Source organism: Pseudoalteromonas maris, from assembly GCF_049257235.1.
Classification (GTDB): Bacteria; Pseudomonadota; Gammaproteobacteria; order Enterobacterales; family Alteromonadaceae; genus Pseudoalteromonas.
Window position 1 is genome coordinate 1 of record NZ_JBMMUF010000011.1, and the last position, 57,671, is coordinate 57,671.

Here is a 57,671-nt window from a genome sequence, read left to right on the forward strand (position 1 = left end):
AGAGCAGACTTGTTTGATTATATTGAAGTATTTTACAATCGAGTTCGACTGCACAGCCACCTTGGCCATCAGTCCCCTGAAGAGTTTGAAACTAGGTATAAATCAGCAAGCTAGGTGTCTAGAGTTTCAGGGGAAGATCAGTGTAAGATAGAACGATATCTTTGAGATGAAGTTAGTGTTACTGAAAAGTCTATAACTTCTTTATAAGGTACGAGTTTATCTGCATAATACTTTTGGTATTCATCTAACATTTTGTCTGGTGATAAATTTAAGCATCCAAGCAATAACTTTATTTCCAAGTCACCTTGTGTAGTTAGAGCACCTTCATAAGCCATCATTATTAACTCTTTTTCTTCATTGGTAAGGTGTTTTTTATTTAGCTTAGTTAGAATTTCTTTATCGATGTATTTAGATATACGATTTGGTGAATGTAGGAAGTTCTTACCAATGAAATTTCCATTCAATAAAGTTCTTAAATTTAACGTGCTCGGTGCATATACATTAAGCGGAAAATTTAGCCACAGGTAATATCTATTTAAAATATATGTGGCGATATCAATAGCGTTTTTTGCAGTTTTGTATTCCGAGAGTGTACGCTCAAGAAGTTGCTGTCTGTTTAATTGGCGATATCGAACATATATATCGCTGACAAATGTATTTAACTTATTAATTGAGCTTATATTTCTAAACTCGAAATCTTGTTTTTTGTCGTGAGGCAAATGGTTTGTGTTTTTATATATTGTAAGACTATATATAAGGATTTCGTCTGCTTGTGCAAAAGACTGGAAAAGACCTGGATGATAATCAAATAACATCCTAGCATGATGTAATATTTTTCTTCTGTTCATGTATAAACTCACAATTCAGATAGCAGAGCAGAATGAATCAAAGTTAAACTTTAAAACTTATTTCTTGGGTGTTGGCTTTTATCACCCCAATTGCTCTATCAAATTATGTAACATGAAAAATGATATATATAACTTCATGACGACGCCCCAACAAGCGGCCGTACTTTTATGATACCTCATAAATTTTAAAAAAACAGAGAAACGTGAAACGTTAAAATAAAGCTGTTTTTAGGTGATTTTACGTTTTTATTTACGATTTTAAAGAAAATGGTAAAAAACCGTAAAGCCTTACTGATATTGGCTGTGATTGAGCGTACAAAAATCAAGAACTAAAAATGTTACTCATTCACTCACTCACACACTCTGTCATTTTAGAGACGTAAACTACCATTTTGATGGCAAAGCCATTCGTCGCTTTCAACGTGCGGCAAACCGTTTAGGCATCAATATGGAAGAAATTGGGCCAGATGATATTGGCAGGCTGGGCGAATTCGACGGTTTATTTATTCGTGCTACCACCAATATTGCAAACTTCACTTATAAATTTGCAAAGGCAGCCGAGAATTTAGGTCTAGTGGTGATGGATGATCCTGAGTCGATCATGAAGTGCACCAATAAAGTGTTTCTCACAGAGCTTTTATCACTGAACAAAGTGCCGACTCCCAATAGTATGATATTGCGCAGCACTGCTGATGACCTGCTCGAAGAAGCGATAGCAAAAATAGGCTTGCCGATGGTGTTAAAAGTTCCAGACGGCGCCTTTTCTATTGGTGTCGTCAAAGTGCACGATGCCCAGCAGCTGCGCGAGCAATGTGAACAGGTGTTTGTAAAGAGCGCCCTCGTCCTCGCGCAGGAGTACCTCCCAACAGAGTTTGACTGGCGTATAGGAGTGCTCAACAGACAGCCTATTTATGCCTGTAAATACATGATGAGCAGGGGCCATTGGCAAATTTATCAACATCACACAACGGGCAGAGTCACGTCAGGTGGTTTTGAAGCCATTGATTTAAAACGCGTACCTAAAGTGGTTTTAGATGCTGCAACAAAAGCCGCAAACCTTATAGGTAACGGTATATATGGCGTTGATGTTAAGGAAATTAATGACAAAGCCTATGTTATTGAAGTCAATGACAACCCCAGTATTGACCACCGCGTTGAGGACGCTTTATTAGGGGACTTGCTGTACGACAGAATTGTGACTGAATTTCTGCGGCGTATACAAATGCGTGGACTATAACAGTGGATAATCAGGCACTGCATAGCGCGACCTCGCAGCTATAACGTTGAACGCCTAAGCAGTGCTATTTGTCGTTTAAAGTTCACATTCACGCATAATTTCACTTATTATTGGGCTTAATAAAAAGTATAAAAGGACTCGACCTTTGATTGACTCTCCAATGTTAGAGCAAGTGAGCAAAGCACTTGCAACCGTCGTATTTAGTTACGGAGGTTCAGACTTTACGGTTGCTAAACTCATCCAAATTCCACTCATCATACTCATTGTTTGGATTATTGTTCGCTCTTTGGGCAAGGTGATCCAAAATCGTATCGTCTCCAAGCGCATGGGACCGGATGGTGCTTTGCTGTTCAAGCGCATTTATTTGGTGTTGTGCATCATCATTATCACCTTTACCACCCTAGAGGTGCTGAATATTCCGCTGACAGCCTTCGCGTTTGTCTCGGGTGCCGTAGCGATTGGTGTCGGTTTTGGTGCACAAAACATTATCAATAACTTTATTAGTGGTTGGATCCTGATTTGGGAGCGCCCCATCCGCATCGGCGACTTTTTAGAGGTGGGTGACGCCAAAGGGGTAGTAGAAACCATCAACACGCGTTCGACCCGTATTCGTCGTAATGACGGCGTGCACATGTTGGTCCCAAATAGCCAATTGCTTGAAAACACCGTGACTAACTGGACACTCATTGACAATATGGCGCGTTCGTTTGTCCGTGTGGGCGTCGCCTATGGAAGCGATGTTAAGCTGGTAGAGAAGCTTATCAATGAAGCAATCGTAGAAAATGACGCTATTTTGAAAGATCCTGAGCCTTCGGTCATTTTTGAAGATTTCGGTGATAACGCCCTCATATTCGAAGCGGTGTTTTGGGTCAATGCGCAGGCTGAGTCAAATGTTCGAAAAGTAAAAAGTGATATTCGCTTTGCCCTATGTGACAAGTTTGCCCAACACGATGTGGTGGTCGCCTTCCCGCAACGCGATTTGCATATTGATGGTGAATTAACTATCAAGCGATAACAACAAAAAGGAGCCAATTGGCTCCTTTTTACTATTAACTAACGCTTAAATTTGGTCTCCAGAATAACCGAAGATGTAGTGCGTTCCACGCCATCCAAATTGCCAATATCGTCCAGTAGATGACTGAGCTTCTCTAGCGACTGGGCTTGCACCACAGCTATCAAATCATACTCCCCACTAATAGCATATAAATCGGTAATCGCATCAATGTGTTTAAGTTCAATATTGGTTTTGGTAGTGAGTTTTTGTTTCACTTTAATCGATACATGTGCTGATACCATGGACGATAAATAAGCATCTCCATATTCCACACTGTAGCCTTTAATCACACCACTGTGCTCCAGCTTTTGCATTCTGGCCTGTACCGTAGAGCGAGACAAATCAAGGGCTCGAGCGAGATCGGAAATACTGGCTCTGGCATTGGTGCGAAGCATAGCCAAGAGCTTTTCATCTTGTGAATTTATCATTTTGACAGCAAATTTCGTTAATTTGACAATAATTATACGCAATTTTACCAATATGACACTGCAAATTTATATCTCCAGTCGTCAATATTAGGCCTATAACTATCTACTATAATTAGGAACCACGATTAACGGTCTCCTAACTCTCATTTTGAAGGTGTGTCATGCAAGTAAACCGCGAACTATTTAATGAAGTAATGGTACCAAACTACAACCCATCAGAAGTTATCCCTGTTAAAGGTGAAGGCTCTCGTGTATGGGATCAGCAAGGTAATGAATTTATCGATTTTGCTGGTGGTATCGCAGTGAACTGTTTAGGCCATTGCCACCCTGCCCTTGTAACTGCATTGAAAGAACAAGGTGATAAAATCTGGCACCTAGCCAACGTAATGACCAACGAGCCAGCGCTGCGTTTGGCGAAGAAGCTCACTGATGCAACTTTCGCAGATAAAGTGTACTTCGCGAACTCAGGTGCAGAAGCAAACGAAGCTGCACTTAAACTAGCGCGTCGTTGGGCGCTTGATAAATTCGGCGCGCAGAAATCTAAAATCATTGCATTCAACAGAGGCTTCCACGGTCGCACTTTCTTTACTGTAACCGTAGGTGGTCAAGCAGCTTACTCAGACGGTTTTGGTCCTAAGCCTGGTGATGTTGTGCATTGTGATTACAACGACCTTGAGACATTCAAATCGCTGATCGACGACAACACGTGTGCAGTCATGATGGAGCCATTACAAGGCGAAGGCGGCATCATCGCACCAGAGATGGACTTTGTTAAAGGTGTGCGTGAATTATGTGATAAGCACAACGCACTGCTTATTTTTGACGAAGTACAAACAGGTGTTGGCCGCACGGGTCACCTATACGCATACCAAGGTTTAGGTGTAACTCCAGACATTCTGAGCACAGCAAAAGCACTCGGTGGTGGCTTCCCTATCGGTGCGATGCTAACGACAACGGCTATTGCTGAGCACCTTAAACCAGGCACACACGGTTCAACCTATGGTGGTAACCCACTAGCATGTGCTGTTGCAGAAGCGGCGTTTGATACCGTGAATACGCCTGCAGTACTTGAAGGCGTAAAAGTACGCGAGCAAATGTTCCGTGACGGTTTAGCGGCTATCAATGACAAGTACAATGTATTTAGTGAAGTGCGCGGCAAAGGCTTACTTTTAGGTGCGGTACTTAACGAAGACTATAAAGGCAAAGCACGCGATTTCCTTAATGCATCTATCGATAATGGCCTAATGAGCCTTGTTGCTGGCATGGATGTTGTGCGTTTCACTCCTTCATTGGTGATCCCAGAAGCTGACATCAAAGAAGGCCTTGCTCGCTTTGAAAAAGCAGTTGCTCAGGTGGTAGCGGCTAAGTAATTGCCGCTAACAGGCAATCATTATGCTAGTTTTACGACCAATATGCGGCGATGATTTCGCCGCTTTAAAACAAATCGCTATCGAATCCGGTCATGGCTTTACGTCATTACCTGTGGATGACGACTTGCTGCAAGCGAAAATAGCTCGCGCACAGCAAAGCTTCAATAAACAAGTGTCAGGCCCAGGCGATGAAGGCTATTTGTTTGTCTTAGAAGACACACAATCCGGTGAGATTGTTGGCACTACAGGCATTGAAGCTGCCGTAGGCTTATCTGTGCCGCTTTACCATTATCGCGTATCGACCTCTGTCCATCACAGCCCAAGTTTGGATGTGTATAACACCGTAGAAACGTTATCGATGTGTAATGACTACACGGGTTGTTCTGAGATTTGTACGCTGTTTTTACGTGAAGATTATCGGCGCGGACTGACTGGGCGCTTTTTGTCTCGTATACGCTTTTTGTTTATGGCAGAGCACAGCGACCGTTTCAGTGACACCATCATTGCGGAAATGCGTGGCGTAAGTGATGAACATGGTCACTCACCCTTTTGGCAATGGTTACAACAAAGCTTCTTCTCAATCGAGTTTCCACAGGCTGATCACCTCGTTGGCTTAGGGGATAAAACCTTTATCAGCGAGCTCATGCCTAAATACCCAATTTATGTGAGCTTATTGAGCCCACAAGCACAGGCGGTGATAGGCCAAGTGCATGAAAACACGGCGCCAGCGCTGCGCTTATTGCAACGCGAAGGTTTTGAGCATCGTGGTTATGTGGATTTGTTCGATGCAGGGCCAACGGTAGAAGCAAAGCTCGGTAACATCGCGACGGTTCGTCAGTCAAAAGTATGTCCGGTACTCATTAAAGAAGACCTTCGTGCGCAAGGCACAACGTGGGCTATTTGTAATGACAAGGTCGGTGAGTTCAGAGCCATTTTCTCTGACTCCGTACAGTACTGTGACATCAAACATCAACTTTATTTAAATGCGCAAACCGCACAGATTTTGGGTGTATCTCAAGGTGATTCTGTACGCTTTTTTGCGTTATCTAGTCGTTAAGGAATGGCTATGCAAGTGCAACTAATTAACAACGAATGGGTTGAAGGTAAAGGCCCAGAATTTACATCAATTAACCCAAGTAAAAATGCCGTTATTTGGCAAGGTAAAGCTGCAAGTGCTGACCAAGTAGATGCAGCGGTAAAGAGTGCGCGAGCAGCGCAATTCGACTGGGCTCAAATGGCCATCGAAGAGCGAATCGCCCTACTTGAGCGCTTCGTTGAGCAACTCAAAGATAACGCCGAAGAACTGGCTGTGACCATCGCCGAAGAAACAGGTAAGCCACTTTGGGAAACGCGTACTGAAGTCGGTGCGATGACGGGCAAAATTGCTATCTCAATTCGCGCTTACAACGAACGCACCGGTACGGTTGAAAACCCAATGCCGGGCGCACAAGCATTTATCCGTCACAAACCACATGGTGTCGTTGCGGTATTTGGCCCTTATAATTTTCCAGGTCACTTACCTAATGGCCATATTGTTCCTGCTCTTCTCGCTGGTAACACAGTGGTATTCAAACCTTCTGATTTAACACCAAAAGTCGCTGAGCACACGCTTAAACTTTGGGTTAAAGCGGGGCTACCGGCGGGTGTTATCAACCTTGTGCAAGGTGAAGTTGAAACAGGTAAGGCGCTTGCGTCACATAAAGACATTGATGGCTTGTTCTTTACCGGCAGCTCGCAAACAGGACACTTACTGCATCAACAATTTGGCGGTCACCCGGGTAAAATTTTAGCGCTTGAAATGGGTGGTAATAATCCCCTTATTGTTAAAGGCGTCAGTGACATTGATGCGGCGGTGCATGACATTGTGCAATCTGCATTTATTACTTCTGGTCAGCGTTGCACCTGTTCACGCCGCTTGTTTATCGAAACCGGTGAGCAAGGCGACGCTATCATTGCACGTCTTATCGAAGTGACTAAAAACATTCAGATTGGTGATAGTTTCGCTGATGAGCAACCATTTATGGGCGCAATGATCAGCAAACGTGCCGCTGCAGGCATGCGTTCAGCCTACGAGCAACTTGTAGAGCAAGGTGCTGAGTCTCTGCTTGAACTTAAACACCTAGATGAAAATACTGGATTTGTAACGCCGGGCATCGTTGATGTAACGAACATCACAATTGCCGACGAAGAACATTTTGGACCGCTACTTAAAGTGTATCGTTACAATGACTTTGACGCGGCTATTACTGAGGCAAACAACACCTCATTCGGTCTTTCTGCGGGCCTATTAGGTGACTCACAAGACGACTATGACTATTTCTTAAAACGTATTCGCGCTGGTATCGTTAACTGGAACCGACCTATCACTGGGGCGTCAAGTGCTGCACCATTTGGTGGTATTGGCGCCAGTGGAAACCATCGCGCAAGTGCGTATTATGCAGCAGATTACTGTGCTTATCCTGTGGCTTCTGTTGAAGCACCAAAGAGCACTCTTCCTGAAAAATTAGCGCCGGGCTTAATGCTTTAATAAAAAATAATTCACGCATATGCGTTAAGGAACAAACATGCACAACGATGTAAATACATTATTTGAAAAGCTATGGGATAACTATTTAGAAGTGACCCCATCGGCGGTTAAAGTACATGAGCTTTTGGGCTCAACACAGCAAGATGATGTGATTAACGATCACATTGCATTGCGTACATTTAACCTGCCAAAAGTAAGCCTAGAAAAACTGGCGGCACACTTTTTAGCAGTGGGTTATAAAGAATGCGGTGAGTATCATTTCGAAGCCAAAAAGCTCTACGCCAAGCACTTTGAACATGACGATCCAACTCAGCCAAAAGTGTTTATTTCTGAGCTACTTGTGGATCAATTCTCACCAGAGCTGCAAAAAGTAATTCATGAAATGGTCGAGCAAATTGATGAATCAGCTGTGAGTGCTGATAACTTCTTGTACTCGGGTACACATTGGCAAGTGAGCCATGAGACTTATAAAAAGCTACTGCAAGAGAGTGAATATGCTGCATGGATGGCTGCATGGGGTTACCGTGCTAACCACTTTACAGTGAGCATCAATCATCTTGCCCAGTTCGATACGATTGAACAAGTCAACCAAAAGCTTAAAGATGCAGGCTTTGCACTCAATACCTCTGGTGGCGAAATAAAAGGCTCGCCTGAGGTGCTACTAGAGCAATCATCTACTTTAGCCGACGATGCTAACGTAGCATTTAGCGATGGTGAATTTGCAGTTCCGAGTTGTTTTTACGAGTTCGCACTGCGTTACTTGAAGCCAGATGGCCAAATCTATACCGGTTTTGTGGCCGCCTCTGCCGACAAGATTTTTGAAAGCACCAACGCCCGTTAAGCTAACGGTGCTTATATTGGGTTTTGCAGTAACCTCGAGTAATATCGGGGCTACGCAAAGCCTGATGTTTGGTTGTTCTACCTGACATTCTTTTGCGCCACAAACGAAAACTACTCGGTTTAAGCTCCTTGCGCATAAAGGCAATAACCCCCTTTTCATCAAGCCCGTATAATCTCTCTATTGCTTCAAAAGGCGTTCTGTCTTCCCATGCCATTTCAATAATACGGGACTGGTCACTGGTACTTAGCATCGTCAACTCTCATCTATTTCATGTCTCAAGCTAACGAAACATATGCACTAATCGATCATCGCTAAATGGGCACGAGCGCGCTGCGATTTCCCCATCTCCACACCTATTAAACCAAGGGCAAAAAACTCACTCCACCAGCTCTTTGCTTTACTATTTGCTTTTTGACCAGCCATTGAGGTGTTTGGGAAAAGCACAGCCAGCGTCGCGGTGTGATTCTATACTCCTGCATGAAAGCGTGCATTTGTATCACTAGCTTATTGTTATCAATAGACTTACCCAATATGACACCAATACGTATTTCCAGAGGTCATTTTCGCTTCTCGATTCCTACACCAAAGTTGATAACGACCCATTACATGCCCCTTGAAATTACTGGCTTTTGTGCAGGTCAAGAAAGTCACTGTTCGCCTTGCGCATACCGACGAGTCTTCTAGAATTTAAACAATCCCTTTTGCTATGAATTGCGCAAAAAAAGGTTAACTAAGGAATAGTTGTGAGTAAGAAGCACCCTCATTCAACACACATGGAAAGAAACGTTTTAGTGTTGAGCTTCACACAAGATATGTCACTAACGGATAAAAGCACCTCTTGTCATACTTGGCATTTTCTCCAAGCTGACAACCTAGAGACTGCCAGTGACATTGTGCAGCGTTACAATTGCTTTGTGGCCATTGCCGTTATTGACCCAGTTAAACAAACCGCTTTACTCAATGCTGTCGAGCGGCTTTCATCGCGCTATTGTAACCTTCTGTGGTTAGCAATTTCAGCTGACAGCAGTACTTTAGCTGGCAATTTAAGCTACTGCTTCACCGATTATTTTATGGATTATCATCACCTTCCTATTGATTGGCAAAGACTCGACCACTCCCTTGGGCATTTATATGGTATGGCGCAAATGCGTCGTTTAGCGCAAAAAGAGCAACAAGATTTAAAGCCAAGTAGTTTAATCTTTGGTCGCTCACAATCGATGAAAAAACTACAGCAAGATTTAATCAAAGTGGCAAGTACTGATGAAACATTGTTAATTGGTGGTGAAACAGGCACTGGAAAAGGCATGTGTGCACAATACATTCACTCTTTATCACAGCGAAGTAAAGGGCCCTTTGTGACTGTGAATTGCGGAGCATTGCCACCAACCCTGGTTCACTCTGAATTATTTGGTCATGAAAAAGGAGCATTTACCGGAGCTGCTAAGCAGTACATAGGTAAAATTGAACGTGCTAATGGCGGCACACTGTTCCTTGATGAAATTGGTGATTTACCGCTTGAGCAACAAATAAATTTGCTGCACTTTCTCGAAGCACAAACCATTGAACGTGTTGGTGGCAATAAGCCCATAAAGGTAGACTGCCGAGTTATATTTGCCACCCATGTTAATCTTGAACATGCTGTACGTGATGGGTTATTTCGCGAAGATTTGTACTACCGCATCAACATTATTCAATTAGAAATCCCCAGTCTGAGGGATCATAAAAAAGATATCCCTCTACTGGCCAATGACTTCCTAGAAAATTTTTCACCTACGAATCAATGCTTGTCGTTTAGCCAACAAGCGTTAAACAAGATGATTGACTATCATTGGCCTGGCAACATTCGCGAGCTAAAAAATCGTATTCAACGCGCCATCATTATGAATGATACGGGTGAGATAAATGAGGCCGACTTGGGCATTAAACAGACCCCACAACCAAGCTCTTCTGGCAATCATGAGATGCCAGAGCAAGAACTTGTGAAGCACAGAAGTGACATTGACAGTGACTCACTAGTAAGCGCAATCAAAGACAACAACTATAATATTTCCGCTGCTGCAAAGGAGCTAAACATCTCGCGCACCACATTCTATCGGCTGCTGAAAAAATGCAACATCCAGTTGTGATATTCAGTAGTTATCAAACGAGGAAAACAGGATGTCAAAATCGAAACTTCAATTAGGGCTGCTATTGAGTTGCCTATTGCTGATCACCAGCTGCAACCAGCAAAATAACGACGAGTTAGAGCAAGAGATCAAAGAGCTCAGAGCCGACATTGCGCAATTAAATGCCCAGCTCAACCTCGTGGCAAGCCAAGTAGAAGATATTCATGTCATTGCCAAAGCATCGCAGCAACCGCAAACGAAAACCTTGCCAAATCAAGCGAATATTAATGACAAAAACGCCTTCCCTGAATTAGGTGAAGATACAGCAACCGTGGCCATTATTGAGTTTTCAGATTTTCAATGCCCATACTGCAAACGCTTTATGGACACCACCTTCCCAAAACTCAGTAGCAACTACATTGAAACTGGCAAAGTTCGCTATATCTCTCGAGATTTCCCATTAGGTTTTCATACTAAAGCCAAAGGTGCCGCGGTAGCAGCAAACTGTGCTCACAAACAAGGAAAGTATTGGCCAATGCGGGAATTGTTGTTTACTAACATGCGCTCTTTAGGCGATGAGCTTTACCAACAAGGTGCGCAAACGCTCTCTTTAGATATGTCACAATACCAAAGTTGTTTGGTGAACCCACAAATCATGGCGAAAGTTGACAAAGACCTCAGTTATGGCTCGTCGCTCGGTATTCGCGGTACACCCTCTTTTGTGATAGGCAAGATAGTAAATAATCAGCTAGTTGAGCCGCAGTTGCTCGTTGGCGCCCAAAGTTATGAAACCTTTGCTAACATCGTCGATAACTTAGTACAAAACTAATGTAGAATTAGTGCAAAAAATACAATAGCTTCCACTAACCGCTTCATTCGTTGGCAACTCATAAGTCACCCGCAAAAGCGCTAAATGAGCGCTTTTGTGCCTTATCTCACGCTTTAGTTAGGTGACTATCAAACGTCTGTTTACAGTTCCCAAGTTACATACTGTCCACGTTGTTCACGCACCATGTGAACAGTTAATGAACATATCAAGATCATGAAATATATAGACTTATTATTTTTTAGTTACCTGAGTATCGAGCCATAGACGCAAAAACTGTAACTGCCTGCTAACACTCAAACACAGTAATTCACCCCAAAAACACAAAAACATCATTAAATCAGTAAGTTAAACTATTGGTGCGATCCTTGCTCTTTAACACTCACCCATGAACTTGTGCCCGATGTTCTAGTTAACAACAGGGCCAAGTCATCAATCGATAAGCAGTACATGGAAGGCCCTTTACCACGCAAATAGCCCTGTGTTGGAGAAGGATTTACACACAATACGTTATACAAAATTAACGGTTAAACGAGGTCATATTTTATGAAACGAATTAACTGTGGAAAGTTTATTAGGATTCTGGGTGTTACCCTAATAAGCGCAGCAACACTATATGGTTTTAGCACAGCGCCCGTACACGCATCTTTATTCCAAAAACCTAACGCCGCCTGTATGGCGCAGCAAGCAGGGTTCGATTTGAACTGTACCGCTAAGGATATTCGCGTAACTAGCGTAGATAACATTAGAGGACCGAATGGCGAGTCATCAGTCAGCTGTACAATTGGTACTGACGTCAGTTTTATAGCGGACGTAAGTATCACGACCACCGCTAATCAACGCTATGATTACTCGGTGTATCTCCCTGAAGGTGATTGGAGCGCCCAAGAATACAGTACTACTAACACCTGCTCTATCTTGTTAGGTGAAACGTCAGGCCCTCCGGGTGTTGATTTAGAAGAAGGCGCCGACTGGTGTGCTGACATCAGTAAAGCAGCAGGGTATGACGCCACGCAAATCCACACCAACCAACCTATGACTCTATACTGTCGTGATGATGATCAAGACGGTTATGCTGATTTTAACTACTGCGCCGCATGGCACAACAAAGAAGGCGCCGACTGTAGTGAAGATAACCCCGCCGCACCGGGTACACCTTCAAAATGTCGTTGTGATGTATTACCACTGGAAATACTCATAAAGCCTCAACCTCCTGTTATCACAAAAACCCTCACAAGCGCATCGAGCTCATTGCAAGAGCCAGGCGGTGAGTTTACTTTCTCACTCAACATTCAAAACCCCAATGCGGTTGCGTCATTATATGTTACTGACCTATCTGATCTAATCGAGCAGGGCAATAATGGCTTTAATACCACATTAGATCTTTGGGGAGCGACCAGCAATGGTAATACTGATGGCATCTACCTTACATCAACAAACTGTACAGAGCCTGTTGGTGGCCTAGAAATAGCGCCTGGGGCAAGCTATAGCTGCTCGTTTACGGTCAAAATTATTGACACCGATTTGCCTAATGATCAATCCCCTGAGCTTTATAATGATGTGATCCTCGCGGCCGTTGACGACCAGCTGGGCAACCCTGTTAATGATGGCGACAATGACCCATCAAATGACAGTTGTGACATCGCGGGTGTTGACGGGTACGCTGATGGTGAACATTGTAGTAACGTTAAACAAGTGAGCATCACCAACAAAGCGCCTGCCATTGCTGTGTCTAAAACAGCACGTGTTGACGCTGTAGACGAGTCAGGAGCAAGGGTGACCTATGATGTGGTTGTTTCTATTCCTACTGAACCAGATAACTACTACGATTCTCCACTAACCATTACTTCGTTAACTGACAAAGTCGATGGCGTGGTTACTGACTTAACGACTCTAGATGGTGATTGCGAAGTGGGTGTCGAAGTAACTACGCAAAGTCCCTACTCATGTGAATTTACTGTGTGGGTTGGTGAGGGTGTACCTGGTAATCACATTAACTATGTGACTGTCGAAGCTACTGACAATGAGCAAGACACAGCTACCGCTACCGACTCAGAAACAGTGATCATTAATAATGTGTTGCCATCAATCGGCATTACCAAAACACCAACTCCATCGAGCATCGATGAAACAGGTGACAACCCTAACCTATTTAGAGACGTAGACTACACCTTCGGATTTAGTGTCTCAGGTGAAGACAGTGTGACCTTCAGCCACCTTGAAGATGATAGATTTGGCGACCTCACAGCGGATTGTTTAATTGATATGTTCGATGATGGTGACGACAATAACGGAACCGTTGGTCTAGTAGCCGTTTCACCTTTCCCTCTAGTTGAGCTAACCCTTGAACCAGACCAAAGTGCGACTTGTACCATTACTCGTTCAATTCAAGGCACACCAAGTACTCCGCATAACAACATTGCATATGCAGAAGGTACAGAGGAAGAAGCACCTGATACTATTATCCAAAGTAATGTCGCCTCAGCAGTTGTGAATTTCAACAGTGTTGGCGCTGCGGCATCGATGAAGTTTGCAACCAACTCACTCATTGTCATTGAGATTGCTAACGCGGGCTTGTATAACGCAACGTTAGATGCATTGACCGTTGGTGGAGCTATCACCTACTCAGTATTTGATGAGGAGGAATCAAGTAACTTCAGATTGGTTAATAGCGGTGGTTGGCACAACGGAGTTGAGTACTATGGTTGTGTATTCGGACAAGCCCTAGGCTATGTGGGTTCAGGTACTGATACCTATGAATGTGCATTTAATATCGAATGGGAACCTGGCCTAGAAAATACAGAAGCTATTGGTGTATTTGAGACTATTCAAGCTACACTTAAAGACTCACAAGGCAATAGCGACACCATTAATGTTGGCATTCAGTTAGCTACAAACGAAGGCCAATAGAAAAGAGTTCGTACGGCGTATAAAAACGCTAAAACCAAGCAAGGAGCCGAGAGAATATCCCGGCTCCTTTTATTTTACCCCCAAGCTAGGTAAAACAATTACTTTCCTCCACGTCCTTTTTTAGTACCGCCTGTGCTTCCTGAGTCGTCAGTACTTCCGCTGTCAGTTGATGACAGAGAAATAGTTACCGTAGTTGTTGATTCAAATTCGCCATCGCTAATGGTGTAAGAAAAACTGTCACTACTTTTAAAGCTTTTTGCTGGCGTATATTCAATCTGACCATCAGCAGTAATAGACACAGTACCTTTGGCGCCTTGAGTTACGCTGGTGATAGTTAACACATCACCGTCTTCATCTACGTCGTTAACAAGTACATTGAATACTGTTGCAGCTTTGGCACTAATGGCAATAGAGTCACTCATAGCGATTGGTGCATGGTTCACTTGCTCTTGGATGTTGTATGACAGTGATGCATCTGTACGGATATTCGCGTTGTTTACATCTTTAGCAGTTAACAACAAGCTGTAACTACCCGCATTAGCATCTATGACTGAAGCCACAGTAACAGTGGTATTGGCTGTTTGACCGTTTGCCAAGGTGATGTTAGCAGTGCTGGCATACCAACCTTGAGGCGTCATCACAGTCAGTGAGTATGTTGCGTCATCACAGTTAAGATTTTGATTTGTAACGCTTACAGTATAAATCTGTTCCTCTCCGGCGTTCACAAAACCTTCAATACTTTGCACGTTAACAGCAGGTGCACCAAGTTCACACACTGGCGCAGGCTCTGCGATAGTGTACGTTGCACTGGCAGCACTTTGATAAAGCGCATCAGTTGCATTGTGAGCTTGGATGCTAAAATCATACACACCCGCATTCGTGTTGGTTGATGAAGTTACAGCAACACTCACTGACTGAGACTCGCCAGATAGCAGTGAAATTGTTTGCGTGTCGGCATTAAAGCCAACAGGCAGATTAGCTAATACGTCAAATGATGTTTGTTCACACACATCACTATTGTTGTTGGTAAGTACACCTTCATACACAACAGTTACACCTGCATCTACAACTCCACTGTTATTATTAACTAGCACCCAACTAGGAGCAGCCAACTCACATAGCGGCTGTGGCGCTTCAACCACATAAGAAAATACAGATTGAGCACTGTGTTGATTATCGTTATTGTTCACTACACTTACAGTAAGGTCATAAAAACCGTCAGTAGCTTGCACGTCAGAGATAACTGACAAACTCACTGTCGCACTTTGACCTGGTGCAAGGTTCACAAATTCAGAAGCAGCACTCCAGTTTGCTGGCACTGCTGTTGAGACCAAAAAGCTTGCTGCTTCGCACTCTAAGCTATCATTATTTGTTACAGTGGCATTCACGTTTACCTGTGTACCTGGTGCTACCCATGCGCTGGTAGTCGGTGCAATGCTCAAAGTAGGAGCAGAAGCAACACAGCTAGGTGCAGAGAAACTCACTGACACATTTGCGGCGTTTTCATCAGCCCATTGTGTGGTCACACTGATTCCCGCGGTGGCATCAACAAACGTTTGCCCTACCTCTAGCGCTGCATCATCATTGTCAAATAGCGAGCTGTAAGGAGTTAAATCCATCAAGATGCTACTATCAATATGCTCAGCCGCTGTGTTGTAGTGCATTAACACACCGTTGGTGACGGCTTTGCCTGCTAAGAAGCTGTCAAAGCCTTGAGCCTGACGATATTCAAGGTAGTACCAAAGAGGTTCTGATGTTGTGGCGTCTGTACCACGACGTACTTTTAAGCCTTTTGCTTGGCCTGCTTTCGCTGTGGCATACGACTCCAGTGTATATTGACCGTCGGCATCGATAGCAATAATGTCGCCTGATTGAGCACTGAGCCAACCCAAGCGCTCTTTATTCAAGACATTGAAATGGCCTTCTGATTTACCCATTACATCTAAGCTGTCGCCATAGTTTGATACCAAGCATTGTTCATCGTAGATGTCGAAGCCACAGTTAAGGCGTTTAGCATGTCTTAAACCTAAGTTATGACCCAACTCATGGCCGATAATTTTTAGATTAAGCTCACCATTGATCCATGACGTAGAAGGCGTGCCGCCAATCGTTCCTTGGCCTAACCAGCTACATGCACTATTTTTTGGCAACATGTATACGCGACGTTGGTACTGATTTAAATCAACACCATTATCAACCGCTGCTTGCACTGCATACTGTTCAATAATTGAAAAATCACATGTCGTATTCAAAGCTAAGGTGAAATAACCAAATACATCACCTGTAAGCCAAGTTTGTCCGTACGACGCTTCTTGGTAATAATCGTTAACACGGCCAAATACCATGTCATGTACTTCTTGAGTAGTCCAAGGCTGCAGTGAAGGGTTATCTTGGAAATTGAGTGCTAGTACCACCACTTTTTGCTCACCTGTGGTACCGCTCAACACTGATGCACTGCTTGAGCTGCTTGTTGCTGAGCTCTCACCAACTGCGAGCACTTCTAGCGCATTGCTATCTTGCTCAAGCAGTAATCGAGAGGTGTGGCCTTGAGTGAATTGCCAACCTGAAGCACGCAGTGTCTGGCCAGAGCGCAACTGCTGGGCACGAGCTGACTCAGGTAGAAACAATTCTGTATGCTGTGATGCAGACTTTAAAAAATAGCGTAAGCGGTCGTTTTCTGACTCATAGGCGTCTTGATATACAAGTTCTAGAGTCCCTGTGATAGATGCTTTTTTTGCCATTGCATCGCCAGAAACAGCGCGTAGTTGATTACGCTTTGCTTGTGGCAAAATAGTGCGCAACACAGCGCTAGGATCGCGCTCAAGCAATTCAAACTGGTTAGCATATCGTTGCTGCGCCAATTTCACTAATTGCGCTTTAGCATCATGTTGTTCGTGTGCAGCATTGAGAGCCGCCGCCATAGATGCCAACTCGAGTGTTTGCAGTTTCACATTGTTGCTTTCAGACTCTGCCGCGTTCACTGGCGTTGCCTGTACTTGCATCGTGGTAAAAGCCAAACCAAGCGTAAGCGCGAAAAGAGCGCAAGCTTTACCAGCTGATGAAGTGGTGTTCGTAGACGTTTCAGTGCGAAGAATAGATCTCACAACTAGAACCTCTCAAAGTTTTCAATAACTTCGAAAGCTCCCAGTTATACTGAGCTCTAAAACGCATTCCTTCGGTAACCCAGCCACCCTCTTTTAAAGTAGGGCCTGTGGCTTTGCGTCCATCAATTACTTGATGTTTGCCGTTTTCGAGAGTGCTTTCGAATGTGGGTAGCGGCACAACTATGCTGTGACGCTCATTGGAGTGTAGCAATATGTACAAAAAAACATCAAGTATAAAATTGGTGTTTTTTTGTACAAATCTTTAAGTCTCAGAAAAAACAAAGATTAAAAAACAAATTATTTTTTCCATGCTCCGCCAAATCTGTCGAAGCCGACAAAGGATGGAGGTTTAAATGAGTTCGATGTTCTATGAAATGAACGTTTTCATAAAAGACTATCGATAAAAGTGATAGTGATCACCTTTGTCACATCCGCTCATTGTCAACCTTATGGCCATCTTAACTCCAATGACGGATGCTGTGCCCGATTGATACACTTAATCACTAATGTTTGCGACTGAGGATATCAACAATTTCACGTGTGTTGTTAATCACACGAATGATGGTGTCATCAACCTGAATACCGATAATTCCGTCATCTGAGATTGGCTGAATAATACGGCCTCGGTCATAAATATCGCGACTTAAAATATCACCACGGCGCAGTTTCTTTTGCCAGCCTGGAGGAAGTTCACCGCCATTTGCGACTTTCTTCTGAAGGCCCGGCGGAAGCGATTTATGTTTTTCTTTGTGGTCTTTTGCCTGAGCTAGGCCTGACACCAAGCTAAGTGCCAAAATGGTAAGTGGGATATAACGCGTCATGTTGTTTACCTTCGAATAATAATTAATTTCAGCCTAACAGGAAAAACTGAACAAGTAATGAAATTGTGTGCTTTGTACCTAAACAGCTGTGATTTTGTGCCACTAATCAATCACTCACAACAGTGATCTTAGGGTCATTCGCTGCCCGTATGTGAAGTATGGCAAATAGTTAGTGGCACTAATGGCACACAGAAAACAAAACCTTCCATCGAAAATATGCCCCATTTGTGAGCGCCCTTTCACTTGGCGTAAAAAATGGCAGCGCAACTGGGATGAAGTAAAGTACTGCTCAAAAAGATGTGCTGGTGCACATCACAAACACCGCGGCACTTAGAAGCAACTGCGCACTAACGCACAGTGAGCGGTTTTATCCATTGCTATTGTCATCCCATCTGCCGCTAAAAACAGCCGCCCTGTGTATCGTTGCTGCGCCACATCCTGAATTTTATCCATACACACTTGTCCACCATAGCGAGCGCTAAAATGCGTCAACAATAAGTATGGCACCCGCTTTTTTTGAGCGTATTCACTGATTCGCTCTACGTCACTGTGGCCCGTGTGAAAGCCGACTTTACGCAAATCTGCCGCTAAAAACGTGGCTTCGTGAACGAGAAGATGCACTCCTTCGATGATGGAGTCGAGACATTTGGGCGCCTCATTATCGCCACAAATCACCATGACTCTGGGCTGCCATGCTAAAAACGTGTAGTCATCACTGCGTAAATCACGCCCCTCAAAAGTCACATTCTCACCGCGTTGCAAGCGGTTATAGTGGGGACCACTGCCTACACCATCAGCGCTGAGCTTTTCAATATTAAGTTTGCGCTGAATGCGCGTTTCAGTGAACTTAAACGCATAACTGGGCACGCGATGTTTTAGTGCGCATGTTTGGACTTTTAGCCAAGAAAATGCGTTGCTGCTATACGATTCAATGGGCATAAACGTGAGTTCAAATGGCAACGCTAGGTCAGTCATTTGCATTACACTGTCGATAAATTCCAACACCTCTTTAGGTGCTATCAAGAACAATGGCTCTGTGCGACCAGATAAGCCAGCGCTGGCAATCAAGCCCGGCAATCCATAACAATGGTCACCATGCTTATGAGTAATAAATATCGCTTCGAGTTGATACAACGACAGCGCGCTCTTAAGAATTTGATGCTGTGTTCCTTCTCCGCAGTCCACTAGATACCATGGCTTTTGGTCTTCTCTAAATACGGCGTAAGCCGACACATTGCGATCGCGTGTTGGGGTGCCAGAACTGCTACCTAATACCTGAATTTGCAAACTTATTTTCCATTTAAGGCGTATACGTCTTTAATACTACGTGCAATGTTTCGTTATTAGCAACTCTCCAAGGAGCGACCGGTTATGAAAAATGATATAGACACGAAAACACTACTCAATGTGTATGAGCATATTCAAAAACACGGAGAACAAACAGACAAAGGCAAACTCTTTGAGGGCTTGTATGCGTACTCAGATACCGATGGCTACACCGTTTATCTCGAAGGCAGTGGTGTGATTTTGCGTTTTGGTTTTCACAATACTTATCATCTCGACTACCAGCACGAAAAAAACAAAGAGGACTTCATGAAGAAACTTGAGAGTATCGCGCATTTGCAATGATCTTAAGTAACGCCGCTGCACGTATCAAAGACCAATACTTAAAACAGGAGTTCGACACACGTGCATCGTTCGCGCAGGCACAGGCCCACACCTGCTCACCTTCAACAGTACATTGAAAAAGTCGTAGATGCGTTACGTAACGATCCCACCAAGCTGTCAATCATCAGGGCAAATCTGCAGCACTATAGACAACAACCCTTTTTAAAGCGTGGATTCCTCACTGCGATAGAGCGCTTTGACTGGGTTTTCGCGGCTCATCAAGACGTGGAACAGATATGCTCACAAATACTCAGCGATGACTATATTGGTAAACGGCTAAGGCGCTACCCATTGCTCTTCAAAGGAGTACTAGATGATTAATCTAGTGTGGTTAAAGCGTGACTTACGCCTTCAAGACCACGCAGCGCTGCATTTTGCAACTCAAAGCGAGAGACCAATACTGTGTGTTTATGTTATTGAACCGCAATACTGGCAATTGCCTGACACCAGTAAACGTCAGTTTGTTTTTGTTGCCCAAGCACTTCGCTCTTTGGCGAACCAGCTAGAGCAACTTGGTGGCTATCTGCTCATACGCCAAGGAAATGTCGTAGACGTACTTACGCGCATCCATGCCCATGCGCCAATTCACACACTCTACAACCACCAAGAAACAGGTAATAGCTGGACGTTTGCACGCGACTGTGCCGTATATTCTTGGTGCAAAGCCAACAACATTGAGGTCAGCACGTATCGTCAACAAGCTGTCTTTAGAGGTGTTGTTGATAGGGATGCGTGGCAAAACAAAGCGAATGCTTGGCTCGACGAGCCTTGTTTTAGCGCGCCAAAAAACATCAATAGCCTGATTAAACATCACGATGGCATCGAACTACTCAATAGTTACTGCGGTGACGATGACTTTGAAGCGCAAAGTGCACAAATTGGGCAACACATCAGCGCACAACAAACGCTGCATAGCTTTATAAACCAGCGAATAAATCAATACCGCTTTGGTATTTCGTCGATAATAAAAAGCCCGACGGCCAGTTCACGCTTGAGTCCCTATTTAGCTTATGGACTTGTGAGTTTACGCCAGAGTATTCAACAGCTGCATGGATTGCCACCTTTGGCTGGTAATCGCAACGCGATACTGTCACGCATGCATTGGCACAGCCATTTTGTACAAAAGCTAGAGTCCGAACCAGAGTATTGTGAACACGCGGTGCACCGCGATTTAATTAACTTGCGTGCAGATGAGTTTGACGAAGAGTTATTTACGCGCTGGTGCCAAGGCTGCACAGGAGTCCCTTTTGTCGATGCGTGTATGCGTTATCTTCATGAGCATGGTTGGCTTAACTTTCGTATGCGAGCCATGCTCATTGCCTTCTCCAGCTATCAATTGTGGTTGGACTGGAAAAAACCAGCAGCCTTTTTGGCCCAGCAGTTTGTAGATTATGAGCCCGGGATCCATTACCCTCAGGTACAAATGCAATCAGGAACGACTGGAATAAACCCTTGGCGAATGTATAACCCTGTTACTCAGGGGCAAAAATTTGATACCACTGGCGCATTCATACGCCGATGGCTGCCTGAATTGGACCATATACCCAATGCCTATATCCATACTCCGTGGCAATACTGTGGCCTAAAAACAGATGTATATGACAAGCCCAAAGTATTACCAGAGATAGCTCTTCGCCAAGCAAAAGAAAAGATCTCCGCATTTTATAAAAAGCATGTTCAATACACAGAAACCAAGCGGGTGATCAGTACACACGCAAGTCGCAAACGCAGTTCAAAAAAACGTACTGAGAAAAAAAATGAAAAACAATTAAATTTATTTTGATCTGTTTGTTTTTTATCCGCGTATTACCCTATGAATACCCCTTCCTATTGCGACTTCTACCCAATGTTGGGCTAGCAGAGACTCCCCCGTCTCTGCTTTTTTTTATCCATTTATCGCGCTGATTTCAGCATTGACCGTATCGCGCTGAAATATGCTGTGTTCAGTGGTATCATTCGCAGCATTTTAGACTCCATGGAAATATAGGTATGACAAAAGCAGTATCAAATGCCATGCCCGAGCAACAACAGCAAGGGTGGTTTAACCGTTTCCTCGCAACCGTTGAGTTTCTCGGTAACCTACTCCCTCATCCAATCACCTTATTCGCCCTATTTTGTGTTGCGATCGTGGTGATCAGTGGTATCGCTGACTGGGCTGGATTAAGTGCTATTGACCCGCGTCCAGAAGGGGCCAAAGGCCGTGATCCAGACGGCGTAATTGAAGTTGTCAGCTTAATGAGCGCCGAAGGTCTTAGGCGTATTTTTGAAGGGCTAGTTACCAACTTCACCGGATTCGCACCACTTGGCACCGTGTTAGTTGCATTGTTGGGTGTGAGTGTAGCTGAACACTCTGGAATGCTATCAGCGGCAATGCGCGGTATGGTGATGGGTGCTTCAAAACGCCTAGTGACCTTCATGGTCGTGTTTGCCGCCATCTTATCAAACACCGCATCAGAATTAGGTTATGTAGTCCTTATTCCGCTTGCAGCCATGATTTTCCATAGCTTGGGGCGCCATCCACTGGCTGGTTTGGCAGCAGCGTTTGCTGGGGTTTCAGGCGGTTACAGTGCCAATCTATTACTCGGCACCATCGATCCATTACTGGCGGGCATTACGACGCCTGCAGCGCAAATGATCGACCCTGATTATCAAGTCGGCGCAGAAGCCAACTATTACTTCATGTTTGTATCTGTATTCTTGATTGCTGGTCTAGGTACTTGGGTTACCGAAAAAATCGTCGAACCTCGCCTTGGTAAATATGACCCTAAAGAAGCGAGTATTGATTTAGGTGAAAATAAAATTGAACACCTTAGTGACAAAGAAAAGAAAGGCCTGAAGTGGGCTGGGGTGACCTTCTTAGCATTAGGCGTAATTCTTGCCATGACCGTTGTGCCAGAAGATGGCATCTTGCGTCACCAAGTAACCGGTGAAGTGAAAGGCTCACCGTTTTTAAAAGGCATCGTTGTAATCATCTTTATCACCTTTGCGATCCCTGGCTTTGTTTATGGACGCGTTGTTGGTTCTATGAAAAATGACCGAGATGTTATTGATGCCATGAGCAAAAGCATGGGCTCTATGGGCATGTACATCGTGTTGGTGTTCTTTGCTGCGCAATTCGTCGCATTTTTCAAATGGACCAATCTCGGCACTATCCTGGCAGTCAATGGGGCGGCCTTATTACAAGCATTGAATCTGACTGGCCCTGAAGTGTTCGTGTTTTTCATTTTGATGTGTGCATTAGTTAACTTGAGTCTTGGCTCATCGTCAGCTCAGTGGGCTGTGACCGCACCTATCTTTATACCTATGTTGATGCTTGTCGGTTATGCACCTGAGACAATTCAAGCTGCGTACCGTATCGGTGACTCTGTAACCAACTTAATCACCCCAATGATGAGCTATTTTGGTCTCATTCTCGCAGTCGCATGTAAGTACAAAAAAGATATGGGGATCGGCACGTTAGTCGCAACAATGTTACCGTATAGCATGATCTTCTTTGTTGGATGGGTGTGCTTATTCTATGTATGGGTATTTGTTTTAGGCATGCCGGTTGGGCCGGGATCACCGACCTACTATCAACCATAAACTTCTTGTTTCAAGCCGGCTCATTGCCGGCTTTTTTATTTGCTTATCCACGAGCTTGCCAGCGTTTGCCAGCGTTTGCGAGCCTGTACCTGTTTGCTATAGTTGCATGTAGGCGTATACATATTTAAATAACAAACACTTATACCAATTGTATTAGAAAAGTGAGCAAGGATAGCGCTGGATAAATAGTGGGCTCACTAGGAAGATCATTTATTTAATTCAATTGATATTATGCTCAAGGAGCAGCAAAAATGAAAGCACCACGCAAGCTCGCGGCTCACTATCGGGCCATTGTCAGCAGTATCGGCTTTTATCCAGCGATTATTATTAGTTTATTGATGCTCTTTGGCATGTTCCTCGCGTCCATTGAGTATCACCCTTGGATAATGCAGCGAAAAGCCGCGTGGCCCATGTTATTTGTCTCAGATGTAGACACAGCAAAGACCTTACTTAGCACGTTAGCAGGCGGACTGATCTCACTTACAGTGTTTAGTTTTTCAATGGTCATGGTGGTGCTGAACAACGCCTCCGCGACACTCTCACCAAGAGTTTTGCCCGGTTTGATCACCATGAAAGCCCATCAATACGTACTGGGTATGTACCTTGGCAGTATTGTTTTTGCGCTCTTAACCTTGATGAACATTCAAATTGAATCTAATTATGTTCAAGTACCTGCTCTAGCCACGCTTTTTGCACTCATGCTGGGTATTTATAGCCTCATGCTCTTTGTGTTTTTTATTCATTCGATATCTCGCGCCATTCAAGTTGATAATGTACTCAACACACTGTTCTCGCAAACTCACCAGCAGCTAAAAAATTTAATCGATTACCAAGATGAGCACATTGTGTCGATGCGCCCTGATACTGAACACTGGTTTCGTCTGCAAAGCCCGCAAGCGGGCTATTTTAAAGGTGTACAAACACAGCAGCTAACAAAAATAATCAAAGAGCATAACTTGGAAGTGATGGTTGAGGTGGAACCCGGATTTTTTTGTGTAGAGGGGTTCCCATATTTAGCCTTGAGCCAAGACATCAGTGAAGATGATGAGCTTTGTGCAAAAATTCACAAGTGCAGTGTGTTTTACATTGAAGAATACATAGGTGATCACTACAGCTATGGTTTGAGGCAAATTGCAGAGATAGCCATCAAAGCACTTAGCCCCGGTATTAATGACCCAGGGACGGCCGTAAAAGCGGTTGATATGTTGAGTATTCTCACCATAGCTCGTTTGCAAGTGGCCGATGTGAATTACACCATGCTAAATGCCCAACAACAGCGGCCTAGTTTGTGGTTCCTTGAACCCAGTTTGGTGTCGTTATTAGAAAAAAACTTTGACCCCATTCGCCATTATGGCTGTCAAGACCCCACTATTTTAGTGAATTTAATTGAGGCGTTGAAAAATATTTTGTTTGTCTGTGAATACAATAAACACTATACCCAAGCCTTATACGATTACGTGAACGCCACCGTGTATGATGCCAATCGCAACATCCACAATCCCTATGAACGAGCACGTATCACCAATATGCTCACGAAAATGAATGAGGTCGCCAAGCGCCGTGGCGATGAAATCCGTTTTTTTATTGATTAAGTGGTGTTGACCTTTGAGGTCTGAATTTTATCACATCAAAGATCAACGCCTGCTCATCACAGCTGCCACGCATAACTAATTTTACTGAAAAAAGTTCTGTTGGTGCGGGTCAAATCATCAAGGCGATCATCTTGATAACCGCTGTCCGAATATCCCAAATAGAATACTGATTGTGGATTAATAGTGTAGGAATACACCACTTGCGAGCCAAAATAGCGATTGCGTCTATTCACTTGGCGATACAAATAGGCCACTTGATTTCGATCTATATCTTGGTATTGCCATATTACTTTGAGCATACTTTTGGTGTTGAATTTATAGTATGCACGCAAATCCCACTGATTTGCCTCATAAACTTGTTCAGACTCAACATCTAAGTAACTAAAGTTATAGGCCACTTGTAGTTGTAGATGGGTATTGGCATCCCAACTAATGGTATTTTCGATGTCCGCCCCTCTACCTAACTGCGCATTGCTGTAATCAATACGCGAGCCGTAATCAGCATACAGAGAATAGCTAACGTCTTGTAACGGCCTGACTCGTAGGTACACATAACCATTGTTCTGTTGAAAATACTCATCAAAATACAGCTCGTCACTGTGCCACATACCGACTTCAAGGTATGACATCAACGGACCTTCAGCAAACATATATCCTTGATATTGCTCTTCAAGTTTCTCACCATCAAGGTCGACACTTTTTTTCCATTCTACGTCGTATCCCCACTCACTGAGCGCAGCTTGCTCGTCGCCATACCACGTTTGTCCACCGCCAAGTTCCAACTCACGATAATTAGCTTTAGGTTGGAAGCCCAGATCAGCGCGGAAGTTTTCACTTATCTGTTCATAATGCGCGCGCAGGCTATAATCACGCTTTAAACGTGCAAAGGAGACATTCAACGCCGAGCCAGTTTGCCTCTCTTGCACGCCCCAATCACTGGCAAAGTCTTGTGAGTTCTGCGTATCTGCATAGGCCAGCGCATAACTGATTGAATCACTGTCATTGTACCCATAGGTGCCATCAATCGCAGCCACTGTATTGTGATAATCGCCACCTTGTCGATGTGTTAACATCATGCCCACACCACTGCGTTGACCTAGATCATAACGATATCGCCCTACCGCATTGACGACACTTTCATTTAATTGTGCTAATTCAGATCCTTGATTTCCCGGTAAAAACACAGATGAATTATTATCATCCGCCACCAAGGTCGCATAAGTATGCTCGTCATTCTTACCCGTGATTTTCAGTCCATAATCCGGCTCAGCAATCGTTCTGCTATAAAACAGGTCCAATTCATTGGTACGAAAATAAGACGAGCCATCTAGGAAAAAAGGCCTTTTTTCGGCGTAATACAGTGAGAAATTAGTGTTCACATCGAGCTGAATGGCATCTGCTTCTACCTGAGAGAAATCAGGGTTGATTGTAGCGTTAACCAAGGTCTCATCATTTACGCGCCAACGCAGGTCCGCCCCAACTTCATACTCAACATCACCGTTTTGCCATGGGCCGGGAACAGGGTCTTTATAATCACTACGTTGAGCACTAACATAAGGCGCAACGCGCACATCTCGTCCCTCGGTGCGATTTGCCAAGCCTGTTAATTTATCAAATTGGCAAAAACTGCACTTAATATCTAAATCAAAACCAACGTTTGAAATACGATAAAATGAGTCGCGCGGATAATTGCGCGCAATGGAAATACCCCACGTGATTGGCTCATCTGTTTTGGGCAAATTCAACGCTGTTAGCGGAATTTTCATCTCCACCACATAACCATCGTCATGGATTTTTGCGCCGCTGTACCAAATAGCATCCCAGCTGGAGTTTGGTACCCAGGTATCGAAATCAGTGGAAAGAATATCCCCTTGAGCGCCATAGGCGTTGACGAAAAACTCAAAGGCATTGCGCTCATCATTTAAACTGTCGATCACAATACCAACGTTATCATCTGACCAAAGTTCATCTCTATCGCGAATTGCGCCACGAATTTTACTGATATCAGGGTCTTTGGCATCAATGGCAATGTAAAAAAAGCGCCCGTCTTCAAACAGATACGCAGTAGTTTTTACCGGTGAGGCAACCCGTTCTTGTGGTTCATTTTGGACATTAACATCAATAACCGTTGCTTGCTGCCAAATCGCTTCATCAAGGTTGCCATCCAAGTTAATTTGCTCTTGAAAATGAGCGAGTGAGTAATTTTGTGCGGGAGGGTAAGCGTAGATAGCAGCACTTGCAAATAAAATAGCAATACTTGCCACACGCAAATAACTAGAGAAATGCACCATAAACATCCTTATTAATACAGCTCGCTTTTACTTAAAGTAAAATTTACCCAATGTTAACAAGCTAAGAACAAAAAGCTAGCTTTTTGCGCGCAAAATCCCTTTGCCAACAAGATATTAATAAATAAGTACCAAATTCAGGTTCAAAAATCGCAGCTTTAATCTAATCCGCAAGGCGATAAAACTTCCAAGCCACACCTGCACCAATAGCAATGTTATGATGACGCTCGACTAAAGGGCTATCTTGCCAAGTACTGTCCTTGAGCCGATAGTACTTAACAAACCCACCGAGCCACCAGCGATTTGAATCGTAACTCACTCCAATCGATAACTCGCTGCCACTGTATCCTGAACGGCCTTTGTAGTATGAACGTGTTGCGGTCACATCACTTTGCACCACACCGTAGAAGTAATTAACATATTGAGACGTTGCGAAGTTGACAGCTGCTCGGCTCGTTAATGTTACTGAGCTATCATCTTGTTGCCACACTTCTTTTTTCCAATGCAAGTAAGGTCCGAATCGAAAACCTAAATCATTAATATCAGAAAAGTCCGTCGCTAATGCTTTGCGGGTAAACACACCGAGCTTGAAAAAGTCATCTGCTTGGGGCTTACCTTCGATGTAATAATCCAATGCAGGACCTAATTCAAATACCCAATCGAGATCGTCCATTCCTTTGCGTGCAGTGTTATCTTGACTATCAACAGCAAAAGCCGCGGTGGCTGATATATCGAGATGCCAAGGGCCGTATTGCCAAAGGTAACCAACGGCACTATTTCTATCTACACTAAGATTATCTGAGCGGTACACTACATAAGGTAATGGTAACGTGTAATTACTATGTTGACTTGATCCTAAGTAATGCGGAATTGATGCACTAAATACACCCGCTCCAAGCTCTAATTCCTTACCAGTAGAGCCTGCACTGCAAATTAACAGAAAAAATACGACAACACGGCTCATAGTACTTATACACGTTTAAATATTAGCGAGGTGTTAATACCACCGAATGCAAAGTTATTGCTCATCACATAATCACAATGTAGTACTGTAGGCTCAGTTAAATAGTGTAAGGGTGCGCACTGCGCATCAACTTTATCTAGGTTGATTGTCGGTGCAAACCAATTATTACGCATCATTTCGATGCTAGCCCACGCCTCAATCGCACCGCAAGCTCCCAATGTATGGCCTAAATAACTCTTCAATGAGCTAATTGGCTTTACTCCCAACGCCTTATAGGTAGCGTGAGACTCTGCAATATCACCACGGTCTGTAGATGTGCCATGAGCATTTACGTAACCAATATGTTCAGGCTGTAATTGCGCATCTGCAAGAGCCATTTCAATAGCAACTTGCATAGTTTCACTGGTTGGCTGTGTAACATGTTGACCATCTGAATTACACCCAAAGCCAACTACTTCAGCGAGAATCGTAGCGCCACGGGAAAGAGCATGCTCATACTCCTCTAGGATTAGTGTGCCAGCCCCCTCACCAATAACAAGACCATCTCGCTCACTGTCAAACGGACGCGGCGTTGCTTTGGGCGTATCGTTTTTACAGCTCGTCGCATACAAGGTGTCAAAAACTGCTGCTTCAGTGACACACAGCTCCTCTGCGCCGCCAGCAACCATTACTTTTTGGCGCCCGTACTTAATGGCTTCATAGGCGTAACCTATGCCTTGCGAACCAGATGTACACGCCGAGCTTGTAGTGATCACACGGCCTTTCAAGCCAAAAAACACTCCGATATTAACTGGAGCGGTATGCGCCATCATCTGAATATAGCTCGTTGCAGTAACACCGCTCATTTGTCCGGATTTCATCATGTCAGCAAAGGCGATTAGGGGCGGCGTAGAGCCAGTCGATGAACCGTATGCTATACCTGTATCGCCATTAGTCAGTGATGGATGCGCTAGTAAATTAGCCTGCTCTAATGCTCGTTCAGTTGCCACTGTGGACATAAGCGCTACCCGCCCCATCGAGCGCACCATTTTGCGCTTATAATGACCAGGGCGCTCAAAATTGATTACTGGTGCTGCCAACTTAGTGTTTAAGTCTTGTACTTCATGCCAACTAGGCATCAATTGCACAGCATTTTCACCTTTTTCAAGTGCTTCACGAAAACTTTGCCAAGTATCCCCTAAGGCTGTAATACACGACATACCTGTCACAACAACACGTTTCATTACACTAAACCACCATTCACTGAGATCACCTGACGGGTGATGTACCCTGCTTGATCTGAAGCTAAAAAGCCAACCGTCGAAGCAACTTCTTCGACAGTGCCCATACGTCGCATTGGCACATGTTCAAGCAGCATTTTTGTATCGAGCTCGTCAGTCATATCAGTCGCAATTAACCCGGGCGCCACACAGTTGACCGTTATTTTGCGTTTCGCTAACTCCAATGAGAGCGCTTTAGTTGCTCCAATAATGCCCGCTTTGGCGGCACTATAGTTTACCTGACCACGATTGCCAGCAATGCCTGACACTGAAGCCAAAGTAATGATACGCCCACCTTTGCGGGCACTAACCATTGGCATAACAAGCGGTCGGACAACATTATAAAAGCCATCTAAACCTGTACTAATTACGGTGTCCCACTCATCATCAGTCATTGCTGGAAAAGCGGTATCTCTATTTACACCCGCATTACAAACAACACCGTAATACGCACCGTTAGCCTCAATGTCTGTTTCAATTGCTTGCTTAGCACCAACACGATTTGTCACATCAAACACTAAAATATTCGCATCACGCCCCAAAGCTTTTATTTGCTCAGCTACTTGCTCAGCCAGTTCGACCTTAGCGCGACAATGCAAAGTAATATCAAAACCTTGTTGTGCTAACTGCAAGGCGACGGCTTTACCAATACCGCGGCTTGAACCTGTGACTAAAATGCGTCTACTCATTGATTTTCCTTTATAAAATTCATCGGATCAGCGGGCTGAAATACGTTAATTTTTGCTTCTACCATGCAGATATCGCCTCGCTTTATTTGGCAATTAAATACACTCAATCCAGACTCATCTTGAATGAGCTTTTCTACAAAGACATCAAGTACGTCACCATCCACAAACCAAGGATGGTAACAACGAAGCTTACGACTTCCCAATAAAAATCCGATTTTTACTTCTCGCTTGCTCGTAATATCGTGGGCCCCCGCATAAGCAGCTATAGCTTGAGCCATATACTCGCTGCCGATGTAACTGGGTACCCTAGCATTGTTACTATCATAAAACGCACTTTTAGGGGTGATAGTAACCTGGCAGTGGGCTGTATCGGTATCAAATGCCACTAACCTGTCAATCAATATCATTGGCTCTGTGTGGGCAATTAATTCAGACATCGCTACGTTAAGCATCAACTTCTCCGACAATAATGCAGGCGTTATTTCCACCAAATGCAAAAGAATTACTCATACACGTTTTAGGCTTTTTCTCTATCGGTTGTTGCACAAGGTTGATAGTTGCCAACTCAGAGTCTAGTGGATACGTTCCTTGTTGCGGCAAACTGATTGGCTGTGCTCCTAAGCGCTGTTGCTCAATGAGCAGCCAACATAATCCAGCCTCTATTGCCCCTGCAGCACCGAGTGTGTGTCCAGTCCAATGTTTCGTTGAGCTCACCGGTACTTGAGAGCCAAGAACGTTAAATATCGCAGTCGCTTCCATGTCATCATTTTTTGGCGTTGCCGTACCATGAGCATTGACATAATCGATGTCTTCTGGGGCCAAATTCGCGGCTTCTAATGCATTAATCATTGCTTGTTTTGCGCCATTGCCTGACGGCTCAGGTGCAGACATATGATAGGCATCAGAGCTCGCTCCACAGCCCAACAATGCACAGTTCGATTGGCCAAGAGAAGGGTCAAGGCTCATAACAAACAATGCTGCCCCCTCGCCTATATTAATGCCATCTCTATCCTCACAGAATGGACGACAAAGACCCTCGCTTGTAGATGCTAAGGCCTTAAACCCGTTAACCGTTAACTGGCATAAACTATCTGCTCCGCCACAAATTACTACGTCGGCTAGTCCTGCGTGTAGAATTCCTTGGGCTGAGGACAATGCTTTCGCACTAGAACTACACGCCGTAGAAATACCATATGCAAGCCCACGCAGACCAAGCGTTTTACGTATATATTGAGCCGGTGCATCAAGCGCTTGTTGTTCATAGTGATAACCAGGTGGCCAATTGAGCGCTTCATCTTCTCTGCCATTGGCGATATGCGCTCTGTGTATACGGGCGCGCTCACCATCGTAAATATCGGCGGTACTTGTGCCAATGACGACAGCTATTCGGGTTGCGTCAAATTTCTCAAACGCCTTAGTTAAGGTGTTAGTTATTTGCGCCAATGCCAAGTCGATTATACGGTTGTTACGCTGCGTAACATCAAGGCTGATACTTTTTACCATACCTACATAGGGGTCGTCACCTGTGTAATCTAAGCCGCTATGTTGCGTTAAAGTGTCGTTGTGCGATCGACTCAAGGCCTGCAAATGCTGGTGCTTATCATTGCCAAGCGCGCTAACAATACCTAAATCGTTTAACCACGCAATCATTACAGTACCTCTTCAAACCGAATTTCATATTCATGGATAAAATTAGACAAAGTGATGCGATGTGCATCATAGGTAATGCGAATCAATAGTCGCTCATCTGTATACAATTCCCTAACTCGCACGTTGCCATTATCGGATTGCGTAACATGAGCTCCACGCACATATTCTTGGACTTGTGTAATTGGCCAATGAACAAGTTGAATATCAGCTAGGATATATTGGGCGTCGAGCCCTTGTAATGAGACATACTCTTTTGCTCTGAGGCCATGTTTCTGAGAATAATTTAATGTGAGTACAGGCAAACCCACGCTCGTCATCAACCCGAGCTTAACGGCACCAGTCGCATCGATCTCTAGCTGACTCAACAAAGCTCTCTCTTGGCCTTGACGCATTACAAACATACGTTTTTGCCAATGACTAGAATAGAGCGAAGACTGTGCTGCACTAAGCTCAAGACCTACGCCTTGGGTGAACATCACCGTATCAGATGCTTTATAAGTACTATTGCAGCCCAATAAAATCATGAACAGCACAAGCAATGAGACAAAGCGCATTAACTTAGCTCCATCTGACATAATTGAGCAAGCACGTTTAAACGGCGCTCACTTTGAGCGACATAAGGGTTCGCCTCGTCCCACGCGTATCCTGCGAGAATGGCGCTGATCATTCGGGTCACCTCTTTACCTTGGTCGGGATAAAAAATGACATCTTGAAAGCGCTCATCATACCAAGCGTTAACGAACGTCTTAAAACAATTCACGCCTTTTCTAAGTGGAGTAGCAAATTCAGTTTCGAAGTCAGTATCAATTCCCTTAAGAAAATTATCTACCACAGGTGCCACGAGTGAGGCTGACTTTAGTGCAATGGTTACACCGGATGAAAATACGGGGTCTAAGAACTCACCGGCATTGCCAAGCAATGCAAATCGCTCTCCGTGCAAACTAGTAACATCAGCTGAATAGCCACCTAAGGTTTGCACGGGGTTAATGGATTGAGCCTCATTGAGCAAACTCGATAGATTAGGTTCTTGGGCGACTAAATCCCACAAATTTTGCTCAGCACTTTTATCGTTGTTAAATGCGCAAGGCTCTCCCACCACTCCTAGGCTCGCAGTGCCATCACTGAACGGAATTAGCCAATACCAAATATCTCTGCGGTGTGGATGCACGCTAATCAAAATTTTATCGCGGTCAAATTTCACCGCGCTAATGTTGTCTTTTATATGACAAAAATACGCACTTCTGCTTGGCAATGATGAAGGCTTGTCAAGATCAAGCAGCCTCGGAAGTACGCGACCAAAGCCACTCGCATCGAGCACAAATCGCGCATTTAACTGGTAGTGAGTATCCTGTGTTTCAACCGACAAGCTCACGGCATTCGGTTGATTATCAAATGCGACTACACGATGACCATAACGAATGTCCACCCCCTGCTTTGCCACAGTATCTGCAAGCAACTTATCGAACGCTGCTCTTTTAACCTGATAAGTTGTACCTCTCCCTTCACTAAACTTATCAGTAAAGTCGATAAATGTATCCGTACCATGGTAATGAAACGCAGCACCATTTTTAAACTGAAAACCTAAGCTGTCAGCATTATCATCGACCACTTTGTCCAAACCTGCCTCTTGTAAAAAGTGCATGCATTGAGGTAACAGGCTCTCACCAATTGAAAAACGCGGGAAGTGTTGTCCTTCAAGTACACAGACTTGCCATCCCCTTTGCTTTAGCAACGCGCTTGCTAATGCGCCTGATGGCCCTGCGCCGATAACCACTACATCCACTGTGGAATTATTGTTTGTCATTTTTATTCTCAATACTCAATGGCGCCATAAAATACACAACAATCAAGCCCACCAACACGGCGGCACCAAACTGGCTGATTGCTGGAGTTTTTGAAAAAACCAACATTGCGAACACTGCCAGTGATGACAGTGCAGATAAACTAATGGCCACATAAGTTGAAACTTTGTACCCACCTTGGTTATAAAAAATAAAGTAGTCTACCGCTAAAGCCAACACCAAAATTAGACCTAGAGTATGAAACACCGAGATATCTGCACTGAAACTAAGGACAGTAACAACAAGCAGTACAGTGAGAGATAACCATGCACTCATAGATAGGCCGCGTACCAAACCAAAAGAGCCAACGAAAATAATACCTATTGCACATAGTGCCAATGCTAAAGCCACATGCACATTGCTGTGAAAATGTGCTAACAAATTACTTAATTGAGTGGGCACATCAACAACCATACAGCTTTGCCATAGCGCGCATTGTTTCGCTAAATTCTGAGCACTGATACCAGTTACATTCATTAGGGAATATACGGCGTTATTAAGTTTTACGGGATGTTGCACTACATTACCCAAAGGGCCTTTATTAAACGTCTCATAATTCAGCAATGATGCGTTTTGTACTTTTACATCTTGATTGGTGAACTGCGTAATGATTGAAAACACATTGCCCTGAGCCGCTTGCTGAAACAGCATTAAAGATGCGTTTTGGCGTGCCATGCTCGGTAAAAAAGTACTAAGCCCAAGAGTTTGGCCTTTTTCACTGACTATCCAATCAGATACACGCTCTTCTTGCTCAAGTAAGTTTTGTACACTAGAACCAGACACCAGTAGCCTTGTGGTGCGCTCGGCAGAAAGGTAGGACTGATGTAGCATTTGTGCATTTATCAACTTGGCACTACTGGCATTAAAACTGGCGATAGAGTCATTTAAAGTGGGCGGTTTGACAATCACAATTGCACAACATAGAACAAAAATACCCATGCCTATTTTTATAGAATATGCGCGCAAACGGTTTTGCGTTTTCATCATGGTATCAGCAAAGACTTCAGCATAATCATTGAACTGCACAGAAACTTGGGCTATTGGAAGCATAAATCGCACAAAGACATAAGCGCCAAACAGCCCCCCACATACAAAAATGGCAACATCTTGTAACAAGCGCAAAGGCGCAACGAAGAAGCACAGATAACCTATTGCGGTGGAAACCAAAGCAAGTTTTAAGCCTCGCTTTAAGTCATTACTATACTTTCCTCGCTTTTGAGTCCTATCCACAAGCGCATGAAAGGCATAATCAATGGCAACTCCTATCAAGGTAGTTGCGAATACCAAAGTAATGACATGAACTTCTTCGCGAACCACTATTAGTAGCAACAAGCCACTGAGGATTGCGCTTAACACTGTAACCGTACTCACCCACAGCGGTGCAAGTCCTCGCATGAAGAGGACCACAAAGACACACAGCAGCAATAAACTTGCAGCGCCAAAACGATTCATTTCCCATTGTGCCTGTTTGGCGTTTTCAGCATTGTGAAAAATGACGCCAGAATATTGGATGTCTGTGTTCTCGAATTGCGCTTGTACATCGTTAACTGCACCAATTATTTCATCCGCTCGCGCTGTTATGGTACTTACAGCATTATTATTTCCCGTGCTGTTAGCTATGAGTATGAGCACCGGTTCACTACTTTCGTTCAACGTCTGGAGTTTTCCGTTGAGTATGCTTAGAGGCTGCTGCTTATTGAGCTGGTTCACAAAACTATAAGTAGCTAGCGAGGGATCATGTTTGAAGCTTTGGCTTAACCAAGGTGACGATGTTTGACTGAATTGAGTTGAAAAATAATCAGTAAATGACTGTGGCGTCCCTAGCGCTTTTGTATAAGCATGACTCATGAGAGCACCTTGGTACGGCGCATAGAAGTCAATGATCTGATTGGTTTCAGAAAGAGGCTTTTGAACCACTACACCAAGTGTTGAGAGCTTATTAGCTAGGGTCTCATATGCATCATCAGCGTGTGCACCTGAAAACGATAAGACCATTTGTGCTTGTTGTGTTTCTAATAATGCTTGCTGCGCCTCATAAAATTGCGCACGAGTATGATTTTCGCCATTTTGGTCACTAATCAGTGCGAGCATATCACTTTTTATTGTAACTGGCTTTATCGAGACTAATGCGCCTAGCACAATAAGAAGCAACATTGGCATTAAAGCCAGAGCAAGAGTACGCAACACTTTTGTCATGGTAGTGAACTATCCACAGTAAGGTTAATTTCTGTCACCGCGTTGCTCACCTCATAAAGCCCGACAAAGCGCACTTGTTCATCCACGCTGCAGCTTACAAAATGCGTGAACATATTTTGCAATTCAGAAGTGCTAGGAAGTAATTTTACACACCGACCATTGGCATCTTTAAAGTGTGGGAATTCATGGAGAAGCTCGATAGAAAAATAGCTTTCTAACTTGTGTGAGTCTTGCAGTAATAGCGCTTGTAACAAAGAGCCATAGGAGCCTGTTTGCGTCTGTAGTGTGTATTCGCCATCTTTGTTGCGCTCATACACGCCTGTGGGATCAATACGTAATTTAGTATCTATAGGAGACAGCGTATGCCAAACAAGTTGCTGTTTATCGATAGAAAATGTGCCTTTACTAATAAAAGGCTGACTAAATCCTGCGAAGGTTTTAGCTTGTACAAATGAGCCATTGAGCGTTTGCGCAAAGGTAGATGAAGTAAAAACGGCTGCAAGATAACATAACGCTGCCGTTACTATCTTGAGGAACTGATTCATTACAAAACCTCCGCCAACTTTTGCGCCACGATTGGCGGTGACGCATATTGCATTTGCGATGATGACAATTCAACCGCAACCTGCACCGTGTATGCTTTAGTGAGGCGTTTATGAGTCAGCGCATCGAAAATAAGATAATCAATTTTAAGGCGCGTTTCATACTCTTTTAGGTGTGCTTCAACACGAATTTTCTGCGTAAATCGCGCCGAGTCTATGTATTTGATACGCATATCAACAATGGGCCAAGCATACCCAGATTGCGACATTTCGAGGTAATCATAATTAAATTTTCGTAATAGTTCGCAACGCGCCACTTCAAGGTAGCGCGCATAGTTTCCATGCCATACGATCTGCATAGGATCACAATCGTGAAAAGGGATTTCTATCTCTACACTCGCGCTTAACAAGGCATTTTTATTATTCATATAAGTCCCATCGCTGCTGCACAATATTATCAACGGTTTCACGAAGCGTGTTCTCTAATGGCCTATCTTCAGTCAGGTTATCAAAATATCCGCAAACGTCTGTATACATGACGCGTATATTTTCACTGAGGCCTTGCTCATCTATTTCACCATTATTGATGCGAATGCGCACCCCTTGTACGGCTGCGAGTAAGGTGCAAGCCAGTACTTGTTCAGTCAGCTCAAGAACACGCATGCAATCGCGCGCAGCAATGGTTCCCATACTCACTTTATCTTGGTTATGACACTCTGTGGAGCGAGAAAAAACACTCGCTGGCATCGTTAATTTCAAGGCTTCCGCTGTAAAGGACGACGCACCGATTTGTACCGCTTTAAAACCATGATTTATATACCGACGACTGTCGTGCGCATCACTGAGGTTGCTGGGCAAGCCATTGTTATATTTGGTATCCACCAATGAAGCAATTTGCCTATCTGCCAGATCTGCTAGATTTGCAACCGCCGTTTTCATACTGTCCATCGCCATTGCGATATGTCCGCCGTAGAAATGTCCACCGTGTAGAACATGCTCACCCTGACCATCGATAATTGGGTTATCGTTTGCCGAGTTGAGTTCATTTTCTATAAACTGGCGTAACCACGGCAAAGAGTCTGCGAGCACGCCGATTACATGAGGGGCGCAACGAATAGAATAACGGTCTTGTAAGCGCTCAGCGTTACGAGGATGACTGTGATGATTGAGATCTTCTCTGATCCACGCAGCAATTTGTTGTTGGCCAGCATGCGGTTTAACTGAAAACAGAATTTCATCAAAATGATGGCTATTACCTTTCAAAGCAAGGGAGCTTAATGCCGTGATACGAGTCGCTAATTTATGTAAGTAGTCTGCTCTATCGTAGGCTAAGCAGGCAATCGCAGTCATCACAGCAGTGCCATTCATTATTGCTAGCCCCTCTTTAGGACGCAATGTAATGGGTTCTAAACCCACTTGCTCGAAAGCCTCCTTCGCTTTTACAACTTCACCTTTGTAAAAAACGTCTCGTTCACCGACCAATGCTCCGGCGACATAGGAAAGAGGTGTCAAATCGCCGCTGGCTCCCACAGACCCTTCTTGCGGGATCATGGGCAGTATATCGTTATTAATCATGCCCTGAAGCAAATGCAATAATTCCCAGCTAACACCGGAGTAGCCTTGAGTAAGTGACGTCAGTCGGGTTGCCAAAATTGCTCTAGACTGCGCCATAGAGAAGTATTGTCCCAACCCACAACCATGAAAGCGCGTTAGGTGCAAAGGTAACTCTTTGACCAACTCCAAAGGAATGCCAACGGTCACCGAATCCCCATAGCCTGTAGTCACGCCATATATCACACCTTCTTTTTCAAGTAGCTCATCTAAAAAGGCGACGGCCGAGTCAATTTTGCGTTTTAAATTATCGTCGTCACTAATGCTTGCTTTCACATCTGTACGTGCAAAGGCCACAATGTCCTCAATTCGTAGAGGTTGTGCGCCAAAAGTGATAGATGATTGGGTAGACACTGACTACTTCTCCTCGTTGCGCGTGATACTCTCGTCACGCTGCCAAAAATCAAAAAAATTGAACCACTGATAAGGGTATCTGAGCGCAACACTCTGCAGCTCGTTCACATAATCTTGAATGATTACTGATAAAGCGTGTTCGCGTGTCTTGCGTGGTAAAGCAAGGCCATCGCTATAATGACTAAATTGCACATCATAGCCACCGTCATTGCGCATACAGAATAGCCAATAAATTGGACACTCTAACAATGCAGCAAGAATAAATGGGCCTTGTGCAAAAGGTGCCTGCTCCCCGAGAAACTCAACATAGTTAACACGTCCCACCGACGAAGCGCTGGTTCTGTCGCCAACAATAACAATGAACTCCCCCTGCTCGACTTTAGACTTTAGCAAAATTGCCAAGTCCGGTCCCATTTCAGTCACTTGGATCAAATTAACACTGACATTGGGGTTTATTCTTTGCAAGGTACGATTGAACTCAACAGCATGATGGGTAAACACTAATACATTGATCACACTTTGCGTATGGCGCATTCCTAAAGCTCGACACACCTCAAGATTTCCAAGATGGGAGCCAATAAAAATAGCGCCTTGTTTGCGCGCTACAAGCTCGTCAAACAAATGCTGATTTTGATAATTCAACTGCGCTTCGGTGATACGCCCTAACCACGCATCAATCTTGTCAAACGCACTATCAGCAAAAGTGCAGAAATGCTTTAAGCCAACTTTGAAACTCGGTTTTGGTAATGATGGGTCGACATTATGAAGGTGCTGCCAGTATTTATATGATGCTCGACGAGAGTCTTTACCGCTAATATAGAAATAAAACACCACTGGGAACATAAAAATCCATAAGATTTTACGCCCACACAATTTGTATACAGCCAATAAAAACTGCATCCCCAAATAGCTGCCGCGCTCTTGTACGCTGGACCAATGGCGTTTACTCATGCACCAACCTTGGGTTTGAAAAATAACAACTTCGGTATACGAACCAGCATGCCAAAGAATAAACGTGTGTGTAACCAACTAATTTTTAGGTTATCGTTGAGTGGTTGAAAGTGAGACACGCCATTTTCAGGGTATATGACCTGTGTTTCTACAAAAACGCTTGGCGTACCTTGCCAATACATGCGCACCATAACTTCAATGTCGAAATCCATTCGTTTACCCAAATCAACCTTATCAAACAACGCAATACTGGCACTGAGTGGGTAAATTCTAAATCCACACATAGAGTCTTTAATCGAAAAACTCAGTGTTTCTACCCACACCCAAAAATGCGTAATATAACGACTGATATAACGATGCTTTGGTATCGACTCATCGTAGATTGGGCGACCGCTCACTAGTGCTTCAGGATGCGCCTTGGCGCAATCGATTAGTCGGGATATATCTGCTAAGCAATGTTGTCCATCAGCATCGACTTGCAAAGCGTGTGTGTACCCTTTGGCGAAAGCCCAGCGCAAACCACTTTGCACCGCGCCGCCTTTCCCTTGATTGGTTTGGTGGCGGATAAGCGAAACGTTCTTGTAACGCTTTTCGAGTGCGCAAAAATGTTGATGAGCCTGCTCTTCACTGCCATCGTCCACCATGACAATATCAAAACCTTCTCCACTGAGCTGTGCTATCACACTATCAATAGCATGGGTGTGGTTGAAATTCGGAATAACGACGCACAAATTCATAATTACTCGCTCACCAGAACAATTCTGCCACTGGCATGCTGACCTTTCTCAGACTGATAACTGAACGTAAACTTATTCTGATTTTTGCGCTCAAGAGTCAGCTGCACGTTAAGCTCAGGGGTCATCACAACTTGAAATTTAAGCACTTCTACATCTTGAACATGTCCATGCATATGCAAATGTTGGGCTGCATATTTAATTGCCCAATCAAGCTGAACTACACCTGCTAATATTGGCGCATCAGGGAAGTGGCCTCGAAAATAATCCAGGTTTGCAGGCAAATACAAATTAAGAGTGACTCGCTCAGATTCATGTGTTATGGCACAAACCTCAGCCTCTGTAATTACTAAATCAGACAAAATACTGCTCCAATTGTGTGTAGACGAGCTTGCCTTGGGGGTTATAAGGAAGCGACTCCAAGTATCGCCATTTCCTTGGTATGCATACAGCTTCAAATTCTGCGCTCAGCCACAACTTAAGCGCTTGACTGATATGTTTCTTTTCAGTGACGTATGAAATAGCGTCGTTGAGTTCAACAAGCGCTCCCAAACGACCACTTTGTAACCTCACAATAACACAGTCATCAACCCATTCGTGGGCATTTAACCTTGCTTCCATACCCACCAAATTAATGCGTTTTTCGGCCACTTTTACCGTTCTATCAGCACGACCTTTCAGTATAAAGCGCCCATCACTCAAAACACTTCCTAGATCATCGAGTAATCTTTGCTTCTCACTAATCAATACGGAGGACAGCATAAGCTGCCTGTCACTTTGGCTAACCTCAATGCCATAAAAGGGTTGCCAAGGAGACAATGAATTATCGACAACATCTCTGTAGCCAATACCACCGGTTTCGGTAGAGCCATATACTTGGGTAACGGGCAAACACAGTTGTTGGTATAGCCTGATAGCATCATTATCTTTAAGTGGCCCACCGGAGGAAAACACACAGGCGATATCACCTTTATTGGCAACTAAGACATTATCTTGCGCAAGCCGCGAAAGTTGTGCTGGCGATGCAACAATGACCCACTTACCTGCAACTGCAATGCGGTTTTGTAAATGCTCTGGGTACTCATACGTCTGCATTTCTATATGATGACCAAAACGTAATGGCCATAGCAATTTAAAGAGCAAACCATAGATATGCTGGTGTGACACCATAGCGATAAACTGAGGCTCTTTTAGGTTTGTACCAAAAGTACTCTGCAGCGTCTCTAATTCCGTGTTTATAGCATGCCAACTTCGAGTGATAGCCTTTGCTGGACCACTGGATCCAGAAGTAAAAAATATCAGATTTGTGGCCTTGTCATTGCTTGGCCAGAGCAACTCATCTTCGCTCTTAATCCCTTCGCTTTGTTCATCTAGAAGCTGCATTTTAGGTGGGACTGATTCGAGACATTCACCTGCATAAAACTCTGTTATCGTACTGAGATCGGCCAATGTTTGAGCTTGGCTATTAGGCGGTAAAATTATGTCTACATCAAGCTGCGCAAGGGCCAGCAATCGTGTAACAAACTCCATTGCATTGCTATGCCATAAAATAACTTGAGATTTGGGCGTTAGGTTACGATAGCGACTAACGTGCTTGTTGATGGACGCCAAAAATTGCTGCTTATCGATTCTTTTGGTCATGCAACTCGCAGGTTGATCAGCAAGGATCTGTGATAACTTAAACAAGACGTCCCTGCCTTTTTAGCCAAGTCCTAAACAACCATTCTCCAGCACCCAAAATGCCCATTAGAATATAAGCGATAAAGCCGTTGTATAGTGTCCAAATTGAAAGGTCGTTCAAATAGATAGTGTACGTTGAGCAAATAGCATTTATGACAAAGAAGGCACACCAGATCTGCGTTACAACACGCGTGTACTTGACGCCTTGTGCACTTAAATGTGGTTCTTTGATGCGCGCAAAGCGCTCTATCATGCTCTGAGATTGAAACAAAGACATAGCAAAGGTCACAGCCATGACCGCATTAACAACAACGGGATAGAACTGTAACCACACCGCGTCGTTGCGTACGATAGCTCCCGTGACAACTAACAGGCCGCACGCCGAAATTGGCAATAACCAACTACCTATACCACGTGCGCCCAAAGCTAGGCCGAGACGAGTCAGTAGCAATACCGCCAACACCCATCCAACTTGTTGCTCATAACCATTACTTAAACCTAGGTACACCAAAAAAGGATATGCCAAGAAAAGTATTGATATGAGCACATTTACTATGCCCTTTAGCATCGTTAGCTAACTAGTTGCTCTACTTCTTTTACTACATCAGCAACCGTTCTTACTTGCTTAAATGCTTCCGGTTCGATTTTCTTGCCTGTGATCTCTCTTAGTTTCACAACTAAATCAACTGCATCGATACTATCCAGATCTAACTCTTCGTATAGGTTAGCGTCCATACTGATATCATCCGCATCGATTTCAAAGTCGTTCTCTAAAATGCCACGTAATACGTCGTAAATTTCTGCAGCAGTTTTCATTTTTTATTCCAATGTTAAGCGTTGTTTTTTGATTGTTCTATAAATTCAGCCAATGCATTAATAGATGCAAAGTGAGCTTTAGTTTGCTCTGAATTAGCGTCTATTTTGACATTGAACTCTTTCTTAATAGCCAGACCCAGCTCCAAAGCATCGATACTGTCTAAACCCAATCCGTCGATAAATAAAGGTTCACTATCGTCAATATCAGAGACTTCAATATCTTCCAGATCGAGACTCGATATAATTAATTGTTTTAGTTGTAGTTTTAAATCGCTCATAGTTTCGCTACTTGGTTTTTAAAATAAATTTCTAAATGTCGTGTTAAGTCTCTAGACTGCACACTCATCGGCTCATTATTCTCATTGTGCCAATGCTGCGGCTGCTCATCAGCCACAGTCATAGTAAAGTGCGCTTTGGTGGGTGCAACTTTATACCACGGAATTCCCTTGGTTAAAGTACTAGGTTGCATAGTTATCAGCACACAAGTCAGTGATGCATTACAACGCAACGCGATATTGGCTGCGCCTCTTTTAAAACGCTGTAACCGACCTTCGTCTGAACGTGTTCCCTCAGGAAAGATAATCAAGTTGTTTCCCATAGCAAGAGAGCGACAACAGTCTTCTAATAACCCTTCAGGATCAGCGTTACTGATATATCCCGTACTTTTTATCACTCCACGCATAAACGGGTTTTTAAATAAATGTGCCTTAACAACGCAATCTGCTTTTGGTATTGATGCAATAAGTACAACAACATCGATTAAGCTTGGGTGATTTGCGAGTATAAGCCGTCCCTCTAATCGGGTAAACCTCTCTTTGTTTTTAACATGAAATCCGATAACTCCCAAGATATCCATGACATTTACAAAGAAACGAAATGTCACATGCACCGTATGTCTAGCCTTTGCTTGCCGAAACTCTGGATTCTTGATGATTAACCTTTGTAAAGGAAACACCAATAAACTTAATACAATGCCGCCGAGGCCAAACAACGCAAAACAAAAGCCAGTTGCAAGAATCCGCCAAAGGTAGTTGATTCTCCTAACCATGACTTACACGCCACTGATCTATATGCGCTATTTCTTTATTGAAAACTGCGTGAGCTAAAACTAATGCCTGCATCATACCGGAAGAACTTGTGTGTGCTTGTGATAGGTGAGTGATCTCACTGCAATGCGTTGCATCACCATGGGATATCACAAATGCCACACAATGATCGCATTGCGGTTCATCGGCAAACTCTTTATATAAATCTGGCAATGCTCTATCAGCATGAATCACCATAACTCTATCAACTCCCTGGCTGTGGAGTTGTATATAGGCTTCACATAACGCCGCACTGAAGGTGTTCGCTCCGGCTGCCAAGGCAGTAATTGGAGACGTGTTCTTTGTCAAAATCGAGAGTAAGCCAACAACGGCGTTGTGAACCGACAGTCCGAATTGGGTAGGAGAAAGAGGCTCTTTTTCTACAAGTTGCGCCAGCAGGTCTGAAGTTTTATGAAGATCCCCATGGCGCGAGGAAAAAACAATAGGCATGGGCTCAGAGTCAGGGTTTACACTATGAGCACAACTAAGCACCATCTTAGCAAAGTCACTTAGGCGACGACGTTGAATCGGTTTAACCCAACTAACATCAAGCTCAATAGCATGTTCCAATAATGAATCGGATAACTTTTTAAGTTCTTTGTTATTAACCAAGCCCGGCGGTGCTAGGTAGACAGCCAACTTTTCAACAGCACACTTCATTGCCAAAAGTCCATTTAACCCCAAGGCGCAAATAGTAATTGATTGACAATAAAATAGCAAAAGCAGCCAGTACAATTAACCGGCTGTTAAGTTAAAAAATGCTATGAAACGTGACGTTAGACCAATTTAACAGCAATTTCATCGATTATAGCGGGCGTTTGGCTACCAACGAGGTGCTTTTTTTCTACCTCTGCCAACAGAGCAAGACCGGCTTGCTGTTGTTCTTTACTCAATGGCACATAAGGCAGTCTGAATACAGGTTTTACCGCCCCCGTCATCGCCAAAGCCGTGTTAATAGCAATTGGGTTTGGTTCGCAGAATAACCAATTCATCAATGGTTTCAGTTGTTCGTTCAGGGCGCTTTGCGGTTTATCCATCAAGGAACAAAATAGTTCAGGGATCAAGTTTGACGCGACCGAAATTACACCATGGGATTGATGCATGTGCACGCCATCATGGGCTTCATCATCATTACCTGACCAACAAGCGATCCCCTGCTTCTCGTAATGTGCGATGCGCTCATTGCCGCCGCACTCTTTCATACCTATGAAGTGCTTATGATTTGCTATCTTGGCGATAAAGTCTGGGGTTAAATCTTGTCCTGTGCGCCCCGGTACGTTGTAGATAAAAGCAGGACCAATATCAAGAACGCGATTAAAATGCTCGAGCAAACCGGCCTCTGATGTTCTGCCGTAATAAGGGTTGATTTGCAAAGCCGCATGCATACCGGTAGCAAAACCATATTGTGTGGCTTTTATTGCCTCTTTGGTATTATTGCTGCCAGTGTTACCGACGATTAATAAGCGCTCGCCAAATGCTGAAACACTGTGGGCGATAAGCATTAGATGCTCTTCCCAATTCATCAACTGGCCTTCGCCAGTAGTTCCGCCAACAACAATACCGTCGACGCCAGCGGCGATTTGACGCTCAACAAGCTCATCAAAGGTATTCAAACATATTTCGCCAGCGTCGTTATAAGGAGTTTTAATTGCTGTAATAACGCGGGCTTGTCTAATTTGCTCCATTGTTCGCATGTCTTCGCTTCTCTTGTTCTGTTGTGAGTGATTTCTTATGCATGCCCTTTTGGGCTGCACAAGCATACATTATTGATTGTCTGTGTGCATTTTAATTACTTGCAACTTAATTTCAATTGAATCACAATGACTGTATATACATACAGTTAATTTTATCAGCATGCATTTACTTGATTACTTGGAACAGTACTTTTACCGTCAAGATCAGCTCTGTCAGTTACTCGCTATAGATAATGAAACTCTTGAACAATGGCAGCATTTATGTGTATTTCCACAAGCGAGTTATAGCTTGGAAAACAAAATTCAATGTCATTCGGTGCAAGGTATATATGATTGTCAGGTGTTCTGGCAATACTATCCAAATGCCACCGTTGAATGGGGCAAAAGTTTACAAAAAGCCAATATTGAAAATGCCAGTGTTGCATTTAACGTGTTTAGCCAACGCGCTCAGCATGCCCTTACCTATTTGTTGGAGATGGGGTTGCATATTGAAGACAGTTATTTAGAAGACATCCAAGAAAGACTCACCCATCTGTGGCAAAAATTTCTCAGTGGTCAATTTGGCACACAGACACGCCAAGGAACCATTGAAGAAATCGTGCACATGGATGCCATAAAATACACGTTAGATACACTCACAGAAGGGCTGAGAATAACCAGTATCGATGCAGACCAAAGACATGTAATTCACGCTTTGATGAAGCAACTATCGAGAGTCATTATTGAGCCTCCACGTCACGAATACCCCCATTCTTTACGGGCTAAATATCTGGATACGTTGGTAATGAAGTACGATTTATCAATCACACGATAGCGAGTGCTGTTTACCCATAAGCTTGTAACCCATGCACGTGTGTTAATTATTATCCTCAAAAAAGGGACTTTACTGATATCAAAGACATGCATAAACTGATGCCATTGACTTGCAGTATATCGGGCTATTGTATGCGTCTTTTTACTGTCGTTTTGTGGGTCTGGTCATTCATGTGCGAAGCCTCACAGCCACAAACGATTGAACATCCAACGCACAGTATGAAAGTGCATTTTGTTAATCCTGGGCACCAATCAGAAAACGCCACTGGGATGTTTTGGCGCAATGTATCTATTGCAATGCACGCTGCGGCGGATGATTTAAATATAGATTTAGTTACCACATACGCGAACCGTAATCACATTTTGATGAAGCAAAAACTGCAACAGGCTCTGTCCAGTGATGCTGACTATGTTATCGTGGTTGATGAAAAAAAGGCGTTAACTCAATACTTCAAGCAAATTGAAAACGTCAACAAACCCGTGTTGTTTATCTTCAATGCCCCTGATGCAGATTTACTCACGGCTAAACCACACTGGTTATCGGGCTACTTAACTCCAAATACCTTTGATGCGGGTTACAAACTCGCGCACAGCATATACAAAACGGCCAAAGAGCGCTTTGGTGAGCAAGCATCACTGAATTTATTGGCGTTATACGGAGATCACCGTACTGAGTCCGCATTGGGTAGGCAGCATGGTTTAGAGTTATTTTTACGCCAACATCCTGAGATCAATCTCATCCATAGTGATGTTGCTAACTGGTCTAAAGAACAAGGCTTCAGAAAAAGCATTGGCGTGTTAAATCACACCCCTAGCATCAATATGATATGGGCAGCGAACGACCCTATTGCCAGTGGCGCACTGCTCGCAGCAAAACGCGCCAACCCAACGAACCTCCCTGTTATTGGTGGTATCAACTGGGACGAAGTGGATGCCCAAGAACAAGCTGAAATATCGGTAGGTGGTCATGTTCTCTTAGGCGCAGCGTCTTTGGTGCTTTTGTATGATGCACACACCACTCAAACTCCGTTCCCAAGTAGCAGCAACTACGAAATTTTCGCGCCAAATAGTGCTGAGTATCAGCAACTGATCGACGCTATGCACACCCAACAATTAGGCAAGGTCAATTTTCAACGATTCAGTGTGAGTCATGAAGACAGCTGGCAATATAGCCTACTTAATCTGTCAAAGTGTGTGCAAAACGGCTGTTAAATACTAGACGCTGATATTCAGCGTTATTTGCCAAACAGTAACTCCCAAAAGCCAGGGGGTTCATGGAGTTTATGATATTCTTTTCGTAGATCGTCAATTGGCAAAAGCTGTGCTTTTGCTTCGTCCAACTGATTGCTTTGAGCCAGTTCTCGTGCAATTTGTATGCGCTCAGCCACTTTACCAAGCCCTTCACGAGATTCCTTCTCAGACTTTTTGAACTGGCCTTGTTCAGCTTGCTGCAAATACTTCTCAAACTCGTCAAGCGCCGCTAGCATAGTCCTTTTATCCGTCGCTTTAACCGCAAGTTTATAGCTATGCCCCATCTTTTTCATTACAGCCTGCATGTCACTCGTGCTGCCGGCATGGGCGGCAAAAGCAAATAACGCCACAAGCATGATACTCACAATGGCGTGTTTTAGTGTCGACATAGGTTTCATCTATTTTGGTGAAAGTGCGGCTATTTTACCTCAGCAAGCAAAGGACTCAAGCTTGGCGTAAATCCCCTTTACACTGGTCAATCCCAAGAGCGTTTGAGCGCGACCAGTTTACATAACTTATTCGTCAATGGGACTTGGCCACACATGAGGCTGAGCGTAGCTTAGTCGTCCTAAACGACTTCCTATGTGATACCCATCAAGTCCTGTTATTGCAATAGTTTGCATAGTGCCTAAATCGATATGCCCATCTTCACACAAAGCGTCGTCGAGCACTTCGCCATATTCAATAGAACCAATCAACAAGATAGTGCCGTTGTGTTCGATTGGTTGCTCTGAGACCAACTTTACTGCGTACTTCAAATGACTCTCTTTAACAAAGGGCGCGGGGCATTCGCCGATGACTTCAGGTTCAAGTCCCACTTCGTCGAACTCGCTTTGATCGCGAGAGTATTTAGCCGATGTTTGATGCGCAGCTTGCCAAAAATGACTATGAACCTGATTCAAGGTATACCAGCGAGTTGCACGGATATTGGCAAGAGTATGGCGCTCGACTACGTCTGGGCGCATTACCAAAGCAACCAGTGGCGGCTGGGCTCCTAAATGGACCACGGAGCTGACTATCGCTAAGTTGTGCTGCCCCTTGCCGTCTGTGGTGCCCACAAGGTTTGCGCTTTTATAGCCAGATAAACTATTGACAAAATGCGCTCTAAACCGCGATGGCATGGCATCTATGTCATCTTTACTAAAATACATCGTAGCTCTCTTTAAATTCTAAAAATCAATAGGTTGAGAATCCCAATCGCGGAATTCACAGGCCATTCCAACGTCTATGTCTGTACTTAAGCTATACATTCGTTGTGCCACAAACTCAGGAGTGAATAGCTTAGAGGCAGGTACATTTTTCTGAAACGGTTTGGATAAGGGGGTGTCAGTCGTACCGGGGTGAAATAATAAAAACGAGCACTGCTTATGAGTGCGGCGAACCTCGATGGAGGCTGTTTTCGTCAACATATTGAGCGCCGCTTTAGACGCTCGGTAGCTGTACCACCCACCCAAACGATTATCGCTTATGCTGCCAACTCGGGCACTCATTACCGTAACAACACTAGGACGCGCTTTGTGGACCAACTTTGTAATATTCATTAACCACCACATGGGAACCACAGTATTGCAATGTAAAACCTTCTCGAATTGCGTTGCGTCAAACGCACTCAAGCTTTTCTCAGGAGAAATGGTGTCGCCGTGCAACATACCGTTGCAAATAAAGATACTGTCAAAGCTGATGCCTTGCTGTGCAATGGTGTTGCTCCATTGCTCAACACTCTGGGCGCTGTAATGCATTTGCGTGTGCAACTGACGCTTCGCGTGCGTGCGGCTCACACTATGAACTTCGACTCCTTGTTCTTCGAGGTGTGCCACTAACGCCTGTGCTATCGCGCTTGACGCACCCACTACCAGCGCTCTAGCCATCTTTTGAGCCTACTTTACACTGTTGGTTACAACGACACCCCATCAATTTGTTGGAAATCCACACTCTGTGTTTGGCAAACAATCTGTAGCATGCATCGCTGATTAACCGCAAAACAGGCAAACGCAACACGTTGAGCCAGCGATACTTACCAACCGCATTCCACGCCGCGATGTTGGCATCCAAACCAAGCAGAATACGTCCGTCACAATCAATGGCGTGCAGTGTGTCAAAGGCTTGCTCGAAACTTACTTGCGGGTAATAAATAAAATCACGTTCGTTATTGATGTCCACGAACGTGATGCGCTGTTCACTATCATAAGATTTAAGCTTGGTGATTTCAGCATTGCACAAGGGGCAAGCGCCGTCATAAAACAAAGTTAACATTCATTATCCTCCAAGCAGATAATACGAACCCTGTCGCCTAGAAGATCAATGAAAAAGGCCCCGAGTGTAAACCCGAGGCCTTTGTTTTCGTATTTTAAACCGTGTTGTTAGCGTTATTTAGCTAGCATCTCGTAGCGTTACATCTTGACCGTCAGCTCGTGTCCCATCAGGACGCAGTAGGTTCATGTCAAAATCATACTCGTCTACGCGAATGGCTAACTCACGTTTGCGATTGTAATCAACCAGTGATGCATACTCTTGTGCATCAATCACATTCGCTGCCAATGCATTGTCGAGTGTTTGTACGAAGCGCACACCAGAGCGAATTTGCTTAGACTTAATAGCCTTGCGTACTTTCGCCAGAGCATCTAGGTTAGCCAGCTTCGCCTTGTATGCTTGCTCATTGATATCATGACCATCGCCCGGAGTCGGTTTTACAAGGTGCGTTAGCTGCGCTTTGATAGGGGTATCAAGCTGCGCTTGATGAGCAAGTTCGCGTACCAAATCATCACTAATAGCCATTGTCTTGCGCCCATATTGCCACGTTAATACACGCATGAACTTGCGCGTCCCTGACGCTGGGAAGTTATCCAAGAAGCTATGCAGCGCTTGCTCTGCTTGGGCGATAGCCCAACGTGTTGCATAGTGGAAGTAAGGAGCGGCTTGTTCACGGTGCTCAGCACTTACTTTTTGCTCATAATATTTGATTGAAGCCATCGCTGCATACATATAGCTCATTACGTCACCTAAACGTGCCGATAGCATCTCAGCTTGTTTCAGCTTACCGCCTAAAACAAGTAACGAGAAATCTGCATATACAGCAAGGCGAGAAGATATCTTGTGCACTGCTTTTTCGTATTCACGCACTTCAGCTAGATCAGACGAACTTGGTGCACTAAATGGTAGTAGACCATTTTTGAACGCACGCAGTGCATTGGCGGTACTATAACCGACTGTTTTGCGCAGAATGCGATTAAATTTTGCATCAGCGTCTTTGTCTTGTGAGTGAATTGACTCTACCATGCTCTGCAAATAAGGATGGCAACGCATAACACCTTGACCGAAAATCATCAGGTTACGGGTAAGAATGTTTGCGCCTTCAACCGTAATAGCAATTGGCTGCGCAACGTAGCCCGTTGCTAAGGTGTTTTGTGGTCCACGTTGAATCGCTTTACCGGCTTGAATATCCATTGCTGAATCTAGTACATCGCGACCAATTTCAGTCATGTGGTATTTAGCGATCGCAGTGACAACGGACGGCTTCAACCCCATACCTAGACCTTCAGTAGTCAATACACGCATTGCTTCTTGCAAATACGTTTTGCCTGCGATGTCCGCAAGCTTCTCTTGAATACCTTCAAACTGACCAATGGCAAGACCGAACTGTTCACGCACAGCCGCATACTCAGCAGAGCCTTTGAATGCCACTTGAGACACCGACACACCAAGGGCTGGCAATGAGATACCACGACCTGCACCTAAACAGCTCACCAGCATCTGCCAACCACGGCCAATGTTCTTTTGACCACCGATAATGAAGTCCATCGGGATAAATACTTTTTCACCGCGCGTTGTGCCGTTGTAGAAACGCACACCCATTGGGTCATGGCGATTGCCCAGCTCAACGCCTGGGTGGTCGTGCGGGATCAATGCACAGGTAATACCAAGGTCTTCTTTATCACCCAGCAGTTTATTTGGATCTTGCACCTTAAATGCTAAGCCAAGTACCGTGGCAATAGGTGCGAGCGTGATGTAGCGTTTGTCCCATGTTACTTCAAGGCCAAGCACCGTCTCGCCATTGAACTGGCCTTCTTTAACAACACCGATGTCAGGAATACCACCCGCATCTGAACCTGCTTCAGGGCTAGTAAGTGCGAAACATGGAATATCGCGGCCATTCGCTAGACGCGGCAAGTAATGATTTTGCTGCTCTTGTGTGCCGTAATGAAGTAATAGTTCGCCTGGGCCTAACGAGTTGGGAACCATCACAGTTACAGCAACCGCTGAAGACTTGGTTGAGATAGTGGCAACAATTGTCGAGTTTGCATAAGGGCTAAACTCGAGACCACCAAATTTTTTCGGGATGATAAGCGAAAAGAAACGTTCTTTTTTAAGAAAATCTAAAATGTGATCAGGCAAATGTGTGCCTGATTGGATTTCAGACTCATCGATCATTTCCAGAAGCTGTGCCACTGGACCATCAAGGAATGCTTGTTCTTCTTGACTCAATGTTGCCGCAGGTACATCACGTAGTGCTGCGAAATCCGGTTTACCTTGGTAAATAGAACCTTCTAACCACACGTCACCCGCATCAAGTGCTTCTTGTTCTGTGATTGAAATACTAGGAAGAATTTTTTTTAAATTTGTACGTAAGCTCATAACCAACTCATCTGACCAGTTAATATACCCTATATTACGTCATAAAAATGGCAATAGATCAATTGGTCCAACCAGTTTTTTTAACACTATATTTATAACTTATTTTCGCTATGGCACGCGAACACGCGCCAACACTGAGTTTGAGCGAACACGTGTACGCACAAAAAAATAAAAATTTTTTCTCTCATTTTATAGTGAGACCCAAAAAATGGGGGCTTGGATGGTAGTAGTATGAAGATAAGTAGCGCTAAAGGGAGGCCATGTGTGACAGCCTAACAACACGCTCTCACACCCTATTTAAACAGATTCAGGCGTTATTACCCCGGTTAAAAAATTGCAGTTGATGCGTTTAATGCACTTATTAAATCTTGCGGTGTAATGGCTATCTCAACGCCTCGTTTGCCACCACTGACATAAATACAGGCTTGCTGCATGGCCTTTTCGTGTAAGTACACTTGCAAACGCTTCTTTTGGGCAAAAGGGCTTACCCCTCCGAGCACGTATCCTGTGATCCGTTCAACATCTGCCGCTTTGGCCATGTGCGCCTTCTTAGTGCCTGCGGCTTTCGCTATCAACTTCATATTTACTTGCTGATTTACAGGGGTAATGGCAACGATAAAGTCATGCTCAGCCGTTTCTAGCACTAAGGTTTTAAAAACAGCCTCAATAGCAAGATTAAGTTGTTGCACAACCTCTAAACCATAGTTATCTGTATGTGGGTTGTGCTCAAAGCTCAACAATTCAAAGTGCACCTTGTTCTTTTTTAGGAAATTCACCGCAGGGGTCATGTGGGTACCAAAAATCATCCTAGTGAGTGAATAGCATACAAGGCTCTCATGAAAAATAAAATGCAATTAAATCAAGCCCACACATCGATTGTAATACCCGATTAAATCTAAAAATGCCTGCTGTAGACTATGGCCAATTGAGTGCTCTTGGAGTTTTTCCACTAAAGTTAAGGTATGTCTTCCCAAAGCATGAGGTGATTATGCATGTTCGACGATTTCGCACTGTGACTCTGTTCGCGGTGTGCGCACTGTTGACATGGTTGGTGCATGCCGAATACAACTATTGGGATCATCAGCGCCAATGCGTCATGCGCTGCGAGCAGTTGACTCAGGAAAAGATGGCGATAAGGGATATTCACTACAGTGAAAATTCAAATATGTGTCGCTGTGATTCAGGTATTGCAGTATTGCTCAATTGAGTAATATCGCAGACATAAAAAAAGCGCCCGTAGGCGCTTTTTATACTAGTCAGTAGAACTGCATTTACTTGGTCAAATCATCAAAGAACTTTTTCACCCCGTCAAAGAAGCCTTTCTCCTTTGGACGATATTTTGAGCTATCTTTGCCCATGCTCTTTTCTAACTGCTCCAACAATTCTTTTTGTTCGCTGTTAAGGTTAACCGGTGTTTCGATGACCACTTTACAGATCAAATCGCCTACTGCACCTGAGCGCACTGACTTCACACCTTTAGAACGCATACGGAACATTTTACCCGTTTGTGACTCAGCTGGAATTTTCAGTTTTGCTCGACCATCAAGGGTCGGCACTTCTATCTCACCACCTAATGCCGCTGTAGTGAAACCGATTGGCACTTCACAGTACAGGTTGTTACCATCGCGCACAAAAATTGGGTGTTCGCGCACACTCACCTGAACATACAAATCACCCGATGGCGCACCATTTGCACCTGCTTCACCTTCACCTGAGAGGCGAATACGATCCCCAGTATCAACGCCCGCAGGGATTTTCACTGATAACGTTTTGGTTTTCTCTACGCGGCCTTGGCCATGGCAACTGTTACACGGATCAGAGATAACTTGGCCTGAGCCCTGACAGGTAGGACAGGTTTGCTGCACTGCAAAGAAGCCCTGGCGCATTTGCACCTGACCAGCGCCGTGACAGGTGCCACAGGTTTTAGGCTTAGATCCTGCTTTGGCACCTGAACCATCACACGGCTCACAACCAACCCAAGTCGGTACTTTGATCTCAACTTCTTTACCGCGCACAGCCTCTTCAAGACTGAGTTCCATGTTGTAACGTAAATCAGCACCACGTTGTTGACGCGATTGACGGCGTCCGCCGCCGAAGATATCACCGAATACATCACCGAAAATATCGCCAAAGTCGCCACCGCCACCGAAGCCACCGTGACCACCACCGCCGCCTTGTTCGAAGGCCGCGTGACCGTATTGATCATAAGTTTGGCGCTTTTGCGCATCGCCTAGGATCTCGTACGCTTCTTTTACTTCTTTGAACTTGGTTTCAAGTTCTTTATCGCCGGCAGTACGATCCGGGTGATATTTCATCGCCAGGCGCTTGTAAGCCTTTTTAATGTCACGTTCACTGGCGTCTTTTGCAACACCCAGTACTTCGTAATAATCGCGTTTTGACATATCTACCACTTTTCAAAAATTCTAGAAACACTAAGGGCGCGTCAAGCTCATTCGCAAGCGCGCCCCGTGTGCAACAAGCTAATTACTTGTCGTCTTTTACTTCTTCAAACTCAGCGTCAACAACATCGTCGTCTTGCTTGGCTTGTTGCTGGCCTTGCGCACCTGCATCAGCACCACCTTGCTGCTGGGCTTTCGCTTGCGCGATTTCCATTAGCTTTTGTGACTTTTCGATTAGCGCCTGAGTTTTAGCATCGATTTCTTCTTTGCTTTCACCCTTGATTGCTGTTTCTAGCTCAGCAACGGCTGCTTCGATTGCTTCTTTGTCTTCTGCTGGAAGTGCATCGCCTGCTTCTTCGATTTGCTTGCGTGTACCGTGAACCATCGCATCAGCTTGGTTACGTGTAGTAACAAGCTCTTCGAACTTTTTATCTTCTTCGGCATTCGCTTCTGCGTCACGCACCATTTTTTCTACTTCTTCATCGCTTAGACCTGAAGAAGCTTGGATTGTGATCTTCTGCTCTTTACCTGTGTCTTTGTCTTTCGCAGATACGTGTAGGATACCATCAGCATCAACATCGAAAGTCACTTCGATTTGCGGCTCACCACGGCGTGCTGGACGGATACCTTCAAGGTTGAACTGACCCAGCGACTTGTTGTCTGCTGAACGCTTACGCTCACCTTGTAGTACGTGAATTGTTACTGCGTTTTGGTTGTCTTCAGCAGTTGAGAAAGTTTGTGACTTCTTCGTTGGAATCGTCGTGTTTTTCTCGATTAACGCTGTCATAACCTGCCCCATTGTCTCGATACCTAGAGACAGAGGGATAACGTCTAGTAGTAGTACGTCTTTTACATCACCTGCTAATACACCACCTTGAACCGCAGCACCTACAGCTACTGCTTCATCAGGGTTAACGTCTTTACGAGGCTCTTTACCAAAGAACTCAGCAACCGTCTTTTGTACAAGAGGCATACGTGTTTGACCACCTACAAGGATGATGTCGTTTACATCACCTACAGATAGGTCTGCATCAGCAAGTGCTTTCTTAAGCGGCTCGATTGACTTAGTTACTAGGTCTTCAACAAGTGACTCAAGTTTTGCACGCGTTAGCTTCACGTTCATGTGCTTAGGACCTGTTGCATCTGCTGTTACGTATGGCAGATTTACTTCCGTTTGCTGTGCACTTGAAAGCTCGATTTTTGCTTTTTCAGCAGCTTCTTTAACACGCTGCATCGCTAGCGGATCGGTGCGAAGGTCAATACCTTGTTCTTTTTTGAACTCATCTACTAGGTAGTTGATAACGCGGTTATCGAAGTCTTCACCACCTAAGTGCGTGTCACCGTTCGTCGCAAGAACTTCAAATGTGTGCTCGCCTTCAACTTCATCAATCTCGATGATTGAGATATCGAATGTACCACCACCTAAGTCATACACTGCAACAACGTTGTCGCCTTGTTTGCGGTCCATACCGTAAGCAAGTGCCGCAGCTGTAGGCTCGTTAATGATACGTTTTACGTCAAGACCTGCGATACGACCTGCGTCTTTCGTTGCTTGACGCTGTGAATCGTTGAAGTATGCAGGAACTGTGATAACTGCGCCTGTTACTTCTTCACCAAGGTAATCCTCAGCGGTCTTTTTCATTTTCTTAAGCACTTCTGCAGAAATTTGTGGTGCAGCGCGCTTCTCACCTTTTACTTCAACCCATGCATCACCATTGTCTGCTTTAACAATTTTGAATGGCATGATGCCGATGTCGCGTTGAACTTCTTCGTCTTCAAAACGACGACCGATCAAACGCTTGATAGCGAATAATGTATTTGTAGGGTTTGTTACCGCCTGACGTTTCGCCGGCTGACCTACTAGCGTTTCACCGTCTTCAGTGAACGCAATAATAGAAGGGGTAGTGCGATCGCCCTCTGCGTTTTCAATTACGCGTGGCTTATCACCGTCTAGTACCGCTACACACGAGTTAGTAGTACCTAAGTCGATTCCAATAATCTTACCCATGAATCTTCTCCAACTTCAAAAATCTGTTTACATGTTTGATGTCTACTAGATAGGGGTCAGTTTTGCTAATTCAAGCGCGATGCATAAAAAAATTTCGTTTTTTTGTCATTTTTTTTCATTTCGCCCCTCTACAAAGGAAATTTTGCGGTTAAACTGGTCGGACGAGAATAAAAAGGGATCGAATTATGACTTTTGATGAACTCATGGCATTAGTAAGTGAGGACGATGTACAAACTCTGCAATTTCCAGAGTCTTGGACACAAGGAAGAACTGCTTTTGGTGGCTTGTCATGTGCATTTGCATTGCAATCAATGTTACTGCATTGCCACGATGAACGTACATTGCGTTCATTTAGCGCACAATTCATTGGCCCTATCGCTCCCAATGAGCCATTTACTCTGGCTTTTAATTTGCTCCGAGAGGGTAAAAATTCAAGTCAATACGCAGCAACAATCACCCAACATGACCAAGTATGTTTAACAGTTCAAGGGCTATTCGCCAAAGACCGCCGTTCAATTGTTGAAGTACCCTATGCGCATGTCGTCGACAAACCAGCTGCAAACCCGCAGCAATGCCTTCCTTATGTCAAAGGTGTGATGCCGAACTTCTTTCAATATGTTGATTTAAACCTTGTCGAAGGTGGTATGCCTTACAGTGGCACACAATGTACGGATTTAAGTGGCTGGATGCGTTTTAAAGAACAATCTCACAATTACAATTGGACGCATTTAATTGCGCTGATCGACGCTTGGCCACCATCACAATTGCAAGTATTCCCTACCCCCGCCCCTGCGAGCAGTATGAGCTGGCACGTGGAGTGTCTGCACCTGCCCGAAATTAATGCGCACGACTGGGTCGGCGTGGATATTAGTACAACTGCAGCACACAACGGTTATGCCTATGAGGACGCTACGCTCTATAGTGAGTCAGGTGCAGTGATCGCACAAAGCAAACAAACGGTCGCATTATTCGCTTAATGATACGTTTGCACACGAGCCTGCCACAGCGCAGGCTCTCTTCCTAAGCGAACATTCAGTTTATCTTAGTACTTCGCTTATATTTCATCACCTTACAACGCTAGGATTTCATTGCTAAAACAGCTATTCTTTAGCTTATCTAACGCTATTACCTACGAGAACACATGCACATAGCTTGCTCGCATTGCGACTATATCGCCTCTATCGAAGAGCCGCTTAGTGCAAATCATGTGGCTCACTGTCCACAATGCCATAGTGTGTTGTTGAAAAGCAGCGACAACAACGACACTCAAGTAGTAGCTCTGAGTATCAGTGCCGTTGTGC

57 protein-coding genes and 1 riboswitch (1 of these 58 running past the window's edge) are annotated in these 57,671 nt (G+C 44.3%); of the genes, 21 read left to right on the forward strand and 36 right to left on the reverse strand.

The window, feature by feature from the left end:
- The coding region (locus tag AAEU32_RS13670; RefSeq protein WP_421971188.1) for an IS3 family transposase at positions 1-114 on the forward strand (114 nt) is incomplete at its 5' end.
- Positions 115-137: 23 nt separating this feature from the next.
- Here AAEU32_RS13670 and AAEU32_RS13675 read toward each other — a convergent pair.
- Positions 138-848, reverse strand: a complete 711-nt coding sequence (locus AAEU32_RS13675; RefSeq protein ID WP_421971097.1) for a hypothetical protein — start codon at positions 846-848, stop codon at positions 138-140.
- A gap of 307 nt (positions 849-1,155) precedes the next feature.
- On the opposite strand from AAEU32_RS13675, the gene AAEU32_RS13680 reads away from it, so the two are divergent.
- Both AAEU32_RS13680 and AAEU32_RS13685 read left to right on the forward strand, forming a co-directional pair.
- Complete coding sequence (locus AAEU32_RS13680; RefSeq protein ID WP_421971098.1) at positions 1,156-2,085, forward strand: ATP-grasp domain-containing protein; 930 nt, start codon at positions 1,156-1,158, stop codon at positions 2,083-2,085.
- A 160-nt stretch (positions 2,086-2,245) separates the two neighbouring features.
- The gene (locus AAEU32_RS13685) at positions 2,246-3,100 is read left to right on the forward strand and encodes a mechanosensitive ion channel family protein (protein ID WP_421971189.1); all 855 of its coding nucleotides are present in this window, start codon (positions 2,246-2,248) and stop codon (positions 3,098-3,100) included.
- Positions 3,101-3,138: 38 nt separating this feature from the next.
- Here AAEU32_RS13685 and AAEU32_RS13690 read toward each other — a convergent pair whose 3' ends face one another.
- Complete coding sequence (locus AAEU32_RS13690) at positions 3,139-3,567, reverse strand: Lrp/AsnC family transcriptional regulator (RefSeq protein WP_421971099.1); 429 nt, start codon at positions 3,565-3,567, stop codon at positions 3,139-3,141.
- Between the two features lie 161 nt (positions 3,568-3,728).
- Here AAEU32_RS13690 and AAEU32_RS13695 point away from each other — a divergent pair, with 161 nt between their 5' ends.
- From AAEU32_RS13695 to AAEU32_RS13710, 4 genes are read left to right on the forward strand one after another with little or no spacing between them, the layout of a single operon-like run.
- Positions 3,729-4,937: an aspartate aminotransferase family protein gene (locus AAEU32_RS13695; protein ID WP_421971100.1), complete on the forward strand. Its 1,209-nt coding sequence runs from the start codon at positions 3,729-3,731 to the stop codon at positions 4,935-4,937.
- Positions 4,938-4,959: 22 nt separating this feature from the next.
- Entirely contained in the window at positions 4,960-5,994 is a 1,035-nt protein-coding gene (gene astA, locus AAEU32_RS13700) for an arginine N-succinyltransferase (RefSeq protein WP_421971101.1), read from the forward strand.
- Between the two features lie 9 nt (positions 5,995-6,003).
- Positions 6,004-7,464 carry a succinylglutamate-semialdehyde dehydrogenase gene (gene astD / locus AAEU32_RS13705; RefSeq protein ID WP_421971102.1) on the forward strand — a complete coding sequence of 487 codons (1,461 nt, stop codon included), beginning with the start codon at positions 6,004-6,006 and terminating at the stop codon, positions 7,462-7,464.
- Between the two features lie 37 nt (positions 7,465-7,501).
- Positions 7,502-8,305: a DUF1338 domain-containing protein gene (locus AAEU32_RS13710; RefSeq protein ID WP_421971103.1), complete on the forward strand. Its 804-nt coding sequence runs from the start codon at positions 7,502-7,504 to the stop codon at positions 8,303-8,305.
- A gap of 1 nt (position 8,306) precedes the next feature.
- Here AAEU32_RS13710 and AAEU32_RS13715 read toward each other — a convergent pair whose 3' ends face one another.
- A complete protein-coding gene (locus tag AAEU32_RS13715; protein WP_421971104.1) occupies positions 8,307-8,555 on the reverse strand; it encodes a TIGR03643 family protein in 249 nt (82 codons plus the stop codon).
- Positions 8,556-9,048: 493 nt separating this feature from the next.
- On the opposite strand from AAEU32_RS13715, the gene AAEU32_RS13720 reads away from it, so the two are divergent.
- The 3 genes from AAEU32_RS13720 to AAEU32_RS13730 all read left to right on the forward strand — a co-directional run bounded on the left by AAEU32_RS13720 (position 9,049) and on the right by AAEU32_RS13730 (position 14,146).
- Positions 9,049-10,431, forward strand: coding sequence for a sigma-54 dependent transcriptional regulator (locus tag AAEU32_RS13720; protein WP_421971105.1), 1,383 nt, complete (start codon positions 9,049-9,051; stop codon positions 10,429-10,431).
- A 31-nt stretch (positions 10,432-10,462) separates the two neighbouring features.
- Positions 10,463-11,239, forward strand: coding sequence for a DsbA family protein (locus AAEU32_RS13725; RefSeq protein WP_421971106.1), 777 nt, complete (start codon positions 10,463-10,465; stop codon positions 11,237-11,239).
- Between the two features lie 543 nt (positions 11,240-11,782).
- Positions 11,783-14,146: a hypothetical protein gene (locus AAEU32_RS13730; RefSeq protein ID WP_421971107.1), complete on the forward strand. Its 2,364-nt coding sequence runs from the start codon at positions 11,783-11,785 to the stop codon at positions 14,144-14,146.
- A gap of 98 nt (positions 14,147-14,244) precedes the next feature.
- Here AAEU32_RS13730 and AAEU32_RS13735 read toward each other — a convergent pair whose 3' ends face one another.
- Positions 14,245-17,250 carry an Ig-like domain-containing protein gene (locus AAEU32_RS13735; protein WP_421971108.1) on the reverse strand — a complete coding sequence of 1,002 codons (3,006 nt, stop codon included), beginning with the start codon at positions 17,248-17,250 and terminating at the stop codon, positions 14,245-14,247.
- A gap of 70 nt (positions 17,251-17,320) precedes the next feature.
- A riboswitch (cyclic di-GMP riboswitch) is annotated at positions 17,321-17,402 on the reverse strand.
- A gap of 351 nt (positions 17,403-17,753) precedes the next feature.
- Positions 17,754-18,071, reverse strand: a complete 318-nt coding sequence (locus AAEU32_RS13740; protein WP_421971109.1) for a hypothetical protein — start codon at positions 18,069-18,071, stop codon at positions 17,754-17,756.
- Positions 18,072-18,252: 181 nt separating this feature from the next.
- Between AAEU32_RS13740 and AAEU32_RS13745 the strand changes: the two genes are divergently transcribed.
- Positions 18,253-18,405, forward strand: coding sequence for a DUF2256 domain-containing protein (locus AAEU32_RS13745; RefSeq protein WP_421971110.1), 153 nt, complete (start codon positions 18,253-18,255; stop codon positions 18,403-18,405).
- Here AAEU32_RS13745 and AAEU32_RS13750 read toward each other — a convergent pair.
- Entirely contained in the window at positions 18,402-19,358 is a 957-nt protein-coding gene (locus AAEU32_RS13750; protein ID WP_421971111.1) for an MBL fold metallo-hydrolase, read from the reverse strand. The two genes, AAEU32_RS13745 and AAEU32_RS13750, sit on opposite strands and share 4 nt — an antisense overlap.
- Before the next feature lie 84 nt (positions 19,359-19,442).
- Here AAEU32_RS13750 and AAEU32_RS13755 point away from each other — a divergent pair, with 84 nt between their 5' ends.
- The 5 genes from AAEU32_RS13755 to AAEU32_RS13775 all read left to right on the forward strand — a co-directional run bounded on the left by AAEU32_RS13755 (position 19,443) and on the right by AAEU32_RS13775 (position 24,913).
- Complete coding sequence (locus AAEU32_RS13755; RefSeq protein ID WP_421971112.1) at positions 19,443-19,700, forward strand: DUF3081 family protein; 258 nt, start codon at positions 19,443-19,445, stop codon at positions 19,698-19,700.
- A gap of 60 nt (positions 19,701-19,760) precedes the next feature.
- Positions 19,761-20,060, forward strand: a complete 300-nt coding sequence (locus AAEU32_RS13760; RefSeq protein ID WP_421971113.1) for a hypothetical protein — start codon at positions 19,761-19,763, stop codon at positions 20,058-20,060.
- Positions 20,053-21,522: an FAD-binding domain-containing protein gene (locus AAEU32_RS13765; protein WP_421971114.1), complete on the forward strand. Its 1,470-nt coding sequence runs from the start codon at positions 20,053-20,055 to the stop codon at positions 21,520-21,522. The genes AAEU32_RS13760 and AAEU32_RS13765 overlap by 8 nt, the downstream gene beginning before the upstream one ends.
- A 206-nt stretch (positions 21,523-21,728) precedes the next feature.
- The gene (locus AAEU32_RS13770; protein WP_421971115.1) at positions 21,729-23,321 is read left to right on the forward strand and encodes an AbgT family transporter; all 1,593 of its coding nucleotides are present in this window, start codon (positions 21,729-21,731) and stop codon (positions 23,319-23,321) included.
- A 251-nt stretch (positions 23,322-23,572) separates the two neighbouring features.
- Positions 23,573-24,913, forward strand: a complete 1,341-nt coding sequence (locus AAEU32_RS13775; protein WP_421971116.1) for a DUF2254 domain-containing protein — start codon at positions 23,573-23,575, stop codon at positions 24,911-24,913.
- Between the two features lie 56 nt (positions 24,914-24,969).
- Here the strand turns inward: AAEU32_RS13775 and AAEU32_RS13780 are convergent, their stop codons facing one another.
- The 22 genes from AAEU32_RS13780 to dapA form a co-directional block, all read right to left on the reverse strand.
- Positions 24,970-27,204: a carbohydrate binding family 9 domain-containing protein gene (locus AAEU32_RS13780; protein WP_421971117.1), complete on the reverse strand. Its 2,235-nt coding sequence runs from the start codon at positions 27,202-27,204 to the stop codon at positions 24,970-24,972.
- 160 nt (positions 27,205-27,364) lie between these two features.
- Positions 27,365-28,165: a MipA/OmpV family protein gene (locus AAEU32_RS13785; RefSeq protein WP_421971118.1), complete on the reverse strand. Its 801-nt coding sequence runs from the start codon at positions 28,163-28,165 to the stop codon at positions 27,365-27,367.
- 5 nt (positions 28,166-28,170) lie between these two features.
- Complete coding sequence (locus AAEU32_RS13790; RefSeq protein WP_421971119.1) at positions 28,171-29,388, reverse strand: beta-ketoacyl-ACP synthase; 1,218 nt, start codon at positions 29,386-29,388, stop codon at positions 28,171-28,173.
- A complete protein-coding gene (gene fabG / locus AAEU32_RS13795; RefSeq protein WP_421971120.1) occupies positions 29,388-30,113 on the reverse strand; it encodes a 3-oxoacyl-ACP reductase FabG in 726 nt (241 codons plus the stop codon). The genes AAEU32_RS13790 and fabG overlap by 1 nt, the downstream gene beginning before the upstream one ends.
- Positions 30,110-30,565: an ApeP family dehydratase gene (locus AAEU32_RS13800; protein WP_421971121.1), complete on the reverse strand. Its 456-nt coding sequence runs from the start codon at positions 30,563-30,565 to the stop codon at positions 30,110-30,112. The genes fabG and AAEU32_RS13800 overlap by 4 nt, the downstream gene beginning before the upstream one ends.
- Positions 30,558-31,763: a beta-ketoacyl-ACP synthase gene (locus AAEU32_RS13805; RefSeq protein WP_421971122.1), complete on the reverse strand. Its 1,206-nt coding sequence runs from the start codon at positions 31,761-31,763 to the stop codon at positions 30,558-30,560. The genes AAEU32_RS13800 and AAEU32_RS13805 overlap by 8 nt, the downstream gene beginning before the upstream one ends.
- Positions 31,763-32,317 (reverse strand): DUF3261 domain-containing protein, encoded by a 555-nt coding sequence (locus AAEU32_RS13810; protein ID WP_421971123.1) that lies wholly within the window; start codon positions 32,315-32,317, stop codon positions 31,763-31,765. Before AAEU32_RS13810 ends, AAEU32_RS13805 begins: the two co-directional genes overlap by 1 nt.
- Positions 32,317-33,567: an NAD(P)/FAD-dependent oxidoreductase gene (locus tag AAEU32_RS13815; protein ID WP_421971124.1), complete on the reverse strand. Its 1,251-nt coding sequence runs from the start codon at positions 33,565-33,567 to the stop codon at positions 32,317-32,319. Before AAEU32_RS13815 ends, AAEU32_RS13810 begins: the two co-directional genes overlap by 1 nt.
- On the reverse strand, positions 33,554-35,800 hold the full coding sequence (locus AAEU32_RS13820) for an MMPL family transporter (protein WP_421971125.1): 2,247 nt from the start codon (positions 35,798-35,800) through the stop codon (positions 33,554-33,556). The genes AAEU32_RS13815 and AAEU32_RS13820 overlap by 14 nt, the downstream gene beginning before the upstream one ends.
- Positions 35,797-36,345 (reverse strand): outer-membrane lipoprotein carrier protein LolA, encoded by a 549-nt coding sequence (locus AAEU32_RS13825; protein WP_421971126.1) that lies wholly within the window; start codon positions 36,343-36,345, stop codon positions 35,797-35,799. Before AAEU32_RS13825 ends, AAEU32_RS13820 begins: the two co-directional genes overlap by 4 nt.
- Positions 36,345-36,770, reverse strand: a complete 426-nt coding sequence (locus AAEU32_RS13830; RefSeq protein WP_421971127.1) for an acyl-CoA thioesterase — start codon at positions 36,768-36,770, stop codon at positions 36,345-36,347. Before AAEU32_RS13830 ends, AAEU32_RS13825 begins: the two co-directional genes overlap by 1 nt.
- Complete coding sequence (locus AAEU32_RS13835; protein WP_421971128.1) at positions 36,763-38,307, reverse strand: HAL/PAL/TAL family ammonia-lyase; 1,545 nt, start codon at positions 38,305-38,307, stop codon at positions 36,763-36,765. The genes AAEU32_RS13830 and AAEU32_RS13835 overlap by 8 nt, the downstream gene beginning before the upstream one ends.
- A gap of 3 nt (positions 38,308-38,310) precedes the next feature.
- Positions 38,311-39,258: a lysophospholipid acyltransferase family protein gene (locus AAEU32_RS13840; RefSeq protein ID WP_421971129.1), complete on the reverse strand. Its 948-nt coding sequence runs from the start codon at positions 39,256-39,258 to the stop codon at positions 38,311-38,313.
- Positions 39,255-39,998, reverse strand: coding sequence for a glycosyltransferase family 2 protein (locus AAEU32_RS13845; RefSeq protein ID WP_421971190.1), 744 nt, complete (start codon positions 39,996-39,998; stop codon positions 39,255-39,257). The genes AAEU32_RS13840 and AAEU32_RS13845 overlap by 4 nt, the downstream gene beginning before the upstream one ends.
- The gene (locus AAEU32_RS13850; RefSeq protein ID WP_421971130.1) at positions 39,998-40,354 is read right to left on the reverse strand and encodes an ApeI family dehydratase; all 357 of its coding nucleotides are present in this window, start codon (positions 40,352-40,354) and stop codon (positions 39,998-40,000) included. Before AAEU32_RS13850 ends, AAEU32_RS13845 begins: the two co-directional genes overlap by 1 nt.
- Positions 40,347-41,633, reverse strand: coding sequence for an AMP-binding protein (locus AAEU32_RS13855; protein WP_421971131.1), 1,287 nt, complete (start codon positions 41,631-41,633; stop codon positions 40,347-40,349). Before AAEU32_RS13855 ends, AAEU32_RS13850 begins: the two co-directional genes overlap by 8 nt.
- Positions 41,634-41,670: 37 nt before the next feature.
- The gene (locus AAEU32_RS13860) at positions 41,671-42,198 is read right to left on the reverse strand and encodes a COG4648 family protein (RefSeq protein ID WP_421971132.1); all 528 of its coding nucleotides are present in this window, start codon (positions 42,196-42,198) and stop codon (positions 41,671-41,673) included.
- 44 nt (positions 42,199-42,242) lie between these two features.
- On the reverse strand, positions 42,243-42,488 hold the full coding sequence (locus tag AAEU32_RS13865) for an acyl carrier protein (protein ID WP_421971133.1): 246 nt from the start codon (positions 42,486-42,488) through the stop codon (positions 42,243-42,245).
- Positions 42,489-42,502: 14 nt separating this feature from the next.
- Positions 42,503-42,766: a phosphopantetheine-binding protein gene (locus AAEU32_RS13870; RefSeq protein WP_421971134.1), complete on the reverse strand. Its 264-nt coding sequence runs from the start codon at positions 42,764-42,766 to the stop codon at positions 42,503-42,505.
- Positions 42,763-43,536, reverse strand: coding sequence for a lysophospholipid acyltransferase family protein (locus tag AAEU32_RS13875; RefSeq protein ID WP_421971135.1), 774 nt, complete (start codon positions 43,534-43,536; stop codon positions 42,763-42,765). Before AAEU32_RS13875 ends, AAEU32_RS13870 begins: the two co-directional genes overlap by 4 nt.
- Positions 43,529-44,233 carry a beta-ketoacyl synthase chain length factor gene (locus tag AAEU32_RS13880; RefSeq protein ID WP_421971136.1) on the reverse strand — a complete coding sequence of 235 codons (705 nt, stop codon included), beginning with the start codon at positions 44,231-44,233 and terminating at the stop codon, positions 43,529-43,531. The genes AAEU32_RS13875 and AAEU32_RS13880 overlap by 8 nt, the downstream gene beginning before the upstream one ends.
- 116 nt (positions 44,234-44,349) lie before the next feature.
- Positions 44,350-45,267 (reverse strand): 4-hydroxy-tetrahydrodipicolinate synthase, encoded by a 918-nt coding sequence (gene dapA / locus AAEU32_RS13885; protein ID WP_421971137.1) that lies wholly within the window; start codon positions 45,265-45,267, stop codon positions 44,350-44,352.
- A 160-nt stretch (positions 45,268-45,427) separates the two neighbouring features.
- Here dapA and AAEU32_RS13890 point away from each other — a divergent pair, with 160 nt between their 5' ends.
- Both AAEU32_RS13890 and AAEU32_RS13895 read left to right on the forward strand, forming a co-directional pair.
- Positions 45,428-46,081: a DUF6058 family natural product biosynthesis protein gene (locus AAEU32_RS13890; RefSeq protein WP_421971138.1), complete on the forward strand. Its 654-nt coding sequence runs from the start codon at positions 45,428-45,430 to the stop codon at positions 46,079-46,081.
- A 170-nt stretch (positions 46,082-46,251) separates the two neighbouring features.
- Positions 46,252-47,292 carry an ABC transporter substrate-binding protein gene (locus tag AAEU32_RS13895; RefSeq protein WP_421971139.1) on the forward strand — a complete coding sequence of 347 codons (1,041 nt, stop codon included), beginning with the start codon at positions 46,252-46,254 and terminating at the stop codon, positions 47,290-47,292.
- A 23-nt stretch (positions 47,293-47,315) separates the two neighbouring features.
- Here AAEU32_RS13895 and AAEU32_RS13900 read toward each other — a convergent pair whose 3' ends face one another.
- The 6 genes from AAEU32_RS13900 to ybaK all read right to left on the reverse strand — a co-directional run bounded on the left by AAEU32_RS13900 (position 47,316) and on the right by ybaK (position 52,751).
- Positions 47,316-47,720, reverse strand: coding sequence for a cytochrome b562 (locus tag AAEU32_RS13900; protein WP_421971140.1), 405 nt, complete (start codon positions 47,718-47,720; stop codon positions 47,316-47,318).
- A gap of 126 nt (positions 47,721-47,846) precedes the next feature.
- Positions 47,847-48,482, reverse strand: coding sequence for a flavin reductase family protein (locus tag AAEU32_RS13905; protein WP_421971141.1), 636 nt, complete (start codon positions 48,480-48,482; stop codon positions 47,847-47,849).
- Positions 48,483-48,500: 18 nt separating this feature from the next.
- A complete protein-coding gene (locus AAEU32_RS13910; protein ID WP_421971142.1) occupies positions 48,501-49,199 on the reverse strand; it encodes an SDR family NAD(P)-dependent oxidoreductase in 699 nt (232 codons plus the stop codon).
- The gene (locus tag AAEU32_RS13915; protein ID WP_421971143.1) at positions 49,192-49,584 is read right to left on the reverse strand and encodes a thiol-disulfide oxidoreductase DCC family protein; all 393 of its coding nucleotides are present in this window, start codon (positions 49,582-49,584) and stop codon (positions 49,192-49,194) included. The genes AAEU32_RS13910 and AAEU32_RS13915 overlap by 8 nt, the downstream gene beginning before the upstream one ends.
- Positions 49,585-49,701: 117 nt before the next feature.
- Entirely contained in the window at positions 49,702-51,963 is a 2,262-nt protein-coding gene (locus AAEU32_RS13920) for an acyl-CoA dehydrogenase (protein ID WP_421971144.1), read from the reverse strand.
- Between the two features lie 326 nt (positions 51,964-52,289).
- Entirely contained in the window at positions 52,290-52,751 is a 462-nt protein-coding gene (ybaK, locus tag AAEU32_RS13925; RefSeq protein ID WP_421971145.1) for a Cys-tRNA(Pro) deacylase, read from the reverse strand.
- 200 nt (positions 52,752-52,951) lie between these two features.
- Between ybaK and AAEU32_RS13930 the strand changes: the two genes are divergently transcribed.
- Entirely contained in the window at positions 52,952-53,170 is a 219-nt protein-coding gene (locus AAEU32_RS13930) for a hypothetical protein (RefSeq protein WP_421971146.1), read from the forward strand.
- 64 nt (positions 53,171-53,234) lie between these two features.
- Here AAEU32_RS13930 and dnaJ read toward each other — a convergent pair whose 3' ends face one another.
- Positions 53,235-54,365, reverse strand: a complete 1,131-nt coding sequence (gene dnaJ / locus AAEU32_RS13935) for a molecular chaperone DnaJ (protein ID WP_421971147.1) — start codon at positions 54,363-54,365, stop codon at positions 53,235-53,237.
- A gap of 82 nt (positions 54,366-54,447) precedes the next feature.
- On the reverse strand, positions 54,448-56,370 hold the full coding sequence (dnaK, locus tag AAEU32_RS13940) for a molecular chaperone DnaK (protein ID WP_421971148.1): 1,923 nt from the start codon (positions 56,368-56,370) through the stop codon (positions 54,448-54,450).
- A gap of 185 nt (positions 56,371-56,555) precedes the next feature.
- Between dnaK and AAEU32_RS13945 the strand changes: the two genes are divergently transcribed.
- Both AAEU32_RS13945 and AAEU32_RS13950 read left to right on the forward strand, forming a co-directional pair.
- Positions 56,556-57,347, forward strand: coding sequence for an acyl-CoA thioesterase (locus AAEU32_RS13945; protein WP_421971149.1), 792 nt, complete (start codon positions 56,556-56,558; stop codon positions 57,345-57,347).
- Positions 57,348-57,511: 164 nt separating this feature from the next.
- A protein-coding gene (locus tag AAEU32_RS13950) for a PqiA/YebS family transporter subunit (protein ID WP_421971150.1) crosses the window boundary here: on the forward strand, positions 57,512-57,671 show its 5' end (the start). Its footprint extends 1,070 nt past the window's final position; 160 of the gene's 1,230 nt are visible here — the first part of the coding sequence; its start codon is at positions 57,512-57,514; its stop codon lies beyond the right edge, outside the window.

Excerpts from the sequence above, each read along its gene's own strand:
- AAEU32_RS13675 (WP_421971097.1), bottom strand. The coding sequence starts at position 848 with ATGAACAGAAGAAAAATATTACATCATGCTAGGATGTTATTTGATTAT.
- AAEU32_RS13685 (WP_421971189.1), top strand. The coding sequence starts at position 2,246 with ATGTTAGAGCAAGTGAGCAAAGCACTTGCAACCGTCGTATTTAGTTAC.
- AAEU32_RS13690 (WP_421971099.1), bottom strand. The coding sequence starts at position 3,567 with ATGATAAATTCACAAGATGAAAAGCTCTTGGCTATGCTTCGCACCAAT.
- AAEU32_RS13695 (WP_421971100.1), top strand. The coding sequence starts at position 3,729 with ATGCAAGTAAACCGCGAACTATTTAATGAAGTAATGGTACCAAACTAC.
- astA (WP_421971101.1), top strand. The coding sequence starts at position 4,960 with ATGCTAGTTTTACGACCAATATGCGGCGATGATTTCGCCGCTTTAAAA.
- astD (WP_421971102.1), top strand. The coding sequence starts at position 6,004 with ATGCAAGTGCAACTAATTAACAACGAATGGGTTGAAGGTAAAGGCCCA.
- AAEU32_RS13710 (WP_421971103.1), top strand. The coding sequence starts at position 7,502 with ATGCACAACGATGTAAATACATTATTTGAAAAGCTATGGGATAACTAT.
- AAEU32_RS13715 (WP_421971104.1), bottom strand. The coding sequence starts at position 8,555 with ATGCTAAGTACCAGTGACCAGTCCCGTATTATTGAAATGGCATGGGAA.
- AAEU32_RS13725 (WP_421971106.1), top strand. The coding sequence starts at position 10,463 with ATGTCAAAATCGAAACTTCAATTAGGGCTGCTATTGAGTTGCCTATTG.
- AAEU32_RS13730 (WP_421971107.1), top strand. The coding sequence starts at position 11,783 with ATGAAACGAATTAACTGTGGAAAGTTTATTAGGATTCTGGGTGTTACC.
- AAEU32_RS13740 (WP_421971109.1), bottom strand. The coding sequence starts at position 18,071 with ATGACGCGTTATATCCCACTTACCATTTTGGCACTTAGCTTGGTGTCA.
- AAEU32_RS13745 (WP_421971110.1), top strand. The coding sequence starts at position 18,253 with ATGGCACACAGAAAACAAAACCTTCCATCGAAAATATGCCCCATTTGT.
- AAEU32_RS13755 (WP_421971112.1), top strand. The coding sequence starts at position 19,443 with ATGAAAAATGATATAGACACGAAAACACTACTCAATGTGTATGAGCAT.
- AAEU32_RS13765 (WP_421971114.1), top strand. The coding sequence starts at position 20,053 with ATGATTAATCTAGTGTGGTTAAAGCGTGACTTACGCCTTCAAGACCAC.
- AAEU32_RS13770 (WP_421971115.1), top strand. The coding sequence starts at position 21,729 with ATGACAAAAGCAGTATCAAATGCCATGCCCGAGCAACAACAGCAAGGG.
- AAEU32_RS13775 (WP_421971116.1), top strand. The coding sequence starts at position 23,573 with ATGAAAGCACCACGCAAGCTCGCGGCTCACTATCGGGCCATTGTCAGC.
- AAEU32_RS13780 (WP_421971117.1), bottom strand. The coding sequence starts at position 27,204 with ATGGTGCATTTCTCTAGTTATTTGCGTGTGGCAAGTATTGCTATTTTA.
- AAEU32_RS13785 (WP_421971118.1), bottom strand. The coding sequence starts at position 28,165 with ATGAGCCGTGTTGTCGTATTTTTTCTGTTAATTTGCAGTGCAGGCTCT.
- AAEU32_RS13790 (WP_421971119.1), bottom strand. The coding sequence starts at position 29,388 with ATGAAACGTGTTGTTGTGACAGGTATGTCGTGTATTACAGCCTTAGGG.
- fabG (WP_421971120.1), bottom strand. The coding sequence starts at position 30,113 with ATGAGTAGACGCATTTTAGTCACAGGTTCAAGCCGCGGTATTGGTAAA.
- AAEU32_RS13800 (WP_421971121.1), bottom strand. The coding sequence starts at position 30,565 with ATGCTTAACGTAGCGATGTCTGAATTAATTGCCCACACAGAGCCAATG.
- AAEU32_RS13805 (WP_421971122.1), bottom strand. The coding sequence starts at position 31,763 with ATGATTGCGTGGTTAAACGATTTAGGTATTGTTAGCGCGCTTGGCAAT.
- AAEU32_RS13810 (WP_421971123.1), bottom strand. The coding sequence starts at position 32,317 with ATGCGCTTTGTCTCATTGCTTGTGCTGTTCATGATTTTATTGGGCTGC.
- AAEU32_RS13815 (WP_421971124.1), bottom strand. The coding sequence starts at position 33,567 with ATGACAAACAATAATTCCACAGTGGATGTAGTGGTTATCGGCGCAGGG.
- AAEU32_RS13820 (WP_421971125.1), bottom strand. The coding sequence starts at position 35,800 with ATGACAAAAGTGTTGCGTACTCTTGCTCTGGCTTTAATGCCAATGTTG.
- AAEU32_RS13825 (WP_421971126.1), bottom strand. The coding sequence starts at position 36,345 with ATGAATCAGTTCCTCAAGATAGTAACGGCAGCGTTATGTTATCTTGCA.
- AAEU32_RS13830 (WP_421971127.1), bottom strand. The coding sequence starts at position 36,770 with ATGAATAATAAAAATGCCTTGTTAAGCGCGAGTGTAGAGATAGAAATC.
- AAEU32_RS13840 (WP_421971129.1), bottom strand. The coding sequence starts at position 39,258 with ATGAGTAAACGCCATTGGTCCAGCGTACAAGAGCGCGGCAGCTATTTG.
- AAEU32_RS13855 (WP_421971131.1), bottom strand. The coding sequence starts at position 41,633 with ATGACCAAAAGAATCGATAAGCAGCAATTTTTGGCGTCCATCAACAAG.
- AAEU32_RS13865 (WP_421971133.1), bottom strand. The coding sequence starts at position 42,488 with ATGAAAACTGCTGCAGAAATTTACGACGTATTACGTGGCATTTTAGAG.
- AAEU32_RS13870 (WP_421971134.1), bottom strand. The coding sequence starts at position 42,766 with ATGAGCGATTTAAAACTACAACTAAAACAATTAATTATATCGAGTCTC.
- AAEU32_RS13875 (WP_421971135.1), bottom strand. The coding sequence starts at position 43,536 with ATGGTTAGGAGAATCAACTACCTTTGGCGGATTCTTGCAACTGGCTTT.
- AAEU32_RS13880 (WP_421971136.1), bottom strand. The coding sequence starts at position 44,233 with ATGAAGTGTGCTGTTGAAAAGTTGGCTGTCTACCTAGCACCGCCGGGC.
- dapA (WP_421971137.1), bottom strand. The coding sequence starts at position 45,267 with ATGCGAACAATGGAGCAAATTAGACAAGCCCGCGTTATTACAGCAATT.
- AAEU32_RS13890 (WP_421971138.1), top strand. The coding sequence starts at position 45,428 with ATGCATTTACTTGATTACTTGGAACAGTACTTTTACCGTCAAGATCAG.
- AAEU32_RS13895 (WP_421971139.1), top strand. The coding sequence starts at position 46,252 with ATGTGCGAAGCCTCACAGCCACAAACGATTGAACATCCAACGCACAGT.
- AAEU32_RS13900 (WP_421971140.1), bottom strand. The coding sequence starts at position 47,720 with ATGTCGACACTAAAACACGCCATTGTGAGTATCATGCTTGTGGCGTTA.
- AAEU32_RS13905 (WP_421971141.1), bottom strand. The coding sequence starts at position 48,482 with ATGTATTTTAGTAAAGATGACATAGATGCCATGCCATCGCGGTTTAGA.
- AAEU32_RS13910 (WP_421971142.1), bottom strand. The coding sequence starts at position 49,199 with ATGGCTAGAGCGCTGGTAGTGGGTGCGTCAAGCGCGATAGCACAGGCG.
- AAEU32_RS13915 (WP_421971143.1), bottom strand. The coding sequence starts at position 49,584 with ATGTTAACTTTGTTTTATGACGGCGCTTGCCCCTTGTGCAATGCTGAA.
- AAEU32_RS13920 (WP_421971144.1), bottom strand. The coding sequence starts at position 51,963 with ATGAGCTTACGTACAAATTTAAAAAAAATTCTTCCTAGTATTTCAATC.
- ybaK (WP_421971145.1), bottom strand. The coding sequence starts at position 52,751 with ATGACCCCTGCGGTGAATTTCCTAAAAAAGAACAAGGTGCACTTTGAA.
- AAEU32_RS13930 (WP_421971146.1), top strand. The coding sequence starts at position 52,952 with ATGCATGTTCGACGATTTCGCACTGTGACTCTGTTCGCGGTGTGCGCA.
- dnaJ (WP_421971147.1), bottom strand. The coding sequence starts at position 54,365 with ATGTCAAAACGCGATTATTACGAAGTACTGGGTGTTGCAAAAGACGCC.
- dnaK (WP_421971148.1), bottom strand. The coding sequence starts at position 56,370 with ATGGGTAAGATTATTGGAATCGACTTAGGTACTACTAACTCGTGTGTA.
- AAEU32_RS13945 (WP_421971149.1), top strand. The coding sequence starts at position 56,556 with ATGACTTTTGATGAACTCATGGCATTAGTAAGTGAGGACGATGTACAA.